Raw genomic sequence first — 56,408 nt, forward strand, 5'->3', positions numbered from 1 at the left:
ACCGTGCCGTGGTGGCGTGGCACGTTCTCGGCTTCGGCCGGCTCCGGGCCGCCGCCCCGGGGCCAGAGCACCAGCGCCGCGAGCACGGTGAGCACGAAGAGCGGCACCACGGTCGCGAGCAGGAGCCGGCGTACGCCCGGCGGCGCGGCGAGGGCGGGACGGGTGTGGTCGGCGCCCACGCTGGCTCTCCCTACGAATCGCGGCGCACCGATTCACCGGCCCGGTCGTCCACCCGGCCGGCGCGGACGCGTCCTGCCCACGCCCGTGCTTGCCGCCCGGATCATGGTAGCCACCCCACCTGCGCGATCTTGCAGTTGTGGCCCTGGCAAACGGCGCCAACAGGGCGCTTCGAGGGCCGCAACTGCAAGATCGGCGGGGCGGGGCGGGGCGGGGGGCGGGGGTGGGTCAGCCGCGTTTCATGAGGCGGCCTACGGCGGCCATCATTTCGGTTGCCATCTCGTCGGCTCGGCCCTCGGCGGCGCCCTCGTGCATGCAGTGCCGGGCGTGGCCGTCGAGCAGGCCCAGCGCGACCTTGTCCAGCGCGGCCTGGATGGCGGAGATCTGGGTCAGCACGTCGATGCAGTAACGGTCGTCCTCGACCATCTTCTCGATGCCCCGGACCTGCCCCTCGATGCGGCGGAGCCGCGCGAGCAGTTGGTCCTTGCTGGCGGTGTAGCCCCGGACCGGGGTGGACGGCGTGGTCATGCGTCGAGGATACCGTACCCCTCGGGGGTATGATACCGTTCGGCTTGTACCCCCAGGGGGTATCAGAACGGAGGGCGAGATGGACACCACCTACCAGGTGCGGGGCATGACCTGCGGGCACTGCGTCAACGCGGTCAGCACCGAGCTGAGCGCGCTGCCGGGCGTCACCGACGTCCAGGTCGACCTGGCCACCGGCCGGGTCACCGTCACCAGCCGGGAACCACTGGACGCGGACGCCGTGCGCGCCGCCGTCGACGAGGCCGGCTACGACCTCGCCGGGGCGTGACGGGTCCGCGGACCCGCAGAACCGAGGAGGCACCATGAACACGGCGACGAAGCTGAGTGGCTTCGCGCTCGGCCTCGCGGCGATGTTCACCGGGGCGTACGGGATCGGTCACGTGGCCGGTCCCGCCGCCCCGGCCGCCGAGACCCGACACGAGACCACCGACACCGACCACGGAGCCGCCGGCCACGGCGACGAGAGCGCCGGCGACGCGCACCTGCCCGGCGGCCTGCTGGTCTCCGAGCGGGGCTACACGCTCCAGCCGGTGACCGCCCCGGCCGGCGAGTTCGCGTTCCGGATCACCGGCCCGGACGGCGCACCGGTCACCCGCTACGACGTGGCGCACGACAAGCGCATGCACCTGATCGTCGCCCGCCGCGACCTGTCCGGCTTCCGGCACGTGCACCCGGAACTGGCCGCCGACGGGACCTGGCGGGTCGCCTCGCCGCTCGCCGGGCCCGGTGTCTGGCGGGCGTTCGCCGACTTCACGCCGACCGGCGGCGAGTCGCTGACGCTCGGCGTCGACGTCACCGTCCCCGGCCCGCTGGCCGCCCGGCCGCTGCCGGCGCCGGCCACCACCGCCACGGTCGACGGCTACACGGTCACGCTCACCGGCACGCCGGAGCCCGGCCGCACCAGCCGGCTCACGCTCACCGTCAGCCGGGCCGGTCGCCCGGTCACCGACCTCCAGCCCTACCTCGGCGCGTACGGGCACCTGGTGGCGCTGCGTCAGGGCGACCTGGCCTACCTGCACGTGCACCCGGAGGGCACGCCCGACGACGGGCGCACGCCCGCCGGGCCGGCGGTCACGTTCGCGGCCGAGGTGCCGTCCGCCGGGGCGTACCGTCTCTACCTGGACTTCCGCCACGGCGACACGGTGCACACCGCCGAGTTCACCGTCCTGGCCGGCGATCAGCCCACGCCGGCATCCACCACCGCATCGACCCCGGACGCCGGACACGGCACGCCGGGGCACGGGCACAGTTGACCGGGGAGGTGTCGCGATGACCACCACGGGAAAGACGCTGCCGACCGCGCCGAACCTGATCGAACTCGCGATCGGCGGCATGACCTGCGCGTCCTGCGCCGCCCGGATCGAGAAGAAGCTCAACCGGATGGACGGCGTCGAGGCCACGGTGAACTACGCCACCGAGAAGGCCACCGTCCGGTACGCCGACGACATCGCGCCGGCCGACCTGATCGCCACCGTGGAGAAGACCGGCTACACGGCCGAGGTGCCGCCGCCGCCCGCCCGCGCCGGGGAGGTCACGGCCGCCGAGCCGGTCGACGAGCTGCGCGTGGCGCGTACCCGGCTGTGGGTGTCCGCCGTGCTGACGCTGCCGGTGATCGTGCTGGCGATGGTGCCGGCCTGGCAGTTCGACTACTGGCAGTGGGCCTCGCTCACGCTGGCCGCGCCGGTGGTGGTCTGGGGCGGGCTGCCGTTCCACCGGGCCGCGCTGGTCAACCTGCGGCACGGCGCGGCGACCATGGACACGCTGGTCTCGCTCGGCACGCTGGCCGCGTTCGGCTGGTCGCTCTGGGCGCTCTTCCTCGGCGACGCCGGGATGCCCGGGATGACGCACCCGTTCCGGTTCGACATCACCCGCGGCGACGGCGCCGGCAACATCTACCTGGAGGCCGCCGCCGGGGTGACCGTCTTCATCCTGGCCGGGCGCTACTTCGAGGCCCGCGCCAAGCGCACCGCCGGCTCCGCGCTGCGGGCCCTGCTGGAGCTGGGCGCGAAGGACGTGGCCGTGCTGCGCGGCGGGCAGGAGGTCCGGATCCCGGTCGACCAGCTCGCGGTCGCCGACCGGTTCGTGGTCCGGCCCGGCGAGAAGGTCGCCACCGACGGCGTGGTCGAGGAGGGCACCTCGGCGGTCGACGCCAGCATGCTCACCGGCGAGTCGGTGCCGGTCGAGGTCGGGCCGGGCGACGCCGTGGTGGGCGCCACCGTCAACGCCGGCGGCCGGCTGGTGGTCCGGGCCACCCGGATCGGCGGCGACACCCAGCTCGCCCAGATGGCCCGGCTGGTGGAACAGGCGCAGACCGGCAAGGCGGCGGTGCAGCGCCTCGCCGACCGGATCTCCGGCGTGTTCGTGCCGATCGTGATCGCCCTGGCCGCCGGCACGCTGGGCTGGTGGCTCGGCACCGGCGCCGGGCCCACCGCCGCGTTCACCGCCGCCGTGGCCGTGCTGATCATCGCGTGCCCGTGCGCGCTCGGCCTGGCCACCCCGACCGCGCTGCTGGTCGGCACCGGGCGCGGCGCGCAGCTCGGCGTGCTGATCAAGGGACCGGAGGTGCTGGAGTCCACCCGACGGGTGGACACCGTGGTGCTGGACAAGACCGGCACCGTCACCACCGGCCGGATGACGCTTGTCGAGGTGCTGCCCGCCGACGGCGAGGACGCCGGCGAGGTGCTCCGGCTGGCCGGCGCGCTGGAGGCGGCCTCCGAGCACCCGATCGCGCGGGCGGTCGCCGAGGGCGCGGCCGAGGCCGGTCCGACGCCCGCCGTCGTCGACTTCGCGAACGCCGAGGGGCTCGGCGTGACCGGCACGGTCGACGGCCGGAGCGTGGTGGTCGGGCGGCTCCGACTGCTGCGGGAGCGCGGTCTCGACGTACCCGAGGAGGTCGTGCGCGCCGCGACCGGCGCGGAGGCCGCCGGCCGCACGGCGGTCCTGGCCGGCTGGGACGGGCGGGCCCGGGGCGTGCTCGCGGTGGCCGACGCGGTGAGGCCGACCAGCCGGGCGGCGGTCGACCGGCTGCGCGGCCTGGGGCTCACCCCGGTGCTGCTCACCGGCGACAACGCCACCGTGGCCGGAGCGGTGGCCGCCGAGGTGGGCATCGACGAGGTGATCGCGGAGGTGCTGCCCGCCGACAAGGTGGCCGTGGTCGAGCGGCTCCAGGGCGAGGGCCGGGTGGTGGCCATGGTCGGGGACGGGGTCAACGACGCCGCCGCGCTGGCCCGCGCCGACCTCGGGCTGGCCATGGGCACCGGCACCGACGTGGCCATCGAGGCCGCCGACCTGACGCTGGTACGGGGCGACCTGCTGGCCGCGGCGGACGCCATCCGGCTCTCCCGCCGCACGTTGACGATCATCAAGGGCAACCTGTTCTGGGCGTTCGCCTACAACGTGGCCGCGCTGCCGCTGGCCGCCGCCGGGCTGCTCAACCCGATGCTCGCCGGCGCGGCGATGGCCTTCTCGTCGGTGTTCGTGGTGGCGAACAGCCTGCGGCTGCGGCGCTTTCGCCCGATCGGGTGACGCCGGGCACCGGCATGGTTGGGCGGGCGGCCGGTTGGGTAACTCGTTGTCGTCACGCAACTGTTGAGCTGGAGGTTCCGATGGGTCTCGACGACAAGATCGACAACGCTTCCCAGGACACCGCGGGCAAGGTCAAGGAGGGCATCGGCCGGGCGACCGACAACGAGCGCCTCGAGGCCGAGGGCCGCAACGACCAGGCCGGCGCCAAGCTCAAGCAGGCCGGCGAGAAGATCAAGGACGCCTTCAAGAGCTGACGTACGCTCGCACACCCCACCGGGCCGGCCTTCGGGCCGGCCCGGCGTGCTGCGTGGCGGTCAGCGCGGCACGCGGTAGCGGATGTGGGTGACGGTGGGACCCGCGACCACCCGCTCCGGCGTCAGGGTCACGTCCAGCGGTCCGTCGAAGAGCGGCGTGCCGCCGCCCAGCACGATCGGCACCACGTGCAGCCAGAGCGAGTCGAGCAGGCCCGCCGCCAGGTAGCCGCGTACCGTGCCGCCGCCACCGGCCACACACACGTCGCCGTCGCCGGCCGCCTCCCGGGCCCGCTCCAGCGCCGCCTCGGCGCCGTCGGTGACGAAATGGAACTCGGTGCCGCCGGCCATCAGCAGCGACGCCCGCGGGTGATGGGTCAGCACATACACCGGGGCACGGAACGGCGGATCGGCACCCCACCACCCGGTCCAGGCCCGGTCCCACGGCCCCTCGCCGCCGCCGAACATGCGCCGGCCCATCACGTACGCCCCGACGCCGGCGGTCATCTCCTCGACCACGTCGGCGTCGACGTTGCGTTCCCCGCCGGTGAGGGCGTGCTGCGTGCGCCAGCTCTCGGTGGCGAACGCCCACTCGTGCAGCCGCAGGCCGCCCTGCCCGAGCGGATCCTGCACGCTCTGACCCGGCGCGGCCACGTACCCGTCCAACGACATCGACAGTTGACTGGTGACCTCTCCCATGAGGGGTGGACCCGCCGGGCCGGCGGAACTCATCGCTCGGCGGCCAGCCGCGCGGCGCGTACCTCCAGGTAACGCCGCTCGGGCAGGCTGGTGGTGGCCCGGGCGGCGGCCAGGTAGGCGGTCCGGGCGTCCGCCCGGTCGCCTGCCAGTTCGAGCAGGTGGGCGCGGACGGCGGCGAGGCGGTGGTGGCCGGCGGTCCGGTCGTCGGCGTGCAGCGGGGCGAGCAGCGCCAAGCCGGCCCGGGGGCCGTCCACCATGGCCACCGCGACGGCCTGGTTGAGCGTGACCATCGGGTTGGGCGCGAGCCGGGCCAGCACCCGGTAGAGCGCCACGATCTGCGGCCAGTCCGTGGTCGCGGCGGTGGGCGCCTCCGCGTGCACCGCGGCGATGGCGGCCTGCACCTGGTACGGGCCGGGCGCCGACCAGGTCAACGCGTCGGTCACCAGCGCGATCCCCTCCGCCACGGCAGCGGTGTCCCAGCGGGTGCGGTCCTGCTCGGCCAGCGGCACCAGCTCCCCGTCCGGTCCGGTCCGGGCGGCCCGGTGCGCGTCGGTGAGCAGCATCAGCGCCAGCAGCCCGGCCACCTCGCCCTGGTCCGGCAGCAGCCGGTGCAGCTCCCGGGCCAGCCGGATCGCCTCCCCGGTCAGCTCGGCCCGGTGCAGCGCCTCCCCGCTGGACGCGGTGTAGCCCTCGTTGAAGATCAGATAGAGCACGCGCAGCACCGCGCCCAGCCGTTCGTCCCGGTCGGCGCCCGACGGGAGCGTGAAGCGTGCCCCGGCCGCCTCGATCCGCTGCTTGGCGCGGCGGATCCGCTGGCTCATGGTCGCTTCCGGCACCAGGTACGCCCGCGCGATCTCGGCGGTGCTCAACCCGCCCACCGCGCGCAGCGTGAGCGCCACCTGGGCGTTGACCGGCAACGCCGGGTGGCAGCAGAGAAACAGCAGCCGCAACGTGTCGTCCCGGCTCGGCGGCTCCTCGTCGGCGGGCGGGGCGACCGCCGCGTACGCCGGCTGCCGGACCGCCACCGCGACCTCGCGCGCCCGGCGGGCGTGTTCGCTGCGCCACTCGTCGGTGAGTCGGCGGGTGGCCACGGTGACCAGCCAGGCGCGGGGATGCTCCGGCACGCCCTGCGCCGGCCACCCGGTGGCGGCGGCGAGCAGCGCCTCCTGGACCGCGTCCTCGCAGGCGTAGAACTGGCCGTGCCGGCGGACGAGCACGCCGAGGACCTGCGGCGCGAGTGTCCGCAGCAGGTCCTCGACCGCCCGGGAGGTCACATCTCCGTCCCGGCCTGCTCCATCACCGCGCGCACCTCCAGCACGCCGAAGCCGAGCCGCACGTCCGGCCAGCTCGCGGCGATCTCGACGGCCCGCTCCGGCGTCTCGCAGTCGACCGTCAGATAGCCGGCGAACTGCTCCTTGCTCTCCACGAACGGGCCGTCGGTGATCTCCGTGCCGCCGCCCGCCGGGCGTACGGTCCGGGTCTGCGACGGGTCGGCCAGCGCCTCCCCGCCGACCAGCTCACCGGACTCGGTCAGCGCCTTCATGATCTCGCCGACCTCGCCGAAGATCGCGGTGCGCTCCGCCTCGGTCAGCTCGTCGGCGAAACCGGGCCGGTTCCAGATCAGCAGCATGTACTTCACGGTCCACTCCTCGGGTACGGGCCACCGTCGGTGGCGCCTCACGGACGGGTCGGAGCCGACCGACCCGATCCGACACGGGGGAGACGCCATGTCGGGTGCGTCTGACGTCGCTCCCGTTACCACAAACGCACCCGAACCTCGCAGGCCTCGCGTGCCAGGTGAGGACGGGTCAGCGTGGGCCGGGTAGGGGGCGAGGGGCGGGGCGGCCGGCGTCGAGGGAGGCGCGGTCGGCGGCGGTGGTGCCGGAACTCCACCCCTCCGTGTCACGCACCTGGAGCCGGTGCCGGGTGGTGCCGGGAAAGAGCTGGTCGGCGCGTTCCCGGACGGCGTCCGACCGGGCCGCCAGCACCGGCAGCAGCCGATCGTCGGCGTGTTCCTCGGCCGCCGCCGTGCTGGCCGCCCGCAACCGCTCCCCGATCCGCAGCGCGAACGCGTTGAGGAACGACTCGTCGTAACCCTTCGTACGCCGGCCGCCGCCCTTGCCGCGTCCGCTGCGATCGCCACGCCCGCGCAGCATCGCGGCGGTGGCCTGCACCAGCAGCGACGTGTGCAGCAGTTCCACCGCGGCCAGGTCGGCCGGGAACCCGAGCACGGTGGCGAAGCCCAGGTCGTCGGACCAGACCGACTCGCACCGGTTCGCCGCCGCCACCTCCTGGACCAGCAGCGCCTTCGCCGCCGCGTACGGGGCGTCGGTGCCGAGGCGCATCCCGCCCGGCTGGTCGGGCCGCTCGGCGGTGGCGGCGAGCAGCGCCGCGTCGATGCTGTGCCGGGCCATCAGCTCCTGCGCCTTCGCGGTGAACGCCTCCGCCTCGGCCGGGTAGCCGCTCGACTCGGCCTTGGCCAGCAGCGCGCGTACCCGGTCGAGCATCCGGGAACCGGTGGCCGGCACGGCGGCGAGCGGGACGGCGGCGCCGCCGGGCGGTGGCCGGAGCACCGCGATCGGCGGCAGTGACTCGACCAGCACCAGCGCGTCGACCGCGTCCCGCAACGCGGTGATCCGGTCGCCGTCGGCGCGGCGGTCCAGCCAGCCCGCGTCGGCGTCCCAGTGGGCGGCCAGGTCGGTGAGCTGCTCGTCGAACCAGGCCGGCACCGGTGCGGGCAGCGCGCGCCGCTGGGCGGCCAGTGTGTCGCGCAGCAGCCGGGCGCCCCGCGCGGTCAGCCGGCGGGTGGCGAGCCGGTCCACGTCGACCGGCTGCCAGCCGCGCGGCCAGAGCCGCCCCACGGCGCGGGCGAGGCGGGCGAGCAGTGCCGCGTCCACCGCCGCGCCGTCGCCCACCACCAGAGCGTCGAGGGCGCGCTCGGCGGCGCGTACGTCGGTGCCGCGCGCCGCCGCGAGGGCGTCGTCGAGCAGCGTCTCGGCTGGTGACACGGGTGGCTCCCCTGGAATCCGACAGGCGGCAGGTCGTCCACCCCGGCACAGACGGTACCCGGCCCTTCCGTTCAACCGTCCGGACCTGGTATCCGTACTCCTGGCCGGAACGCGGGCGGGGCGACGGACGGAGAGCGACGTGGGCGGGCAGGACCGGGGCGTGCACCGCCGCCGACGACGGTCGGGGGCCGGCCTCCGCGCGTTCGCGGCGGTGCTCGTCGTGACCGGCCTCACGGCGATCGGTGGGTACGCGGTGCGACGCCACCCGGAGCTGCTGGCCTCGGTCGGGGTGGACCGGACCGTGCCGGCGGCGATGCCGTCCGCGCGCCCGCCGGCGGCGACCGCCCCGCCGGTGAAGATCGCCCCGTCGCCGGTCCCGGCAGCCGGCCGGGTGTCACCCGCCATCGGCTACCCGCTCCGGGGCGGGGGCGGGTTCCGCACCGCCGACACCACCGGCGCGGTCGCCGGGCGCGGCGGTGAGCTGCTGCGGTACCGGGTCGCGGTCGAGGACGGCATCCGCAACGTGGACGTGGAGCGCTTCGCCCGGGACGTCGCGGCGACGCTCGCCGACCCGCGCGGCTGGACCGGTGACGGCCGGTGGCGGCTGCAACGGGTGGGCCGGGACGCGCCGGCCGACTTCACCGTGCTGTTGACCACGCCGGTCACCCGGGGGGAGCTGTGCGGCGACCCGACCGACCGCTACACGTCCTGCCGCAACGGCGACCGGGTGGTGATCAACGTGGCCCGCTGGGTGTACGGCGTGCCGCACGTGCCCGACCTCGGCCTCTACCGGCACTACCTGCTCAACCACGAGGTGGGCCACCGGCTCGGCCACGGCCACGAGCGCTGCCCCCGCTCCGGCGGCCCGGCGCCGGTGATGGTGCAGCAGACGCTCGGCCTGCACGGCTGCACGCCGAACGCGTGGCCGATGGTGGGTGGCGAGCCGCTGGCCGGCCCGTCCGGGCAGTACGACGACCCGATCCCGGCCGGGGACCACTGACCCGCCGACCCGCCGGGTGAATACTGGCCGGGTGGAGAGCCGCCCCCGCCTGCTGCTGGTCGAGGACGACCACGCCCTGTCCGGTCTCCTCGCCGACCTGCTCACCGAGGAGGGGTACGACGTCGACGTGGCCGGCGACGGCCACCTCGGGCTGCACCGGGCGCTGACCCGGGACTACCAGGTCATGGTGGTCGACCGGGGGCTGCCCGCGCTGGACGGGCTGGAGCTGGTCACCCGGCTGCGGGCGCACGGCGTCGCCTGCCCGGTGCTGCTGCTCACCGCCCGTGGCGCGGTGCACGACCGGGTCGCCGGCCTGGACGCCGGGGCGGAGGACTACCTGGTCAAGCCGTTCGAGGTGGCGGAGCTGTCGGCCCGGCTGCGGGCGTTGCGCCGCCGCCACCCGGACGGCGCGAGCTGGTTGCCGTTGGGCCGCGGCCGGCTCGACGTGGGTAATCGTCGGGTCGTCGACGGCGCCGAGGAGATCCCGCTCTCCGCCCGCGAGTTCGCCGTGCTGCACGCCCTCGCCGGCCGGCCCCGCAAGGTCTTCACCCGGGCGGAGCTGCTCAACACCGCGTTCGACCGCGCCGACGCGCCCGGCACCGTCGACGCCTGCGTCCACCACCTGCGCCGGAAGCTGGGGCGGGACGCCGTCCGGACGGTGCACGGGCTGGGTTACCGGCTCGGGGCCGGCTGAGCGTGGACGAGGCCCGGCTCGCCCGTGCCCGCCGGCGCAGCGTGGCGCAGACCGCCGGCGCGATCGGGCTGGTCCTGCTGCTCGTCGGCGCGCTGATGTTCGCGCTGACCAGCCGACAGGAGTCCCGGGCGTTGGACGGTGAGCTGACCCGGGTGCTGGCCGCCGCCGAGGACGTCGACGATCCGCCGCCGGGGCAGTTCCTGGCGCGGCAGCGTCCCGGCGACCCGGTCGTCGAGGTGACGCCGGGCGCGTCCCCGGAGCTGACCCGCGTGCTCGACGAGGCGGTACGCCGTCCGCCCGGCCGCCACGACGCGACGGCCGGCGATGACCGGCCGGTCCGGGTGGCGGTGGCGCGCCGGGCCGACGGCACCCGCTGGGCGGTCGCCGCCGAGCTGGCCCCGCTCCGGCGCCGGCAGGGGCAGCTCGGCCTCGCGCTGCTGGTGGCCGAGCTGGCCGGACTGGCCGGCGCGCTGGTGACCGCGACACTGCTGGCCCGCCGGGCGGTCGCCCCGCTGGCCGCCGCGTTGGGCATGCAACGCCGGTTCGTGGCGGACGCCTCGCACGAGCTGCGTGCCCCGCTGACCGTGCTGCACACCCGGGCGCAACTGCTGGCCCGGCGGGCCCGGGAACAGCCGGCGGAGCGGCTGGCCGGGCAGCTCGACCAGCTCGTGGCGGACACCCGGGCGCTCGGCGAGGTGGTGGAGGACCTGCTGGTGTCGGCCGCCGCCGAGCACCAGCCGCTGCCGGACACCGCGGTGGACCTGACCGAGGTGGCCCGCGAGGTGGTGGGCAGCATGTCCGCGTACGCCGGCGAGCGGCAGGTGGAGCTGCGGCTGGTGGCGGCCGGTCCGGCGCTGGTCCGGGGCGCCGGCCCGGCCCTGCGCCGGGCGGTGACCGCGCTGGTGGACAACGCCGTCGGGCACGTGCCGGCGGGCGGGCACGTCACGGTGACCGTGTCCCGCCGGGACGGGCGGATCGCCGCCGAGGTCGCCGACGACGGGGTCGGCCTGGACCCGGCGGAGGCGGACCGCCTGTTCGCGCGGTTCGCGCACGGCACGGCCGGGGCCGGTCGGCGGTTCGGTCTCGGTCTCGCCCTGGTCCAGCACGTGGCACAGGCGCACCGGGGCACGGTCGAGGTGGCCGGCGCGCCGGGTCGCGGCGCCACCTTCACGCTGCTGCTGCCGCCCGCCTGAGCGGGTACGGGCCGGATCCCCGCTCCGGAGCGGGTCGGGGCAAGAACTTCGCAAGAAACGCCGGGCACGGTGAGGGCGGACCGACGCCCCGACCGCCGAGGAGATCATCGTGCCGGACTCCGTGAACGGACTGCCCCTGCATCCGCTGGTGGTGCACGCGGTGGTGGTCCTGCTGCCGCTGGCCGCGCTGGGCGTGCTCGCGTTGGCCGTACGCCCCGCCTGGCGGGGCCGCTTCGGGTGGCTCGTGGTGCTGGTCGCCGCGCTGGCCACCGCCGCGATCCCGCTGGCCACGGAGAGCGGGGAGAGCCTGGAGCGGCGGGTCGGCGACCCGGGCCGGCACGCCGAGCTGGGCGACCAACTGCTCTGGTTCGCGTTGCCGTTGCTGCTCGTCGCCGTCGCGCTGGTCTGGTTGCAGCGCCGGGCGGAGCGGCCGGCCGATGCCGGGGCGAGGACCGGACCCGGCGTCCCGGGCGTGGTGGTGGCCGTGCTGGCGGTGGTGGTGGCCGCGGCGAACCTGGTCCAGGTCTACCGGGTGGGCGAGTCCGGGGCGAAGGCGGTCTGGGGTGACGTCCCGGCGGCCACCGCGGAACAGGGCGACTGAGCCGTCCGTCCCGGTGGCCGGGCCGCCGGACTGCGGAGCCGGGACGGCGGTGGTGAGATGGACCGCATGGATTACGTGACGTTCGGCTCCACCGGCCTTCAGGTGTCCCGGCTCTGCCTGGGTTGCATGAGCTACGGCGAGCCGGGCCGGGGCACGCACCCGTGGTCGCTGCCGGAGGACCACGCCCGGCCCTTCATCAGGCAGGCGCTGGAGCTGGGGGTGAACTTCTTCGACACCGCCAACGTCTACTCCGACGGCACCAGCGAGGAGATCGTCGGCCGGGCGTTGAAGGACTTCGCCGACCGCGACGAGGTGGTGATCGCGACGAAGGTCCACGGCCGGAGGGGGTCGGGACCGAACCGGGGCGGCCTGTCCCGCAAGCACATCATGAGCGAGATCGACGCGAGCCTGCGCCGGCTCGGCACCGACTACGTCGACCTCTACCAGATCCACCGTCTCGACCCGGCCACGCCGATCGAGGAGACGCTGGAGGCGCTGCACGACCTGGTCCGGGTCGGCAAGGTCCGCTACCTCGGCGCCTCGTCGATGTACGCGTGGCAGTTCGCCAAGGCGCTCGGGGTCGCCGAGCGGCACGGCTGGACCCGGTTCGTCTCGATGCAGAACCACTACAACCTGATCTACCGCGAGGAGGAGCGGGAGATGCTGCCGCTCTGCCTCGACGAGGGCGTCGCGGTGATCCCGTGGAGTCCGCTGGCCCGCGGCCTGCTGACCCGCGACCCGGGGGAGCGGACCGCGCGGGCGGACACCGACGAGTTCGGCCGCAAGCTGTACGCGCGTACCGAGGAGCACGACCGGGCGGTGGTCGACGCGGTGGGCCGGGTCGCCGCGCAGCGTGGCGTGCCGCGCGCCCAGGTGGCGTTGGCCTGGGTGGCGCGCCATCCGGCGGTGACCGCGCCGATCGTCGGGGCGACGAAGCCGCACCACCTGACCGACGCGGTCGCCGCGCTGGAGATGGAGTTGACCGACGCCGAGGTGGCGGAGCTGGAGGCGCCGTACGTCCCGCACCCGGTGTCCGGTTTCTGAGCGCTATCGCGAGAACGCCGCCCAGATGTGCTTGGTGGTGGTGGTGGCGTACCAGCCGACGTCGAGCGAGATCGACTGGGCCAGGAAGAGCCCGCGTCCGCCCGAGTCGAGCGGGTGGATGTCGGACAGCTCCGGCACCGAGCTGACGTCGTGGTCGGCCACCTCCAACAGGAAGCAGTCGTCGGTGGCCAGCAGCGTGACGATGGTGGGGGGTCGCCCGTGCCGGAGCGCGTTGCTGGCCAGCTCGGTGACGACGAGCAGCACCATGTGCGGCACCTCGTCCAGATCCTCGCCCTGCACCAGCCCGTGCCGGTTCAACGCCTCGCGCAGCGAGGCCCGCACGTCGCGCAGCTCTTCCGGGGTGTCGAGCACCCACCGCTCCAGCTCGGTGGCCTGCGGTGGCGGCGGCGACGTGCGCAACTGTCCCATGATCTGTCTTTACCCTGCGTAGCGATCTGCTAAGCCCGGCCGGCCCGCGGTCGACGGGGCCGACCGGAGCCGGGGCATCAGCGGCGCATCAGCGCGAACACCCCCCAACCGAGATGTTCGCGCTGGAAGCGGACGTACCGCAGCGGGTCCTCGGTCAACTCCTGCCGCAGCTCCGGGGCCAGCTCGTCGTCCGGGTTGGCGTCCAGCCAGCGCCGCAGGTTCAACCAGTGCGCGGCGGCGTAGCGGTCCCAGCTGTCCTGGTCGGCGAGGACCATCTCGACCAGGTCCCAGCCGCACGCGCCGAAGAGCCGGACCAGGCCGGGCAGGTCGTGGAACTCGTCCCGGGACCGCGCGTGCGAGCCGGTCACGGTCTCGGCGTCGGGTGGGTCCCGCCGCCAGTACGGCTCGCCGACCAGGGCCAGGCCGCCGGGGCGCAGCGCGCGGTCGAGCAGTTCCAACGTGCCGGGGACGCCGTCGCCGATCCAGGTCGCGCCGACGCAGGCGGCCACGTCGACCGGACGTTCCGGAACGTACGCGGCGGCGTCGCCGTGCACGAACCGGACCCGGTCGGCGACGCCCAGCTCGGTGGCGCGGTCCCGGGCGGCGGCGGTGAACACGGTGCTGATGTCGACGCCGGTGCCGGTGACGCCGTGGTCCCGGGCCCAGGTGCAGAGCAGTTCGCCCTTGCCGCTGCACAGGTCGAGCAGCTCCGTGCCGGGCGGGAGCCGGAGCACCCGACCCAGCGTGGCCAGCTTTGCCTCGTCGATCGGGTTGAGGACGCGCAGGTCGCCCTCGCGGATGGTGAAGCTTCGTGGCAGGTCCATCCGCCGGGACGCTAGTTCGGGCCCCGGCGACGGTCCAGGGGATTTCGGGGTGGACGGCCCACACCGCCCCGGCGGGCGAGGTGTCGACCGTACGGATATCTGCTGTGGTCGATGTCACGCTAGCGTGCCGGCACGCCGGCCGTCCCGCCGGCGCTCGGACGGGAGAACCCCATGAAGACACCGTGGAAAGCCGTCACCACCCTCGCCGCCGCGCTCCTGCTGGTCCTGCCCGATGGCGTCGCCGCCCGGGCCGCGAGCACTCCGTACACGAAGGCTCCGGTCGCCGGCACGCTGCGCGCGTACCCGGTCTCCGCCGTCTACGTCGCCGGGGTCTCCTCCGGTGGATACCTGGCCACCCAGCTCCAGGTCGCCTACTCGGCCCGGATCCGGGGCGCGGCGATCTTCGCGGCCGGGCCGTACTACTGCGCGCAGAACAGCGTCCCGCAGGCGCTCTACGGCTGCGGCGACAACATCTACCCCACGTACCTGGGCAACCTGGAGGCGTACACCCGCGCCTGGGCCTCGTCCGGCTGGATCGACGGCACCGGCAACCTGGCCGGCCAGCCGGTTTACGTCTACCACGGCACCAGCGACGCCACCGTGAAGAAATCGGTCACCGACGACCTGGTCCGCTACTACCAGGACTTCGGCGCCGGCGTCCGCTACGACTCCGGCGGTGCGGCCGGGCACTCCTGGGTCACGCCCTACGGCACGGTCGGCTGCACGGCCACCGCCTCGCCGTTCCTCGCCGACTGCGGCACCGACCCGCAGGGCGCGTTCCTCGCCCACCTGCTCGGCCCGGTCGCCGCGCCGAACACCGGCCCGCTCGGCGGCACGCTGATCCGATTCAGCCAGGACAGCTTCGCGGTCAACGGCTGGGCCAACGGGCTGAGCATGGACGGTAGCGGCTTCGCGTACGTGCCGGCCGCCTGCGCCGCCGGCACCACCTGCCGGCTGCTGGTCGCGCTGCACGGCTGCGCCCAGGGGTACGCCCGGGTCGGTACCGCGTTCGTCGACCGGGCCAACCTCAACCAGTACGCCGACACCAACCGGCTGATCGTGCTCTATCCGCAGGCGATCGCCTCCGGAGTCAACCCGAACGGCTGTTGGGACTGGTGGGGCTACCTCGGTGCCACGAACTACCCGATCAAGGGCGGTGCCCAGGTCGAGACCGTCATGAACATGGTCCGTCGGCTGGACGGCTGACCGGCGTGGAAACCCGGTCCGGCGGCCGGGTCTGGGCCGGACCGGGTCACCTGCGGTACGGTCAACTCATGGTCGTCGAGGAACACTGGTGGAACGGCGTCAACATCCCTCGCGGGCGCCGCGACGTCTACATCTGCACCGACGGGCAGCGCTGGCAGGTCCAGGCCCAGATCGGCGGCGCCGCCGGTCGGTCGAAGATCCAGCAGTGCCCGAGTCGCGGTTCGGCGAGCATCCTCGCCGGGGCGTGGCGGGCGAGCGGCACCGGCTGGCGGGAGATGCCCCGCTGATCCGGGCGCGGCGGTCAGTCCCGGCCGCCGTGCACCGCCCGGTCGACGAGTGACGCGGTGGTCGCCCACGCCCACGCCCACGCCCACGGCGGCTGAGCAGGATTGAGCCGACCGCAGGCGGGTACGCCCGGCCGTGGCCGGTGCGGGAGCGGGCGGCGGTGACCAGACCGCCGGGGACAAGGCCGCCGGAGACCAGCGCCTCGCCCGCCGGCTGCGGGCCGTGCCGGCGCTGCTGACGGACCGGTTCCGTCGGGTACGCGCGGGCGCCGGGCTGGCCGCCCAGGCCGGGTTGGCCGCCGGCCTCTCCTGGTGGGCCGCGGACTCGCTGCTGCACGTGGCCCAACCGGTCTTCGCCCCGATCTCGGCGGTGGTGGCGCTCGCCGCCTCGGTGGGGCAACGCCTGCGCCGTACCGTCGAACTGGTGCTCGGCGTGGCGGTCGGCATCCTGGTCGGCGACCTGTTGATCAGCCTGGTCGGGGTCGGCGCCTGGCAGCTCGGCGCCATCGTGGCGCTGGCCATCCTGGTGGCGGCGTTCGTCGGTCGCAGCCCGGCGCTGGTGGTCCAGGCCGGCGCGACCGCGGTGCTGATCGGCACGCTGACGCCGACCATGCCGAACCTCGAAGCGCCCCGGGTGGTCGACGCGTTGATCGGGGGCGGCGCGACGCTGCTGGTGACCGCCGTGCTGCTGCCCCTGAACCCGCTGCGGATCATCAACCGGGCGGCCGGCCCCGCGTTGACGCTGCTCGCCGACCAGTTGGACCGCACCGCCGACGCGCTGCGCGGGCGGGACGTCGAGGCGGCGATCGCCGCCCGGGACCGGCTGCGCGACAACAAGGAGGAGATGGGCGCCTTCGGCGAGGCCGCGCAGGGCGCCCGGGAGGCCGCCACGCTCTCGCCGGTCTACTGGACCACCCGGCAGGGGCCGCTCGGCCGGTACGCGAACTCGGTCGAGCCGGTGGACCGGGCGATGCGTAACAGCGGCACGCTGATCCGGCGGGCGGTCACGCTGCTCGCCGACGGCGAGCGGATCCCGGACGCCATGCCGGCCGCCGTGTCGGGGCTGGCCGAGGCGGCCCGCCGGCTGCGCAAGGAGTTCGCCCGGGGCGTGGCGGAGCCGAGCCGCTGCCGGGAGGCCGCGTTGCGGGCGGTGGCCGAGGCCGGGCGCGCGTACCGGGCCGGGGTGGACTTCTCCGGCGCGGTCGTGGTGGCCCAGGTGCGCACCGCGGCCAGTGACCTGCTGGTCGCCACCGACGTCGACCAGGACGAGGCGAACCGGCTGGTCCGGTCCGCGTTCGGCCCGCTCGACCGGTCGGCGTGACCGACCCGCCCGCGTGCAGGACGCGTCAAGAAACCATCGTCCGGCGTGATGGTCGCGTGATGACCCCTGGGCGTGGCGCTGTCCCCGGGGCTCGCCGAGGCGACGGGTGGCAGCATCACCCCGGAGACCACGCCCGGCGGCGGTCTCACCATGGTGCTGCGGCTGCCCGCCGTCACCGAGTCGGAAGGGCCGTGGGAATGACGCGCATCCTGGTCGTCGACGACGAACCGCAGATCGTCCGCGCGCTGCGGATCAACCTGCGGGCCCGCGGCTACGACGTCGACGTGGCCGGCAGCGGCGCCGCCGCGTTGAAGGCCGCCGCCGGCCATCCGCCGGACCTGGTGGTGCTCGACCTCGGCCTGCCCGACCTGGACGGCACCGAGGTCATCCGGGGGCTGCGCGGCTGGACCACCGTGCCGATCATCGTGCTCTCCGGTCGGGCCGGCAGCGAGGACAAGGTCGCCGCGCTGGACGCGGGCGCCGACGACTACGTCACCAAGCCGTTCGGGGTGGACGAGTTGCTCGCCCGGATCCGCGCGGTGACCCGACGGCTGGCACCCGCCACCCCCGGCGTTCCCGCGCTGCGGATCGGCCGGACCACCGTCGACCTGGCCGACCGCACCGTCACCCGGGACGACGGCACCGAGATCAAACTGACCCCCACCCAGTGGGCGGTGCTGGAGAAGCTGCTGCGCAACCCCGGCAAGCTGGTCAGCCAGCGGCAGCTCCTGCACGACGTGTGGGGGCCGGAGTACCAGCAGGAGACCACCTACCTCCGGCAGTACCTGGCCCAGCTCCGCCGCAAGCTGGAGGACGACCCGGCCCGGCCCCGGCACCTGATCACCGAGCCCGGCATGGGCTACCGCTACCGGCCCTGACGTTTGCGCCGGGCCGCACGGGGGACTCGGCGAGCCGGTCGGGCAGCGGGGGAGGGGCATGGCGGACAACCGGTTCGTGACGCCGCCGCCGGAGGGGTTCGGCCGCCGCCTGGACGAGCACGCCGTCGACGACGGCGCGGCCGAGCCGGAACGGCCCCCCGGGCTGGTCGACAGCGGTGTCTACGTCGACGGTGTCCGGCGCGCGTCGCCGCTCGGCCTCGCCGACACGTTCCGCTGCCTGCAACAGCTCGACGGCGGCATGGCCTGGATCGGGCTGCGCCGGCCGAGCCGGGAGCAGATCGCCTCGCTGGCCGCCGAGTTCCAGCTTCCCGAGCTGGCCGTCGAGGACGCCATCAACGCGCACCAGCGACCGAAGCTGGAGCGGTACGGCCACACCCTCTTCGTGGTGCTGCGCGCCGCCCGGTACCTCGACGCGCGGGAGGCGGTCGAGTTCGCCGAGCTGCACCTCTTCCTCGGCCCCGGTTTCGTGATCACCGTCCGGCACGGCGGCACGCCCGACCTGGCGGCCGTCCGGCGGCGGCTGGAGGCGGACCCGACCGTCCTCGCGCTCGGTCCCGAGGCGGTCCTCTACGCCGTGCTCGACCGGGTGGTCGACGGCTACGCCCCGGTGGTCGCCGGCCTGGAGAACGACATCGACGAGATCGAGACCGAGGTGTTCGGCGGCGACCCGAACGCCAGCCGCCGCATCTACCAGCTCAGCCGCGAGGTGATCCAGTTCCAGCGCGCGGCGCGACCGCTGCTCAAGGTCGTCGAGGCGCTCACCGGCGGCTTCGACCGTTACGGCACGGACGAGGAGCTGCGCCGCCTGCTGCGCGACGTGGCCGACCATCTGACCCAGGTGGTGGAGCGGGTGGACGGGTTCCGGCACCTGCTCCAGAACATCCTCACCGTCAACGCGACGCTTGTCTCGCAGGCGCAGAACGAGGAGATGCGCAGCCTCACCGCGGCCAGCTTCGAGCAGAACGAGGAGGTCAAGCGCGTCTCCGCCTGGGCGGCGATCCTGTTCGCGCCCACCCTGATCGGCACCGTCTACGGGATGAACTTCACCCACATGCCGGAGCTGGACTGGCGGTACGGCTACCTGTTCGCGGTCGCCCTGATGTTCGCCGTCTGCGCGGCGCTCTACCTGCTGTTCAAGCGCCGCGGCTGGCTGTGAGCCCGACCGCCCGGGCGGGGCGCGCGATCGTCCACAGCATCGCGGCGCCGAGCAGCGCGGCGGCGGGCGCGACCACCAGCCCGTATCGGACGCCGGCCGAGACGCCGGCGAGCGCCGAGCCGGCCGCGCTGCCCACCACGAAGGCGGTGCTCACCCAGGCGAACGCCTCGGCCACCGTGCCGGGCTCGGCGAGCCGCTCGGCGGTGAGGAAGACGGCGGTCAGCACCGGCGGCAGCGCCAGCCCGCTGACCGCGAGCAGGCCGGCCATCGGCACCGGACCGGGCGCCAGCAGCAGCGGCAGGAAACCGACGGTGAGCGCGGCGGCCAGCAGCGGCAGCCGACCGGGCCCGCCCGGCCGGACCCGGGTCCAGCACAGGCCGCCGACCAGCGCGCCGGTCGCCTGCGCGGCCAGCAGCCACCCGCTGAGCCGCCGGTCGCCGGCCGCCTCGGCGTAGCCGGTCACCGCCACCGCGATGCTGCCCACCGCCGCGCCGACGCCGACCACGCCGAGCATCATCACCGCGAACCGGGGTACGCGCAGCGGCCCGGCCCAGTGCCGCACCGCGGCCACCCCGCGCCAGGACCGGGCGGCGGGACTCAGCGCGTACACCGCGGTGCCGGCGAGCTGCACCACGGCGGCGGCGAACAGCCCGGCGGCCGGCCCACCGACGGTCACCGCGAGCAGCGTGACCAGCGGACCCACCACGAAGATCACTTCCTGGACGGCGATGTCCAGCGTGTACGCGGTGGGCACCGTGCCCGGCGGCAGCAGCGCCGGCCAGAGCGTGCGCAGGCACGCCTCCAGCGGCGGGGTGCCGAGGCCGGCGACCGCCGCGCCGGTGACCGCGCCGGCCAGGTGCCCGCCGGTGAGCGCCACCGCGCCGAAGCCGAGCCCGGAGATGACCGCCGCCGCCCAGAGCACCGGTGGCTGCCGCCAGCGGTCCACCGCCCGGGCCAGCAGTGGGGTGCCCACCGCCATGCCGGCCGTGTACGCGGCGACCAGCAGGCCGGCGACGGCCAGGCTCAGCGACTGGCGGGCGAAGAGCAGCAGCGCCAGCGGGCCGCTGGCGGTGGGCAGCCGGCCGAGCTGGCTGCCCAGGAGGACGCGGGCGACCTGCGGGGCACGCAGCACCGCCCGGATGGAGACGTCGACGGACATGGGGCATCGCTCCCGGAGTGCGGATCGGGTGGAGGCGTCGGCTGCGTCGCGCGCCTCAGGGAGCGAAGTCGGCCCGGTCGGGATCGTCGCCGTAGAGCGGGAGGGCGGGTGTGATCCACTGCGCGAAGGCGGTCGCCGGGATCATCCGCCGACGTTAACCCATAGGGTGTCGGAATGGTTGACCGGCGGAGCGAGTTGCCGGCCCAGCGGGGGGCGCGCCGTCCGGGCGGCGCGGAACGGGGACTGGCGGCCGGGTGCGCCCGGATCGTCGCGTCCCGGCCGTTCGAGGTCGCGATCGTCGTGCTCATCATGGCCAACGGTGTGGTGCTGGGCATCGAGACGTACCCGCATCCGGATGCGACGGCGGCGGTGCTGCGCGGCATCGAGTGGGTGTTCCGGGTGGTCTTCGTCGTGGAGATCGCCGTCCGGGTGCTCGCGTACGGGCGCCGGCCGCAGGACTTCCTCCGGCACGGCTGGAACGTGTTCGACCTGCTGGTGACCGTCGCGATCTTCATCCCGTGGCTGCACGGCGACCCGGCCGTGCTGCGCTTCGTGCGGGTGGCCCGGGTGCTGCGGCTGGTCCGCTTCTCGCCCGGCCTGCGCACCATCGTCACGGCGCTGTGGCGCAGCCTGCCCGGCGTGGCGGCGTTCCTGGCGCTGGCCGGCGTCACGCTCTACGTCTACGGCATGGCCGGCTGGCTGATCTTCGGCGACCGCTATCCCGAGCAGTACGGCGACATCGGCCGCTCGCTGGTGACGCTCTTCGTGCTGCTCTCCCTGGAGACGCTGCCCGACCTGCTCGAACAGGGCCTGGAGCTGTCGCCGTGGACGCTGCTCTACTACGTCAGCTTCGTGATGATCGCGGTCAACCTGCTGCTGAACATCCTCATCGCCGTCATCGTCAACTCGATGGAGGAGGCCCGGCGGCTGGAGATGACCGAAGGGCTGGCACCGGACTACGACTCCGACGGCGACGGGGTGCCGGACGAGGTGGACCGGATCGCCATCAGTCAGCGCCTGGACGACCTGCGTACGGTCGTCGCCGAGTTGGAGCGGGAACTGCGGATCGACCGGGAGGACGCGCACCGGCGCTGAGGCGTGCCGGACCGGCTGCGCCGCTGTGCCACGGTGGGACGGCTGCGCCGCTGTGCCACGGTGGGACGGCTGCGCCGCTGTGCCACAGTGTGGAGTCGTGGACATGCTCACGGTACGCGGCCTGACCCGGCGGTTCGGACAGTTGACCGTGCTGGAGGACGTGTCCTTCGGCCTGGCCGCCGGCCGGCTCGCCGTGGTGGTCGGGCCGAACGGCAGCGGGAAGACCACGCTGCTGCGGTGCGTGGTGGGCGCGGACCGCCCCGACGCGGGCGAGGTGCTGCTGGACGGCCGGCGCTGTTACGAGACCGATGCCCGGACGCGCGCCCTGCTGGCCGCCGCGCTTGACGACATCGACTTCTTTCCGGACCTGTCCGTCGTGGAGCACCTCGAACTCGTCGCGTACGCCCACGGCGGCTCCGGTGCGACGGTGGCCGAGGTGATCGCCGAGCTGGGGCTGGAGCGCGCCCGCGACCAGTTGCCCTCGACGCTGTCCAGCGGGCAGCGGCGGCGGCTGGCGTTGGCCTCGTGTTTCGTCCGCCCCCGCCGCCTGCTCGTGCTGGACGAGCCGGAGCAGCGTCTCGACGCCCGGGGCCGGGCGTGGCTGGCCGACCGGCTGCTGCGCGAGAAGCGGGCGGGCACGGCCGTGTTGATGGCGACGCACGACGCCGAGCTGGCGGCGGCGACCGCGGACGACCGGCTCGAGATCGGCGGCGGTGCGTGAGCACCGAACTCGACGTCCGGCCGGGCAGCCCGCCCGACGCGCGTCGGCTCCGGGGCCGGCTGCGGCGGACCCGGCGACGCCACCGGGCGGTGTCGCTCGGTGACGTGCTCACCGACGCCTACGTCCTCGTGCTCTTCGCCGGCATGTACGGCTGGGCGATGGTGAGCGAGGTACGCGACTACCTCGGGTCACCGTCGGGCCGGCAGGGTGATCCGGGGGACCGGTACTGGTTCGGGGTCGCCGCCGCCCTGGCCGTCGCCGGGCTCGCCTGGCGGGGCCTGCGGGCGGTGGGCCCGCTGGTGGTGTCGCCGGCCGCGCAGTCCTGGGTGGTCAGCTCGCCGGTCGACCGGCGGGGCTGGTTGTTGCCCCGCTTCGTCGTGCTGCTGGTCGCGGCGGTCGTCGGTGGTGGCCTGGTCGGTCTGGCCGCGGCGGTGGCGACCGGCGCCGGCGGCGCGACCGACCTCGCCGGCTCGGCCGTGGCCGGGGCCGCCTGCGGCACGCTGGCCGTGGCGTTGGCGGTCGTCGCCCAGGGCAGTCCGCGCCGTGCCGGGTGGGCCCGGTTCCTCGACCGAGGGCTGTTCGCCGCCGCCGCCGTGGTGGCGGCGTCGCTGGTCGTGGGTCACCTGACCGGTTTCTCCGTGCCGCCGCCGACGGCGTCCCTCGCCTGGGCGCTCGGGTTCGCGGCGGTGCCGCCGGTCGTGGTGGCCGTCCTCCGGGCGTACCGGGCGCTGCCGTCGGTGGACCGGGCGTCCCTGGTCAGCGGCGCCCAGGTGGCGGACGCGGCGGCCGGCGCCGCGCTGCTGCTCGACCCGTCGTTCCTCACCGGTCTGGTGGAGAGCCGCCGCTGGCGGTCGATAGGCGTGGTGTCGAGTCGCCGGTTCCGCCCGCTCGGCCGGTTCGGCGCGCTGGTGCAGGCCGAGCTGTGGCGTCCGGTCCGCCACCCCAGCGCGCTCGTGGTCTGGGTGGCCCTGCTGCTCACCCTGTACGCGGTCGCGGTGGCGCTGCCCACGCTGGCCGGCCCGGCGCAGGTGGTCCTCGGGTTCCTGGCGGTCGGCCGGTTGACCGGTGGCCTGCGTGCCGTCGGGCGGTCCGCCGGCCTGCGTCGCTCGCTGGGCGGCGGGGACACCGTGCTCAACCTGGCGCACCTGGTGGTGCCGGCGGTGTCCGTGGTGATCTGGTACGCGGTGTCCCTGCCGATGGTGGGCGCCGGCGTCGGCGTGCTCGACGGGGTGCTGGTGCTCGGCACCGTGGCCGCCGCCTACCGGGCCGCCACCCGGCCGACGATGAAGTACGGCGGCGTCGCCGTGGACACCCCCGTGGGAATGATCCCGGTCGATCTCATTCGGCAGGTGGTACGGGGACCGGACGTGGTCGGCGCGTTGGTCGTGGCGCAGCTTCTCTGGGCCTGACCTGGGCCGGCTCGCCATGACAGTTGTGTGAAAAAACGCGACTCGCGTTTCGGCGGCGGGTCGGGCGGGGCACCGAACGAGACGTCAGCCCATCGGAAGAACAGGACGGCTCCCGTGGAAGTTACCGGTTTCCTCACCGCGATCATCATCGGCCTCATCATCGGCGCGCTGGGCCGCCTGGTGGTGCCGGGCAAGCAGAACATCCCGATCTGGCTCACCCTGCTCATCGGTGTGGTCGCCGCGATCCTGGGCACCCTCGTGGCCGGCCTGTTCGGCGTGGACGACACGGCCGGCATCGACTGGATCGAACTGCTGCTCCAGGTGCTCTTCGCCGCGGCCGGCGTGTACATCGCCGCCGGGGCGTACGGACGCCGCCGCCACTGACGTGGAAGGCGGGGCCCCTTGTTAACGCATTCTGCATAACAAGGGGCCCCGCCTAACGGCTACTCCCGCCAGCCGGTCAACTCGACACCCTTGGCGAGCTCCACCCGGAAGCCCAGCGTGATCTCCCCGCGGTCGCCCGGTGCCAGCGACAACCGCCAGGTCAGCTCGCCCAGCTCGGTACGCTCCGCCGGCTGCGGCGCCACCGCCGTCTCGCGTACCACCACCGTCTCGTCGCGGGAGACCGGCAGTTGGTCGCGTACCTCGACCGTCGCCGGTCGCGGCGTGTGGTTGGCGACGGTGATCCGGTACTCCACCTCCCGCCGCCGGGTCGACCCGAGCGTCGCCTTCGTCTCGGTGCGCCGGTGCAGCTTCCGCTCCACCCGCAGCCGGTCGTCCACCCCGAGCGCCAGTTCGGTCTCCTCGCCCGGCGCCCACGTCGGCAGCCGGGTCGCCGCGACGAAGTCGGCGCCGTGGAACACCGCCGCCGGGCCGGGGAGCAGCGTGTGCGCCGACGTGTTGCGTACCGTCGCCCGCAGGTGGGCCTCGGCGGCGCGGACCGGCACGGTCACGTGGTCCAGCCGGGCCGGCAGCTCCAGCACCGCGATGGTGGCCCGGTGCGCGCTGCCGTCGGCCGGCACCGCCAGCGGCCGGGCCGGCCGGTAGGTGGCCGCGCTGACCCCCTGCTCGACCTCCGCGACGCTCTCCCGCAGGCGCGGCTTGGGCGCCGCGGACCGGGCCGGACCGCCGCCGGCCAGCGCCGCGCCGGGAGCCGGCGGCGCCGGCATGTCCGCCGACATCGCGCGCGGTATCGCCGGCCGGAACCGGTCGAGATACCAGGGCGACAGCTCGGGTACGCCGGCAGCCGCCGCCGGCCGGGCGGTGGAGAGCCGCACCTCGCACTCCGGCCAGTCCTCCCCGGTGCTCTGGCTGACCAGCCCGAACCAGGTGACGGTCATGGTGTCGTCGAGCAGCCGCAGATCGTAGGAGGGCGTCCAGCGCGCGCCGTCCACCAGGTAGCTCAGTTCCAGCTCGACCTCGGCGTCGTCGGCTGTCACGTCGACGGTCACCTCGACGGCCAGCCGGTCCGGTGCCCGCTTGTCCTGCGCGGCGGTCAGATCGCGTTCGACCGCGGCCAGCTCCTCGGCCAGCTCGGTCCGACGCCGGTTCAGGCCGCGACGTCGGGCCCGGGAGTCGGCGAGCTGACCGGCGAGCGAGTCGCTGAAGGCCGCCACGTCGGCCGGCGCGGCGTCGCCGGCGGCCAGCGCCCGGGCGTACGTGCCGCCGGCGCGCTCGGCCAGCCGGGTGAGGAACTGCTCGCGCTGCTCCTCGATGCCGTCCGCGTCCTCGGTCCCGGCCAGCTCGTCGGCCAGGTCGCGGCGTCGCTGCTCCAGGCCGGCGACCTGCGCGTCGGTGCTGCGGGCCTGCCGCCACGTGGTCACGTCGACGCCGAGCACGGTGGCCGCGCCCCGGCCGCCGACCCGGACCGAGTCGCGTCGCAGGCCGAGCGGGAGTGGCGCGACGCGTACCCGATGGTCGCCGGCGGGCAGCCGGATGCTGCCGCGGCGGGTGACCCGGGCCCGGTCCGGATAGACGGTGACGCCGACGACGGGTGCCTCGATCTCTGCGGTGTCCACGGCGGCGAGGGTAGTTCAGCGGCGCCCGCGCCGCTCGGGCCCGGTTTTCCGGCGGCGCCGGTGAACCGGAGCCGGGATCGCCGCGTCATGGGGTGCGTCGATCGTCCGGCACCGGGCAAGGCGGGCCGGACCCGAGCGGATGAGAGGAACGGTGCGATGGGGAAGAAGGACAAGCAGCACAGCGAGAGCATCAAGATGAGCCGGCTGAAGTACGAGCAGCGTCGGCGGGAGGTGAGCGGGGGCCGAGCACCGTCGGACCCGTCCAGTTCCGACTCGGAGACGTCACGCATCCGCGACACCGCCGCGCAGAACGTCGGCGGGGTCCAGTTCCAGCAGCAGGACGACGGCCAGTCGGCCCGGTGGGGGGCGAGCCAGTCCGGGCCGAGCACGATCACCTACGACCCCGCCTACCCCTACTACCCGCAGTCGGGCACGCCCGGGTACACCGCCCAGGCGACGCTCGACCACGAGCTGCACCACGAGGACGCGAACAACGTCTACCAGCACCCGGTCGACCGCGACCTCTACGGGGCCAACTTCCACCTGCCCGGCACCGACGCCGAGGCGCCGGCGCTCCGCGAGTCCTACTCCCGGCAGGCGGACACCATCTCCGCCAACTGGGACGAGGTGCGTTCGGCGTCCACCCGTGACGCGGGCATCCAGAACAATCCCGGCTGGGCGGACTACGTCGACAGGCGGGTGGACTACGTCCACGCGTCGCCGAACCAGCACAACGAGAGCGTGGCCGCCGAGATGATCGGCACCCTGAACAGCGCCGGTCTCCAGGGGCCGGTCAACAACCAGGTCCGGGCGATCTACAACGAGGCGTCCTCCCGGCGCGTGACCGGTGGTGAGGTGGCCCGGATCGGTCCGGTCGATTCGGCCGCCTCCACCCGGACGTCGGCCTTCACCAACACGGAGGCGAAGTCGAAGGGACCGGCGCCGACCAAGTAGCCGCCGCCGAATCGGAAAGGGACCACATGACCGAAGCAGTCGTCCACGTCGACCGCGCGCCGGAGCTGCCCCCGCCGCCCCCACCCCCGCCGGTGCTCCGGTCTCCGTTCATCGTGCACCTGGACGGCGACGAGTACGACGCCGCGCTGGCCGGGCTGGCCGTCTGGGTGGAGCACCTGCTGCTGCCGATCTACGGGCGGGAGGTCACCTCGCGGGCGCCGTGGTGCCCGCGCTGGTGGGAACACGCCGAGGCGGTCGCCCTCCTGCACGGTCTCTGGTTGGCCTGGCAGGAGCTGACCGGGGTGGGGGGCGGGCTGTCCGGCCCGGCGTCCTGGCACCGCGACCATCTCAACCCGGTGATGTCGTCGTTGCGGGATCCGGCGGGTCCGTTCGCCGGGTGCAAGACCGGGGTCCACCGCGACAAGGAGAGTCCGGAGGTGGAGGACTACTTCGCCGGGTGAGGCAGTCGGCCGATGGGCGGGTCCGCGAACGTCGCGGATCCGCCCATCGACGTGTTTCCCGTCTTGGCAGCGGTGCCACACTCCGCTACCTTCATGGGAACGCTCCCATGAACTTAGATACATCTATGTGATCAGGAGGAAACACGTCGTGGCTATGCTCTCCCCGCTGCGCCGCAGATCCGCGGCCCTCGGCGTGGCGGCCGTGGCGGCCGTCACGGCCGCCGGCGTCAGCCTCACCATCGGCGACGCGTCCGCCGGCACGGTGTCCGGCTCGCTCTACCGCGACCCGAGTTCGGCGGTCGTCCGCTGGGTCGCCGCCAACCCCGGCGACTCGCGGGCCGCCGTCATCCGCGACAAGATCGCGAGTCAGCCGCAGGCCCGCTGGTTCGCCAACTTCAACCCGTCGACCATCCAGTCCGAGGTCTCCGGGTTCATCGGCGCGGCCAACGCCGCGCAGCAGATCCCGGTGCTCTCGGTCTACGAGATCACCAACCGGGACTGCGGCGGGGCCAGCGCGGGCGGCGCGCCCGACCTCAACCAGTACCAGACGTGGGTGTCCAACTTCGCCCGTGGGCTGGGCAACCAGACCGTCCTGATCATCCTGGAGACCGACTCGCTGGCGCTCCAGACGTGCCTGAACAGCGGCGAGCTCAACGCCCGCAACCAGGCGATCTCGACCGCCACCCGGACCATCAAGTCGGCCAACCCCAACGCCAAGGTGTACCTCGACGGCGGTCACTCCACCTGGAACAGCGCGAACGAGACGGCCAACCGGCTCCGGAACGCCGGCGTGCAGTACGCCGACGGCTTCTTCACCAACGTGTCGAACTTCAACCCCACCTCGAGCGAGGCGAACTTCGGCCGGGGCGTCATCTCCGCCCTCAACGGCATGGGCATCTCCGGCAAGCGCCAGGTCATCGACACCAGCCGCAACGGCGGCGCCAGCGGGGACTGGTGCGGCGACGACAACACCGACCGGCGCATCGGGATGTACCCGACCACCGCCACCAACGACGCCAACATCGACGCGTACCTGTGGGTGAAGCCGCCGGGCGAGGCGGACGGCTGCCGCTACACGGCCGGTTCGTTCCAGCCCGACCTGGCCTTCAGCCTGGCCAACGGCGCCCCGAACCCGCCCACCACCACGCCGCCGACGACCGCGCCGCCGACCACCGCGCCGCCCACCACCGCGCCGCCGACCACCGCGCCCCCGACCACCGCGCCGCCGACCACGCCGCCGCCGAACGGCAACGGCTGCTCCGCGTCGGTGTCGCTCAACCAGTGGGCCGGCGGCTTCACCGCGAGCGTGACGGTCACCGCCGGCTCGGCGGACCTCAACGGCTGGACCGTGACCATCACGCTGCCCGGCGGCGCCGCGACCACCGGCGTCTGGAGCGCCCAGGCCAGCGGCACCAGCGGCACCATCCGGTTCACCAACGTGAGCTACAACGGGCACGTCGGCGCCGGGCAGTCGACCAACTTCGGCTTCCAGGGCACCGGCACCGGCCCCGGTGCGACGGCCACCTGCGCGGCTGCCTGACCCGCGCGACGCCGGGGCCCGGTACGGAGGATCACCCTCCGCACCGGGCCCTGGTGAGTGACTGACCTGGCTCACCAAGCCCGCCAACGGTCAGTACGTGCTGCGCTCGCGCAGCCCCTTCGGCCCGTACGAGACGAAGGAGGTGCTGCTGAACCTGCCCGGCCCGATCCAGGGCGAACCGGGTTCCGTGCCGCACCAGGGCGGACTGGTGCAGACCCAGAACGGTGACTGGTACTACATGGCGTTCATCGACGCCTACCCCGGCGGCCGGATCCCCACGCTGGCCCCGATCACCTGGAACGCGGACTGGCCGGTGCCGCAAACCGTCAACGGCCGGTGGGCGGCGAACTACCCGTACCCGAACGTGCCGCGCCCGCCGCGCCAGACCCGGCGCGGGACGGCAGGCCCGCTTCTCCTACAGCACCGACGGCACCACGTTCGTCAGCCTCGGGCCGGCGTGCACCCTCAACCACGCCTGGCAGTTCTTCATGGCCTACCGGTTCGCCGTGTTCAACTACGCCACCCAGTCGCTCGGCGGCGCGGTCACCGTCCGAAAGTTCGACCTGACCACGCCCTGAGCCGGTCCGACCGCCGACGGGCGTCGGTGGGCCGGGTGCGGGCACACCCCGGACCGGCCCACCGGGCCCTCGGCGGGCGCGAACGACGGCCCGCGTCGGGAACCAGCGCGTCCCCGGCCCGGGCTACGAGCGCGCACACGCCCAGGACATGGTGGCCCGCCTGCTCGTCGGGCGCCGCGCCGACCGCTGACCCGGGCTCCCCGGGGCATCCGCACAACTACTTCTCCGAACCGTGCAACGTCCCGGGTGGTTGGCTCCGTTCTACCTCCGTCACGAGGAGGCAGTCGACGTGAGAGCCGAAGACGAGCAAGCGTTCCGCGAGTTCGTGACGTCGCAGATGGCGGCGCTGCGCAAGCTGGCGTACATGACCTGCGGGGACTGGCACGCGGCGGAGGACGCCGTGGCCAACGCGCTGGTCAAGCTCTACCCCCGCTGGCGGAAGCTGGACCGGCCCGATCTCTACGTCAAGACCATGGTCTACCGGGCCGCGGTCGACGAGACCCGCCGCCCCTGGCGGCGCGAGCGGTCGGCCGGCGACGCCGTGCCGGAAGTCGCGCTGCGGGATCCGGCCGGCGCTACCGACGAGCGGATGCGCCTGCGCGCGGCGCTCGACGCCGTGCCGGCCCGGCAGCGGGCCGCGGTCGTGCTCCGGCACTACCTGGACCTGAGCCTGGAGGACACGGCCGGCGTCCTCGGCTGCACCGTGGGCACGGCCAAGAGTCAGGTCTCCCGTGGCCTGGCGAAGCTGCGCGAGTCACTCGGCGGCGAACGCATCGAACTCACCGGCAAGCCGATGGAGGAGTGGACCAATGCAGTTGCATGACCTGGTGGACGCCGTGACGGGCGACGAGCCGCCGATGCGCCGCACCGCCGACGACATCGTCGCGGCGGGGCGGCGGGCCGAGCGGCGGCGCCGGGCCGGGTTCGCGTCGGCCGGCGCGGCCGGTCTCGTCGTGGTCGCGGTCGCCGGCGCGTTCACGCTGCCGACCCTGGGCGCCGGGCGGGACCCCGCCGGCCCGCCGGCCCCGGCCGCCGCGGCGGCGTCCCGGCCGGCCGGGGCCGTCTGGCCCACCGCCGCGCCGTTCACCTTCACCTTCCAGGGGTACGACGCCGGCACGCTGCACGTGCAGGACCCGATCGCCACGTCGACCGCTTACCAGATCGCCTCCGTCTACTCCGACCGCCACACCTCGAACGACAAGCCCATGACGGCGGCGGAGGCCGAGGCGTCGGGGGACGTCCTCGGGGACCGGAAGAAGGCCGCCGGAGGGAAACCGTCCCTGTGGGCGTACCTGACCGTCTACCGGCCGGGCGCCTTCGACCCCGACGGGATCAGGAACGGCAGGAAGGTCACCGTGGCCGGGTATCGGGCGGTGCAGGCGACGCTGCCGGTCGACCTGGACCCGAAGAATCCGATCGACGCGGGCAACAAGCTGTTCGCCTGGGAGTACGCCGACAACGCGTGGGCGGCCGTCACGTCGTTCTCCAGCGACAAGGCCACGCCGAGCTTCGCGGATCTGGCCGGCCTGGTCGACGGGCTGAAGCCCGGCCGGCCGACGCCTGCCCTGGTGCCGTTCACGGTGGGCTACCTGCCGGCCGGCTACCTGCCGTTGCAGACCGGCACGCACGCCATGCCCGGCCTGATCGGCATCGCCGCCGCCCGCGCCGGTGACTACGGCGGCGCGACGTACGCCCGGCCGGCCGCGCCCACCTCGGGGCTGACCGCGCCGTACGACGCGGTCGAGGGCGGTATCAGGGACGGCTTCCACATCTTCGTCCAGCCGAGCACCAGCGCGAACCAGTCGCCGGAGCCCGGCACGACGAGGTGTCACCAGGTGCCCAAGCGGCGGGCGCGGGAAGCGGGACTCGCGATCGGCGACTTCTGCAACGTCTGGAGCGCCGACGGCAGCGTCGTCCTCCAGGTCACTGCCACCGGCCTCGGCGACACGTTGCCCTCGACCGAGCTGGAGAAGATCGCCAAGGGGATCACGGTCGCCGACGTCCGGGACGAGTCGACCTGGACCCCGGCCGCGACCGCGCTGCGGCAGTGACGGTCGACGCCGATCCCTGCGGAGCGCCTCCCGCCCCCGGCGAAGAACGTCGGGGGCGGGAACCAGAAAACCTGGGCCGATGAGACTAGACATCCTCCCGGGCGTGGCATACTCTTTCTCAAGTCGAGAGAGAAGATCCGTCAAGACGTGGACGGGCCGTCCGGTTGTGAGGTCATGACGGACGGCGAAGTGCAGGTGGAGCCAGGGCTCTTTTCGGGGCTGCACCTGATGCTCGCCGCGCGTGTCGGGGCCATGAAGTCGCGTGGGCTCCGACACCGGCGGGCCGTACGACAGCACGTGTGGGAAGTAAGCAGAGGAAAGGGAGGGCCGTACACCGTTGGATCGCCCGCCCATGGCCGTCACGTCAGGCCGGGCGGACACCGCAGTTTCCATCGAACGAGAGGTGGTCTCCGGTCACGCATACGCGATCCTCGCGCCCGAAGCCGTTCAAGGCGGCTGGCGTGGACATGACAAGCCGACGTTCCTGTCGGCAGTAGGTGTTCTGACCCGTAACCCTGGGCCCCGGCGCACAAGCGCCGGGGCCCTCGACGTGGAGGTGGCATGGGGCAGCAGCCCGACGACATGTTCGGCGATGAAAACTACCCGGCCTACACCATCGGCCAGGCCGCGGAGATGCTCGGCGCCACGCAGGACTTCCTGCGCCGCCTGGACGAGGCAAAACTGATCAACCCGCACCGCTCCGGCGGTGGGCACCGCCGCTACTCCCGCTACCAGCTGCGGCTGGCCGCCCGGGCCCGCGAGATGGTCGACCAGGGCACCGCCCTGGAGGCCGCCTGCCGGATCATCATCCTGGAGGACCAGCTCGAGGAAGCCCTTCGGCAGAACGGGGAGCGGTGACGGGACCGGCGGGCGGGTGGGCGTGAGCGGGGCAGACGCTGAACCCGGCGGGGACGGGGCGTGTCTATGCGCCCACCGGCCGATCCCCACCCGACTCGATGCCGTCATCGGCGAGCAGACTGGCGACCACCTTGCGGGCGACGGCACCGGCACGCTCGCCGAGAAGCTCTCGCTGTCTCCGGTTGAAGTCGAGGATCGCCTGCTCCCACGGCGCAGCGCGATCCGCGGCGGTCAGCACGACGCCGTACTTCACGGACAGCGAGCAGCCCCGCAACACCTTGGCGCTCAGCGCCTCGATGCCGAGATCCACGTCCGTCAGCCCGTGCTCCTGCGCATAGCGGAGCGGCTCGTAGAAGCAGGTGTTGAAGTAGAGCCCTCCGACACGGACGGCGCCTGCCCGCAGCCCGAACCAGGGCAGGACCAGCGTGTCGTGCTGAACGAACCCCGTTGAGGCCGCGATCATCGCGCCGTTCGGGTCGTGGACCAGGAAGTGGACGCACCGCTCACCGAACCGGGCCTGCAACGCCTCCAGCATCCCCTGGAACTCCTCCGGAGGCGCCGGCGGGTAGCCGTGGCGGCGGTAGGTCTCCTCGGCCAGCACCGCGATGTCACCGAGTGGCTCCGGCCCGGTCGACACGGTGCACGTCAGGCCGGCCTCGGAGAACATCTTGCGCTCTCGCCGCACGTCGGGTCGCCGTTTGTGCGGCAGATGCGCGACATAGCTGTCGAAGTCGTCGCCGACGACGTTGAGTCGTGCGGTGACGTTCAGAATGGCCGCCGGCACCTGGGCCGCGAGGCCGTCACGGGCAAGCGCGTCGATCGTGCCCCGGTCGACGTTCATCAGGAAGGCACCCACGACGTCCGGGGCCGCCACGGCCTCGCGCAGGAATCCGTCGAGGGACGCGCCGACTGCCGCCCGTTCGTCCGGTCCCAACCAGGAGGCAAGGAGCGGGCCGTCGTTGTGGTAGCCGAATGCCGCCCCGACCAGAATGACCGTGCCGTCCGCCGGTGATCCCGCTACCGTGATTTCCTGTTCCCTGAGGAGGGCGGGCAGGCTGAAGGTCTGCCCGGCGTTGCGCAGCGGCCCCCGGTAGAGCGGGAGCGCGGCGGCCAGCCGCCCTTCGTGGTGCCACAGCAGATAACTGCATCGGAGCCCGGTGCGTTCCTCTACGAAACGTAGCCAGGATTGACAGCTGAAAGCCGAATGTGACTCGGTCAGTTTGTTCCAGTCGTCCTCCGGAACGTCCCGCAGCGACCGGACCTGCGTCATGACAACCAATTGTCTCCCCCACGCCACAGCTTCGATTCGACTCCGGGGCGGGGCGTCGTCACCGCCACCCGTCCTGGATTCTCGCCACCATCTCGGCACGCAGCCGGTCGGACAGGGCGTGCCCCTCGGGCAGCCTCACGAACCCGACATCGCCGGTGAGCACCTCGTGCCAGCCCCGCACCTCCGCCACAGGTGTCACGACGTCGTGCTCGCCCGCCATCAGCGTGGCCGGGGTGGAGAGCGTCCGCTCCCGGTGCTCGTAGCGGCCGAGCAGCTCGAGGTCGTGGCGCAGCAGCGGCACGAGCAGCTCGGCCAGCTCGTCGTGCTCCAGAACCTCCGGCGACAGCAGTCCGGCGGCCACCAGTTCGGCCGGGGCCGCGGTCGCCAGTTGGCTGGAGAGCGTCGCCCTGGCCGGCGGACGGCCGGCGGACAGGAAGACATGGCTGCTGGGCCGGCCCGCCGCATGAAGTTCCCGCGCCACCAGGAACGCGGTCAGTGCGCCCATGCTGTGCCCGAAAAGGATTGTCGAGGCGCAGTCGATCGCGCTGATGCTGGTCACGATGGCACGGACCAGGCCCGTCCAGTCGCCGACGGGTCGCAACGGCTCGTCGCGCAGCGCGCCACGTCCGGGTAGGTCCACGCCCGCCACGATCAAGCGCTCGGGGACCTTCCGGGCCCACGGACGAAAGAGCGCAGCGCCCGCACCCGCCGGAGGCAGACAGACGAGAAGATGATCCATCGGCCCGACGGGACGTGTGATGTCGAGTCGAGCCCGGGTGCTGATCCCCGCCGGCGACACCTCGCCCGCCGTCCCGCTGACGCCCAACGCGCCACCCCCATGTGCAATCGGCTCCGGCGACCATATACCCGACACGGCAATCGGCACCGACCCCGGGACGAGCCGCCCCACGGAATCTCGCCGCATCCTCCATGATGGTGAGGAGCCGGCGACGCGTAGCCGGTCATCGATGCGGATCAGGTGGGGAATCGTGGATCTACGGCACCGCCATGCGGTTGACGGAACATCCATCGTCCTCATAGCCTCCAGTGGGAGCATGATCACTGTTCGCGGTGTTCCGGTCGGCTTGGGCCGCTATGCCGCCACCCCTCTCGAACTCTGAGGTGCATGTGAACGTCACCGATTCTCAGCAAGACCTTGAAGCGATCGTCATGAGTCTGCTGCGTAAGGCGTTGCAGTCCGACGACCTGACCGCCACCGACAACCTTGTGGAACACGGTCTGGACTCTCTCGTGGCCACCCGATTCATCGCGGACCTCCGCAAACAACTCGGCATCTCGATCCCGCTGGTGGAGATCTTCGAGGTCGAGAACGCGCGGGAGTTCACCGAGTCGCTGCGAGAGCTTCTGACTGAGCAGCCGACGACCGCCTGACTCGCCGTCACGGCGTACGCATCTCACACGGGGGAGTTCTGCATCAATGTGCGGCATCGCTGGCATCTGTAACTTCACGCGCGATCTGTCCCAGGAACACGAGCTGGCCGATCGCATGGGCAAGACGCTCGAACACCGTGGCCCGGACTCGGACGGTTTGTGGCTGGGCGACCACGTCTTCCTGGCCTTCCAGCGGCGGGCGGTGATCGACCTCGCGGGCGGCGGGCAGCCGATGGTCGCGCACGAGAGCGGGCGGACCCAGAGCGTACTGGTCTACACCGGCGAGATCTTCAACTTCGTGGCGCTGCGGGACGAACTCCGGGCGCGTGGGCACCGGTTCGAGACCCAGAGCGACACCGAGGTCGTCCTACGCTCCTACCAGGAGTGGGGGCCCGCCTGCGCGGAGCGCCTTCGTGGCATGTTCGCCTTCGCGGTGTGGGACGACATCAGCCAGGAACTCGTCCTCATCAGGGACCGGTTCGGCATTTACCCGTTGTTCTACAGCGTCACGGATGCCGGCGACTTCGTGTTCGGGTCCGAGACGAAGGCCATCTTCGCCAGTGGACTTGTCGAGCCGGTCGTGGACGCCGACGGCATGGCGGAAGTGCTCGGATTCACCCCGACGCCCGGCAGGTCTCCCTTCCGCAACGTGCGGGAGGTCGCCCCCGGCGAGGTGGTTCGTTTCCGTCGCCAGGGTCTGCAGGTGACCCGCTACTGGAACGTGCCGGTGCACGAGCACGCCGACGACGAGCAGGCGACCGTCGAACGGGTGAAGGAGATCCTCACCGACTCCGTCACGCGGCAACTGGTCTCCGACGTCCCGCTGTGCTCGCTCCTCTCCGGCGGCCTCGACTCCAGTGTCATCACCGCGCTCGCCAGTCGGGGCGGTTCGCCGACCGGCCGGGCGCTCATGACGGTGTCCATGGAGTACGCCTACCACCTGACCTCGTTCCGGCCCGACGAGGTGCACGCCGACCCCGACTCGACACACGCCAGGCGGGTCGCCGAGCTGCTCGGCACCGACCACACCGAGTTCCTGCTGACTGCCGCGGATCTGGCGGCGGAGGATCGGCAGCGGGCCGTCGTGCACGCCATGGAACGCCCGGTCGTCGGGCTCGACATGTACACCTCACTGTTCGACCTGTCGACCAAGGTCCGGCCCATGGCGACGGTGACGCTGGCCGGTGACGGCGCCGACGAGCTGTTCGGTGGCTACGTCTGGTTCCATGACGCCTACTACAGCAGTGGCGACAGCTTCCCCTGGCTGGTCGCCTCGCAGGGCACCGAGATGTTGAGCGGCCTGCTGGACCGGGACCTCGTCGGCAGGCTCCGCCTCGACGAGTACACCCGTGACCGGTATGTCGACGCGCTGCGGGAAGCGCCGCTGACCGGAGCCGAGTCGCCGCAGGAGAAGCGTATGCGGCAGCTCACCTACCTGGGTCTGACGCGGTACCTACGGGTCGTCCTGGACCGCCGGGACCGGTTGGGCGGTGCCGTCGCCGCCCTCGAGGGGCGGGTGCCCTTCGTGGACCACGAGCTGGTCGAGTACGTCTACAGCGTGCCGTGGTCGTACAAGAGCGCGAACGGCGAGAGCAAGACCCTGCTGCGTCGCGCGGCAGAGGGCCTGCTGCCGCCGTCGGCTCTGCAGCGACCCAAGTCGCCCTATCCCGTGGCGCAGGACCCGGCCTACCGGGCCCGTCTGACCCAGCAACTCGGCGCCCTCGTGGACGGCGGCAGCCCGGTGCTGTCGCTGCTCGACGCCGATCGGCTGAAGGCGGTGCTCCACGAGCCGTCCGGCGGAATGCGTCTCGGGGTCACGCGGACCAGCATCGAGGCCGCCATCCAACTCCACTACTGGCTCACGGACGCGAACGTCACCATCGCGGTGTGATGGGCGTCCAGTCGACCGGGCACTGGGTGCCCGCCAGCGCCACGCAACGCGGCTTGTTCGCCCTCGACGCACTCGCCGCCGGCCATGCCTACAACGTACCGACGGTGCTGCTGCTCCACGGCGACCTGAAGACCGATCGCCTCAGGTGGTGTGCGACACGTCTGGCCCGTCGGCACGGCCTGTTGCGAACCACCCTGCGCGAACGCGACGGCGAGGTGTGGCAGCGCATCGGCGACGAGGCGGAGTCCGCGCAGGCCTACGAGTTCGTGGAGGAGTCCGGCGCCGACCCGGTCGACCGCGCGATCCGGCACGCCAAGCGGCTGTTCGACCTCGGTGCCGGGCCGCTGTGGCGTCTCGTCGTCGTCCACGATCCCGCGGACCCGAACCGGCACGCCTTGGGGGTCACCTTTCACCACGCGATCGTGGACGAGGTGTCCGCGCAGATCTTCGGTGCGGAGCTGTCGGCCCTCTACGAGGACCCGAACAGCCGGCTACCGGAGCCGGGTCCTCCGTACGCCGAGTACGCCCTGGAGGAGGCGGCCGGCGGGCGGCACGCGACCGAGCGTGGTTTCTGGCGCGGGCAACTTGGCGAAGCCTCGCCCTTGGCGCTGCCGTATCGGCAGGTCAACCGTGCCGCCCTCGATCCGTTCGCGGGCGCCCAACAGGTGTTCCACCTGAACGGGGCGGCGGCCGAGAGCCTGCATCGGGCCGCGACTCGGCACCGGACGACGCCGTTCGTCATCGTCTGCAGCGCGTTCGGGCTGGCTCTGGGCCGCGCCTGCTCGAGCGGTGACGTGCTGATCGGCAGCCCGGTCACCGCACGCCCGGAGAAGTACGCACAGACGATGGGGATCTTCTCCAACACCGTGCCGATCCGGTTCCGCCACGAGCCGGGGGCAAGTGTGGCGCATCTCCTGGCCAGCACCCGCCGGACGGTCTTCGCCGCGCTCGAGAACGCTGCCCTCCCCCTGGACCAGATCCTGTCCGAGGCCCGCCTCTCGCAACTGCCGACAACGGTTCCCGCTCTGCAGGTCGCGATGTTCTACAACCGTACGGAATTCAGCGCGGACTGGCGGTTCAGCGGGCTCAGCGCCCGACCGGTCGAGTTCGCCTGGGACGCCACCGGCTTCGACCTGTCGCTCAACGTGGCCCGGCAGGGCGAAGGTTACCGGTGCGACCTGACCTACAACCCGTTGCTTCTGGAGACCACCCCGATCCGTACGCTCGCCGGGCTCTTCCGCCGGGCGCTGGCCCACCTGTGCTCGGCCGACGCCGACGACCCCGCTGAGGACCCGCACGAGGATCCGGACGTCGGCCCGGAGCCGCTGGCCGCCCTACCCGGTCCGGGCGAGTCCGGTCCCTCGCCCCTCGCCACCGTGCCGGCCCGGTTCGAGGACCTCGTCGGGAGATTCCCGCAGCGGAAGGCGGTGGAGACCCGCAGGACCACACTGACGTATGCCGAGTTCCACCGGCTGGCCCGCGCTCAGGCGGCCACGTTGCGCGGCGTCGGCGCCGGTGCCGGCACCGTGGTCGGGGTCTGCCTGCAACGGGATGCCGAGCTTCCGCTGGCGGTCATGGCGGTCTGGTTGAGCGGTGCCACGGCGCTGCTGCTGGAGCCGACGGAGCCGCCGCAGCGCCGAGCGGAGTTGCTGGCTCGCGCCGGCGCCCGGTTCCTGGTGCAGGACGGCCCCACCGCCCGGGCGGAGGTGTCCGCCACCGGTGTCCGGCTCGTCGATCTTCAGGACCGCCCCGCGACCGAACCCGGACCGCTTCCGGCCCACAACCCGGATGACGCCGCAGTCGTGATCTTCACGTCGGGTAGCTCCGGCACCCCGAAAGGGGTGGTGCTCACCCACGCGAACCTGGCGGATCATGTCGAGCACCAGCTCGGTCCGCTGCTCCGACTGCACGACACCGGCCGTCCGCACCGCGTCGCCGGGGTCGCCGCGGTCTCGTTCGACATCTTCCTGAGCCATCTGCTGGCCAGCTTCGCGCTGGGCAACACGCTCGTCCTGCTCTCCGACGAACAGCGCGGCTCCCCGCCGGCCCTGGTGGAACTCCACGAGGATCCGGCGACCGCCCTGAGTTTCTACGAGACCACGCCACGCCTCATGGCCGTGCTGGTCGAAGCCGGCCTGCTCGGCACCGCGGTGCCCCCCGCGCTCGTGGTCATCGGCGGGGAGGCGCCCTCCCAGAAGTTGTGGGACGACCTGGCGGCCTCGACCGTGCCGGCGTACAACACCTACGGCCCGACCGAGTGCACGATCGACTGCACCATCGGCCCGGTACGCGAGCTGGCGACACCCTCCACCATCGGCCGGGCGTACGGCCGCAACCGGATATACCTGCTCGACCGGGCCGGGCGTCCCGTGCCGCCCGGTTTCATCGGCGAGATCTGCGTCAGCGGCCCAGGTGTCGCGGCCGGATACCTGGGTGCCGCCGCCGAAGCGGGACGGTTCCGGGCCCTGCCGTTCGCCCCCGGGCAACGCGCCTATCTGACCGGTGACCTGGCCCGTCGCCAGGACAGCGGGGCGCTCGAATTCCTCGGGCGCCGGGACGGTCAGGTCAAGATCCGTGGGTACCGGGTCGAACTGGGCGAGGTGGAGGCGGCTCTCGAAGCGCACCCTCTCGTACACCGCGCGTCGGCCGTGGTCCTGGACGGTGTGAGCCTGGCCGCGCTGATCGTGCCCGAGGCTTCCCGGGTGGCGGCAGCGGACGACGACGCCACAGTGCTCGAGTTCGTCGCCGGGCGGTTGCCCGCGTTCATGGTGCCGAAGTGGGTCCGGTGGGCCACCGAACTGCCGCAGTTGACGAGTGGAAAAGCCGACCGCACCGCGGTTGCCGCGATACTCGGCCGGCAACTCGCCGACGACGGCACACCGCCCGCCACGACGGCCCCGCTGACCGTCGGGGAGCAGGTCGTCGCCGACTGCATGCGCGGGGTGCTCGGCGACCGGCAGATCAGCAGCGCCAGCGACTTCTTCGACCTCGGCGGCAACTCGGTACTGGCGCTGACGTTGCTGGTCCGGCTCGAAACGGCCACGGGAGTACGGCTGCCCCTGGCACACCTGGTACGGCATCCCACACCGACGGGTCTCGCTCGACTGCTGGGGGACGCGGCCGTCGCCGAGCCGGGAACACCGACGCTGCTGCGTTCGGGGGACCCGCGCCGGCCGGCCCTGATCCTGGTCGCGCCGCCGACCGGAACGTTGCTCGCGTACCGTGATCTCGTCGCCGCGCTGCCCGCCGGCGGCAGCGTCTTCGGGCTCTCCTGGCCCGCTGGCCCGAGGGCTCCCGCACTGACCGACGCGCTCCGGCTGGTGGCGGGCCACCTGCGCGAGACCGTCACCGCGGCGGGGTGGGTGGTGGTCGGTTGGTCGCTGGCATGTGAGGGCGCCCACACCCTCGCCCGGCTCCTTGATGCGGACGACGGGCGCGGCGTGCCTCTCGTGCTGCTCGACGGGCGGGCGCTCGATGCCACGGATCGCCGGCACCTCTCCGAACTCCGCCGAAGGGCGGTGAGCCCTGGTCGGCCGGGTCCTGCCGGCGGTCCGGACCCGCTGCCGGGGGAATTGCTCCGCTCACTCGGCGTCGCTCCGGAGGCCATCGAGACGCTCGAACCGGACGAGGTGCGGCGAATGCTGCCGGTCTGGGCCCAGGGCTTGGGTCAGCTCGCGTCCCACGAACTCGGCTGTCATCAGGGTCCCGCGCTGCTTCTCTGCGCCCAGGATGCCGGCCCGGGCGGGCTCTCGGCCGCCGAGATGGCGGGGACCTGGCGGGCCAGCACACCGGCGATGGTCACCACGACGACGCCAGGTGACCACTTCAGCATGCTCAGAGACGAGCCGGCGCAGCGTACGGCAAGCCGGATGGCGGAATGGCTGGCCCACGTGCGGCCGGGAAGGACAGCCGTGCGATGACGAAGAAAGCGAAGGTCGCGGTACCGGGGCGGCATGCCCTGTGGGCCCTCGGGGCCAGTCTCTCCTTCTTCGGCGACGAGATGCTCGTCCTGGTCTTCGCCATCTGGATCGAGAAGCTCACCGGTTCGACCACGTCCGCGGGCATGGTCTTCTTCGCCTATCTGGTGCCCGCCCTGCTCGCGCCGGCGACCGGGCTGCTGGCCGACCGTCGCAGCCGGACCTGGTTGCTCATCCTGAGTGACGGCCTGAAGGTGGCCTGCATCCCGCTGGTCCTGCTGGTCCACAGCGCTGACGACGTGTACGTCCTCTACGCCATCATCATCGTGATCGGCATCTGCGGCTGCCTCCAGGGCGCCGCGGCGAGCGCCCTGCTGGTCAACACGATCGCCGCGGACAAGCTCGCCCGGGTGAACTCGATGTTCCGGGCCGGACGCAACGTCGCGCTCTTCGCCGCGCCGGCCATCGGCGCCGTGTTGTACCAGAAGGCGGGCATCGCAATGGCCGGCGTCGTCGCCGCGGCGTGCTACCTCGGGTCGGCGGCGGCGGTGGCGGAGTTGCGTCGCATCGAGACGCCGCCGAGCCCGAGCGGCGACAAGTTCGTCCGGGAACTGACGGCGGGCGTGACCTACCTCCGGGCCAACCGACCGGTCGGGCGCATCGTCGTCCTGGTCAGCGTGGTCCTGATTTTCGCCGGTGGGATCGACCCGGTTCTGCTCAACGTCGCGCAGGACAGCTTCGGTGACGCTGCTTCGGTCGGCTGGCTGTTCAGCGCCAGCGGGATCGGGTCCGTGCTGGGTGGCTTCGCGTGCGTCCATCTGAGTTCCCGGATCACACCACTCAGACTGCTGTGCGGAGGCCTGCTCGTCGTCGCGGTGGGCAACCTGTGCCTGATCTTCGGCGAACGGGTCGTCGCCCTTCTCGGCTGTGTGGTCATGGGCGCGGGCTTCCCGGCCGTGCTGGTCGGCTTCTACACCATTCTGCAGACCGGTAGCCGGAACGAGGTGCAGGGGCGGGTGTTCGCGGCGGCAGACACGCTGCGTACGGCTGCCCAGGCGGCCTCCGTCGCCCTGGTCGCCTTCCTTGTCACGCGGGTGCCGTACCAGGCCGTTCTGATCGGCATGGCCGTCGCAGCCGTGGCCGGAGCGATCGTGCTCTCCGCCAGCCGGGCACCGAACGACGAAGGGCGGACATCGATGATGACGAGACCGGCTTCGGATGTCGAGGACGACGAGGCGGCACCGGTACAGGCCGGAGGCGACGCATGAGCCTGTTGTCGAAGTTCCTGAACGCGTGCCGTGACCACGCGACACAGCCCGCCGTCATCGATGGCGACGAGGTGTACACCTTCCGTGACCTGGAGCAAGCGTCCGCCCGGGTCGCCACCGGACTGCAGCACGCGGGATGCCGGGCGGGTGACATCGTCGGCGTGGAGATGCCGCGCTCCTTCGAGTTGTACGCGAGCATCCTCGGCGTCTGGCGGGCGGGGTGCGCGGCGAACGCGATCCCGCCGTCGGGCCCACCGGACCGGCGCCGTCTCGTGCTCACGCAGTCCGGAACGAGGGTCGTGCTGGTCCGGCCCCGCGATGTCCCGCAGTCCGCGCCTACCGCGGAGGTCCGGTATCTGTCGATTCAGGATCTTTCCGGCACCCGCCCGCCGCGCGATGTCGACGGTGCCAACTCCTACGTCGTCGCCACCTCCGGCTCGACCGGGCAGCCCAAGTGCGTCGTCCTCGGGCCCGCCGCTCTCGACGGCCTCGCGGCATGGCATGCCACCACCTGGAAACACGACGTCGCGCCGAAGACGCTGGCGCTGGCATCGGTCGGCTTCGACGTGTGCTTCCAGGAGATGGTGGCCACTCTCCCCGTCGGCGCGGCCCTCGTCGTGGTGGACGATCAGACCCGGCGGGACTCGTTCGCTCTGCTCGAACTGATGGCGAAGCACGACGTCGCCCGGGCCTTCATGACCGTCGCCTCGTTGCAGACGCTGGCGATCGCGGCCGACGCCGTCGGAGGACCACCCGCCTGCCTGCGGGAGATCGTGCCGTCGGGTGAGCGCCTGGTGCTCAACGACGAGGTTCGCGACCTCTGCGCGGCGCACGGGATCGTGCTGGTCAATCAGTACGGGCCCAGCGAGACGCACGTCGTCACCGAGTACCGCCTCGACGGGCCGCCGGCCGGCTGGCCGGTGTATCCACCGCTGGGCACCGCGGTGGGGGACGCTGACCTGCTCGCCCTGGACGGCGACATCGTCCGGCCGTTGCACGAGGGGGAGGAGGCCGAGCTCGTCATCTCCGGGCCGATGGTCGGGCACGGCTACCGGGGCGATCCCGAACTGACCTCGGCGAAGTTCCGCGAGTACCAGCACCAGGACGGTGACCCGCGCCGGTGTTACCGCAGCGGTGACACGGTGCGCCTGGAGGACGGCCTGCTGCACTTCACCGGGCGCGTCGACGAACAGCTCAAGATCCGCGGTTACCGGGTGGAACCCGGTGAGGTGGAGGCCGTGCTGTTGCGGGTGCCCGGCGTTCGGCAGGTGGCCGTGCTCGGCGTACGGGCGCACGGCGCGCTCGGCCTGGTCGCGGTCCTCACCGAGAAGGAGCCCGGTGCCGTCACCCGGAGCGCACTGGCCGCCGCCCTCACCGACACGTTGCCCGCCTACATGCACCCGCGTCGGTTCCTGCGGCTGGGCGAACTGCCCACCAACACCAACGGCAAGGTGGCCCGGAGGGCCCTGACGGAACTGGTCGAATCCGGTGGCGGCAGTGACGTCGACGCCTGAACCCGGTCTCGCTCTCACTCCCGCCCAGGAGGCGATCTTCGCGGAGCAGCAGGTTCATCATCAGACCGTGCACGGCGGCTTCCTCGCGGTCACGATGCGGGGTCCGGTCGTGCCGGACGAGGTGGAGCAGGCCTGTCGCCGGGTGTGCGCACGGCACCCGGCGCTGCGATCCGTGGTGGTGTGGGGTGATCGCCCCACCTGGACACCCCCGACCGCCGACCTGCCCCCGATCGCAGCCGTCGATCTTCCCTGCGCCCCCGGCGACGAACGCGACTCCGCGGTGCGCTGGTACGTGACCCACGGCAGCACCGCGGCGTGGGACCTGGAGCAGGAGGTGGCGATCCGATTCACCCTTCTCAGCCACGGCGGGCAGAGGTTCACCCTGGTCGTGGGCGTACACCACATCGCCTTCGACGGCCGCTCCAAGTTCGTCTTCGCCCACGACTTCAACGAGGCTCTCGGCCGGGTGAGAGCCGGCGGGGCCGCGCCGCCGGCGGTCGTGGAAGCACCTCGTGGCACCGAGCCCGCACCGGTCGATCGCCGCCTGGACAGCTACTGGCGTCGCGCCCGGATAGCGTCCCTGCCGGAGCTGCTCCTGCCGGACTCGGCACCGACGGTCGGCCATCGCGTGGGCAGCACCGGCCGCTACGACGTCGATCTGGCCGACATCGAGCGGTGGCAGGGCCTGACACCCGGCTCGAAGCCGACCCGATTCACCTGCCTGCTGGCGGTTCTCCTGCGGCAGCTGCACGGGTACGGCAACCGGAACTTCGTGCTGGCGGTCCATACCGACACCAGCAGCCCGACGAGCCGCGGTGACGTCGGGTTGCAGGTGAACACCGTGCCGGTGCACGTACGGCTGCCGCAGCGGCTGAGCCCCCGGCAGGCCGTCGCCCGCGCCGTCACGCTCGCCGAGCACATCCGCCGTTACCGCCACGTGCCCTTCTCCTGGCTCGGCCGCACCCTCAAGGCCGTGGACGGGCCGGTCGCCGTGGGCAGCGCGCTGACCTGGCTGTCCCTGTCCTACACCCGGCCACCGGCGCGACTGCCGGCCGTGCCCGGCATCGATCTCACCTGGGACTTCTTCGCTCCGAACTCGTCACGGTCGTTCGACCTCGTGTTGCAGTTCCGCGACGAGGGTGACGCACTCTACGGCCGGCTGGACTACAACGACGGCGTGCTCTCACCGGCGGGCGCGGACCGGTTCATGCGGGCCTTCCGCGCCGCGTCGGGTACGGGCCGTCGGCACGCCGGGTGGGCCGGGTCGTCGCTGGTCGTCCCGCCCCCCGACGGGGCGTCCCCGGAGCCGGGCCCCGTTCTCGGCCCGACCGGCGACGGACTCGCGTCCGCGACGCGGCGGCACGATCGGGCGGTCGCGCAGCTGCGGGCCGCCAGGGAGGTCGGTCCTGCGGTGCGCTGGTGGCTGCCGGTCGAGACGACCGGCGGCGACCCGGACGACGGAGCGGCTCTTCGCCGCCACGTTCGCGAATTGCGGACCAGCGCCGGGGCGCCGGGAGTCGCGTCGGGCGACCCGCACGGTTGCGGCGGTCTCACCACGTTGCCGGCCGAGGGATCGGTGCTCGTCCTGCCGTTCGCCGGGTTCCGGGCCACCGCCGTGATCGACGAGCTGGTGGCCGCCGGCTGGACGATCCTGCTCGCTCACCGCATCGGGCCGGATCCTCAGGCCAGCGTCTACCTGCGCTGGGATGCGGCACGAGAGCATCGACTGATCGTGCCGACCGGGCACTGGCGGGTGCAGGCGCCGGACGGTTCGCCGTGCCCGCCTTTCGTGGCCGGCGAGATCGCCTGGCGGCCGATCCCGGACGCGGACTGGCGAGGCACGGAGTTGCTGGGCCGTCGGGTATCCGCCGACGAGCTGCGCGTCACCGGTCTCGCCGCACGCCGCGTGCGGTACGCCCACCGCGCTCTGCATCTGGAACACGTGGAACGGGCAGCGCGCAGTTCGCCCGCGGTCGCCACAGCGCATGCCGTCGTCACCGATGAACGGGGGGACAACAGTTCGGGCCCACGCGTCGTCGTCAACTGCGAATTCCATCATCCCCCGGAGGCGCGCGAACTCAGAGAAATCCGGCGGGCTACTCATTCCGTGATGCCACGCAACTGGTCGCCTCCGAAAATCGTCACGGTTTGACGCCCTCAAGCCAAAGAGGTGGACAAGTGAGTAACACCCACGCCGCGCTGCTGAACCAGATCTCCCGCCTGGGGCCGCTGGACCGTGGCCTCCTGGCTGCCGTCGCCGACGAGGTCCGTGCGATCACCACCGGCTGGACGGTCAATTACGGTGACTATCAGTCCGGTGGCTGGTACACACTTTCCCTGATCAACCCAAGTGGACTGTCCGCGGACGTGACGATTCACGACGGACGCGGGGTGCCCACCGAGATCCTGGAACGCATGCCGAAGACAAAGGATCTGCTGGCGTCGCTGCCGCTGGACATCATGTGGGTCCGGCTCGCGCGGCTGAACGCCGGGGCCTACCTATGGGAGCACCGGGACTACGGCGAACTTTCCGAGGTGGATCACTTCCGCCTGCACATCCCTCTCGTGACGAACCCGTCGGCGGTGCTGGCCATCGACGGCAACACCATCTCCATGCAGGTCGGCGAACTCTGGCGGCTGGCCCCGGTCTTCCGGCACGGGGTGTGTAACGTCACCGGGCCGGAGCGTACCCACATCGTGATCGACTGTTACGAGACCGAGGAACTGTCGAAGATCCTCGCCGGTGGCTATCTCCTGCCCGACGACGTCAGATCGCTACCACCGCTGGACGACGCGGCGCTGGAGCAGGAACTGGCGATCGCGTCGGAGCTGCTGGCCGGCGGTTCCGCCGAGCGGGCCGAGGAGCACCTGCTGAAGCTCTTCTTCCGCTTCGACACCCACGACGGACAGGGCTACCACCTCATCACGCGGATGTACGAGCAGGCCGGGGACGCCGAGAAGGCCGACGAATGGCGTGAGCGCCGGGCCGTCCTGATGGGCGAGGCCGGGGAGTAGTCCTCGTCGCGCCGGCCTGCGGTGTGGCGGCGCGTTCGCCACCGCACCGGAGGCGGCCCGTGGTGTGGTCGGAGTGGCCGCCGTGCCGCCTCGGCCGCTGATCAGGGCGCGGCCAGCGACGGCAGCGCCCCGGTGAGGTACAGCTCGCGAGAGCGCCGGCGTTGCACCTTGCCACTCGACGTCTTCGGGATCTTGCCCCGCCGGACCAACCGCACCTCGTCCGGCCGGATGCCGCAGGCGCTATGGACCCGGCTCGCGATCCGGGCGGTCAGTTCGGCTGCCGGCACCTGGCGCAGCAGTCGCCCGTCGGTCTCGACGAGGAGAACCAGTTCCTCGCGTTCCTGCCGGTCCACCGAGAAGGCCGCGGCACAGGACGGGCGCAGCGCCGGATCGGCGGACTCGGCGGCGAGTTCCAGGTCCTGGGCGTAGTAGTTGCGGCCCGACCGGATGATCATGTCCTTCCAGCGGCCCGTCACGTACAACTCACCGTCCTGCAGGAAGCCGAGATCGCCGGTACGCAGATAGCCGCCGTCTCCGTCCGCGTCGGCCGGTCGTGCGCGGAACGTCTCGGCGGACTCGGCCGGGCGTCGCCAGTAGCCGGCCGCCACGCAATCGCTCTGCACCCAGATCTCGCCCACGGTGGCGGGTGGGCACTGGCGACGGGTGGCCGGATCGACGATCAGGATCACCGATGAACCCTGCGGGGCGCCACAACTGGTGAGGTGCACGACACCGGGATCCGACGGCGGACAGGGTGTCACCCGTCCGGCACCGAGCTCGGCACCGGACAGATGCAGCGCTCTCGGCGCTTCTCCGGGCCCGCTTCCGGTGAGTTTCAAGGTGTTCTCGGCCAGGCCGTACGCGGGCGACATGGCGCCGGGGCCGAAACCCCGCGATGCGAACGTCTCGGCGAACCGGGTGACCGTTCGCCAGCGCACCGGTTCCGCGCCGTTGACCGCGACCCGCCAGGAGCTGAGGTCGACCTGGGCTTCGGCGGCCTCCAGCAGGCACAGTTCGTAGGCGAAGTTGGGGGCTGCCGCGTGGGTCCCGCCGAACTTCTCGATCGCCTCGAGCCAGCGCGCCGGCCGACGGATGAACGCCTCGGGCGCCATCAGTACCGCCGGAATGCCACTGCTGATCGGCACCACGACGTTGAAGAGCAGACCCATGTCGTGGAAGCTCGGCAACCAGCTGACCACCGTGCCGCCGTCCGTCGGCCAGATCTCCTCGATCTCCGCCGCGTTCGCCCGGAAGTTCCGGTGGCTCACCATGACGCCCTTCGGCGTGCCGGTGGAGCCGGACGTGTATTGCAGCAGCGCGATGTCGTCCGGTTCGACCGCCGGCAACCGTGGCGTGCCGGCGAGCTGCGGCAGGTCGTCGGTGCGGATCCACGTCAGTTCGTCGAAGCCCGGCTCCGCGCCGTAGCGTTCGGTGAGGCCGGCGTGCACGTCGGCGGTGGTGAGCACCACGGCGCTGCCGGCGTCGGACGCCACCGCGCGGACCCGGTCCCAGCCGACCCGGCTGTGCGGCACCTTGACCGGTGCGGCCAGCAGGCCGGCGTACATGCAGCCGAGCAGCGCGCGGTGGAACTGGAGCCCGGCCTCGTAGAGCAGCACCACCGGACTGCCGACCGGGATGTCGGTGGCCAGCCGCGTGGCGACGAGTTGCGCGGCCTCATGCAGCTGCCGGAAGGTCAGCCGGTCACCCTCCACCTCGCCGTTCCGCAGGAAGACGTATGCCGGGTCGTCGGGCTGCTCCTCGGCCCGGGCCCGGAGGGCGGCAACGAGCGTCCTCGTCGCCTGTGCCGTACTCATGCTGTCGACGACGACACTCATGCTGCGAAATCCCCCGTCTCGCGACCGGTGCCCGATCACCGTGAAATGCTTCTCGTCATAGACGCCGAGCGATCATCCGAATACTAACCACCGCCGCTCGGGAGGGCGCAAGAGTGGATCGCCGCAACATGTCTGACTTGTGTGGCATTTCGGCTTTGTTTGACCCTCGGCTTCGCGCCAGCACGAGATACGAGTCCCGATCGTCCTGCGCAGCTCAGCTCACGCATGCGAAAGTGAGAACGCGAGTCAGCTGGAGGAGATCATGGGAAAACCGGGGGAATATCCTTTCGATGCCGGTATCCATCCGACTGGTTACACCACCAAGTTGTGGACGATGCGGCAACTGGCGGGGCTGCGCAGCGCCGAGAGCACCAATGCCCGCTTCAAGTACCTACGGGAAATGGGCGAGACCGGCCTGTCCCTGGCCTTCGACCTGCCCACCCAACTCGGCCTCGACCCGGACGACCCGCTCGCCAACGGCGAGGTGGGCCGCACGGGTGTCTCCATCGTCACCGTCGACGATCTGGCCGGTGTCTTCGCGGACATCCCCCTGGACCAGGTGTCGGTCTCGATGACCATCAACGCCACCGCCCCGATGTTGCTCGCCATGTGGACGGTCGTGGCGGAGGAGACCGGCGTCGAGCCGAAGGCGCTACGCGGGACACTCCAGAACGAAATGCTCAAGGAGTTCCTGGCCCGCAAGGCGTACATCTTCGATCTGGACACCAGCATGCGTTACTCGCTGGACGTCATGGAGTACTGCATCCGCAACCTGCCGGGGATCAACCCGGTGTCCATCTCCGGCGGTCACGCCCGGGAGGCCGGCGCCTCACGCAGCCTGGAGATCGCCTGCGGTATCGCCGACGCCGAGGAGTTCCTGGCCGGGCTGTTGAGTCGAGGGCTGAAGGCGGACGAGATCGCCCGCAGGTTCAGTTTCATCTTCGGCACCCACATGGAGGTGCTGGCCGAGGCGGCCAAGTTCCGGGTGGCCCGGTCGATCTACGCGCAGCGGTTGGCCGCCCGCTGGGGGGTCACCGAACAGCGCGCCCTGAAAATGCGCATCCAGGTCAACACCTTCGGCTCCGCTCTCGCCCACCAGGAACCCCTGAACAACGTCGTACGGTCGACGCTGCAGGCGGTGGCCGCGGTGCTCGGCGGGGTGCAGTCGCTGCACATCTGCGGTTTCGACGAGGCTTACCAGACGCCCGGCGAACTCGCCGCCCGCGTCGCCATGCGTACCCATCAGATCCTGGCCGAGGAGACCGACCTGGCCCGGCACGTCGATCCGCTCGGCGGCTCGGACGTGATCGAGTCCATCGTGGCCGAACTCACCGACGAGGTGGAGGACTGGCTGCGGCGGATCGAGGAGCGTGGAGGGATGGCTGCCTGCGTGCGGAGCGGATGGCTGGAGAGCGAGATCGACGACCTCGCCTTCCGCACCCCCGGCCCGAGCGTCGGCGTGTCCAACCCGATTCGGACGGCCACCGAGGAGGTCCTGATCCGCAACGAACGGCACGAGCCGCCCGAGCCCTTGCGGCGGAGGGTGCCCCGGCCGAGGGTGAACGCCGAACTCGGCCGACTGCACGCCGATGCCGCGGCGGGGCGGAACGTCATGCCAGCCCTGATCGAAGCCGCGCGGGCACGGGCCACCATCGGGCAGATGCGAGCGGCGATGACGCTCGAGCCTCCCGGCCGGCCTCGGTGACCCGGCCTCACACCAGTCCGTCGCGCCCGATCAGATAGCCGGCGTGGAGGCGATTGTGCGCCCCGAGCCGGGCCATGATCTGCGACATGTGCCGCTGATAGGAACGCAACGACATGCCCAGCCGCTGAGCGATGACCCTGTCCTCCAGGCCCTCGGCGAGAAGTCGGAGGATGGTCGACTTGATGTCGTCGGACGTCCGCGCCACGTCGTCGCGGTTGGACCGGGCCGGCAGGGCGGTGGCGTCGCTCCACGCCTGGTCGAACGTCCGGCGGACGAAGGCGGCCATGCTCGGCTCCCGGACCAGCAGCATGCCGGCCGGGTTGTCCCGCAGGCCGATCATCGCCGCCTGATCGTCGAAGACGAGCATGGCGCTCATGCCCTCGCTGTAGGTGCGCACCTCGGCGCCGGCGTGCTGCAACTGCGTCAGGTGGTATCCGGTCGACGCCTCGAACCGGGCGGTGTGGTGGTACAGGGCCCGCACCACGACGCCGCGTTCCCGGAGCCGGTGGGTCATTGCCTGATGATCCCGGATCGTCGCCTCCGGCTGGACGCTGCCCGGCTGCGCGATCATCACCTCCCGGACGGCACGTGCCGCCTGTGAGAGCAACATCCGACTCACCGCCTGCTCGTCGGCGAGCACCTCGATCACCTGCCGGCTCTCCCGGCTGGCCGCGCTCGCCTCGTACACCGAGGCGAGCGTGTCGATGTCCGAACGGATCCGGTCGACCGTCCGCTGGCCCTCATTGATCACCTGCGTCGCGGCGTCGAGCAGTTGCGCTCGGGCGCTGTCCGGAGGGACGACGGTGAGGTGCGAGAACGTCGGTGACAGCGAACGCATCAACTGCAGGGCGCAGAGCCGCTCGACAGAACTCTGTGCCTCCTCGGCCGTCATGCCGGTCTCGACGCACAGTTCCTCGAGGCCGATGGCGGACCGCTCGGCAGCCAACGCATAGACCCGAGTGTCCTGAGAAGACAATCGCGGCAATCCCTGGAGGGCGGCAATCACCATTTCCTCCAACTTCACTCCCTCGCATCGACGCCTGGCGGAACTATGAAACACCATGAGCCTGGTGCATCGGATGATCAGGGTGCAGGGTGGACAATGCGATCGGATCGCCGCGGCTCATCGGCAGAATCCGTCCGCAACGGGGATCTGGCATCGACAGCGCTGCACCGCCGCACCCACGCGTCGCTCGTCCGCGGTGTCCGCGTCGGCACCCGTTTCTCCGATACGCCGGTAGGGGAGGACGGCGCTGCGACGCCGAAGCGGGAGGAGACGGCGCGGGATGGCAACGGCGGGGCATCACCACGGCACCGGATGCCGACCGGCCCCTCCCGTGCGGTCGCCGGTTCGCGGCACCGCTCATGACGACCGTGCCGCGTCCGCCGCCGCGCCCCGGGGGCGAGCACGGTCGCGACGCGGACGATGACGAATCGGTCCGCCGGTCCGCCGTCGGCGGACACCCAGTGAACGACACACACGTCCGGGCACCCGGACGTCACGGGAGGAGTAGACCGAATGGATTCCCTTGCCGCAGCGGTCGTCGCCGGCGCACCGGCCGAGGAACTCGAACGCCTGCCCGTCCCGGACCGGTACCCGGCAGCGCACCTGCGCGTCGAGGACGCCGAGATGTTCAAGGAGACGGCTGACAAGGACGTCCGCAGGTCCATCCGGATCGGGGAGGTGCCGATGCCGGAGCTGGCCCCGGACGAGGTCCTGATCGCCGTGATGGCCAGCGGGATCAACTACAACACGGTCTGGTCGGCGATGTTCACGCCGATCTCCACCTTCGCCTTCCTGCGCAGCTTCGGCCGGCAGGGCGGCTGGGCTGCTCGCCACGACCAGCCGTACCACGTGCTCGGCTCGGACGCCGCCGGGGTCATCGTGCGGGTGGGCGCGGGGGTACGGCACTGGCGGGTCGGTGACCACGTGCTGGTTTCGGCACCCTACGTGGACGACCAGGACCCGCTGACACACATGGACGGCATGCTGGGCATCGACCAGCGCGCCTGGGGTTTCGAGACCAACTTCGGCGGGCTGGCGCACTATGCCGTCGCCCGGACCAACCAGCTGTTGCGCAAGCCGGCGGCGCTCACCTGGGAGGAGGCCGCCGCGACTCCGCTGTGCGCCGCCACCGCGTACCGCATGCTGGTCGGCGAGCGGGGCGCCCGGATGAAGCAGGGCGATCTGGTCCTGGTCTGGGGTGCCACCGGCGGGCTCGGCTCCTACGCGGTGCAGTTCGTCCGCAACGGCGGCGGCGTCCCCATCGGCGTCGTGAGCAGCGAGGAGAAGGCCGCCAAGCTGCGCAAGCTGGGATGCGACCTGGTGATCGACCGGCACGACATCGGTCTGGTCGGCAGCGACCTGCCCGATCCCGCAGAGGTCGGTAAACGACTGGGAAAAATCATCCGGGCCGAGTACGGCGAGGACCCACACATCGTCTTCGAGCACACCGGCCGCGCCACGTTCGGCGTCTCGGTCTTCGCCGTCCGCCGTGGCGGCAGCGTGGTGACCTGCGGCTCGACGACCGGTTACCAGCACGAGTTCGACAACCGCTACCTGTGGATGCGGCTCAAGCGGGTGATCGGCAGCCACGGCGCCAATTACCAGGAGGCGTGGGAGACGAACCGACTGATCAGCCAGGGCCGGATCAGGACCGCGCTCTCGGTCAGCTACCCGATGGACGAGACCGCCGAGGCGGCCCGACTGGTGCAGGAGAACAAGCACGTGGGCAAGGTCGGCGTGCTGTGCCTGACGCCCAGCGAAGGGCTCGGCGTCACCGACCCGGAGCTCCGCGCCCGGATCGAGGACGTGGCGCCCTACGTCGGCCCACGGTAGCCCGCACGCGCGTCGGAAATTTGTGGACATCGCTCCAATGGAGTGTCAGGCTTCGATCAAAACCTGTTCCTGATCACATCCTGGAGCGCGGAACCGGACAAGGCATGCCGTCCCCGGCCCTCAGCCAGGAAGGAGCCCGCGAGTGTGCGGAATTGCGGGAACTGTTTCCTTCGGCCGAGGCGCCGGTGATCGTCCCGGGCCGGCAATGCCGATTTCCTGCCCCCTGCACCGCAGCGGGCCCGGCCAGCGGCAGAACTGGTCGGCGCGGCACGCCCGGATCACGGTCGGCCGGGTCGCTGCCGTCGACCCGGCCGACGGCGTACACCCGTCACTGACCGTCGACCGGTCGGGGACCGCCGCGACGGTTCTGGCCTGCGCCGGCACGCTGTTCAACGCCGCGGAACTTCGCCGGCAGCTCTCCGCCCAGGGCCACGCCTTCGGCACTGTCGGAAGCGCCGAGGTCGTGCTGCGGGCCTACCAGCAATGGGGCGCGGCCTGCGTGGATCGACTCCGTGGCATGTTTGCCTTCGCCATCTGGGATGCCGGGCGTGAACAGTTGACCCTGGTCCGGGACCGGTTCGGCATCCAGCCGCTGTACTACGCCGACACCCCCGGGGGATTCGCGTTCGCCTCCGAACCCCACGGGCTCTTCGCCGGCGGACTGGTCCGGCCGGTCGTCGACCAGGACGGCTTGCGCGAGTTGTTCGGCTTCACCCCCACCCCGGGCACGAGCGTGTTCAAGGGCGTCCGGGAGGTTCTGCCTGGCGAGATCGTGACGTACGCACGTGACGGTCTCGCCCGCCGGCGTTACTGGACCATCTCGGCCCGTCTCCACTCAGACGACCTGGAGACCACCACCGTCCGGGTGCGCGAGATCCTTCAGGACTCGGTACGGCGCCAGGTCGCACCCGGTGTGTTGTGCGCCATGCTCTCCGGCGGTCTCGACTCCAGTGCGATCTCGGCGCTGGCGAGCCACGAGATGCCGGACAGGACCCTGCACACGTTCTCGCTGGAGTACACCCACCACCTCAAGCACTTCCGGCCCGACGAACTGCACGACTCGCTGGACAGCCCGTACGTGGCGCAGATGGTCGCCTTCCTGGGCAGCGAACACGACGAGCTCCGGCTCGACGCGAGCGACCTCGTGGACCCGGAACAGCACCTCACCGTCGTGCGGGCGATGGGGCAGCCGGTGGTCGGCCTCGACATGTACGTGGCCTTTCAGCGGCTGGCCCAGCGGATCGGCGGCACCGCCGCGCCGGTCCTGGCGGGAGACGGCTCCGACGAACTCTTCGGCGGCTACATCTGGTTCCAGGATCCGTGGTACGTCAAGACCGCGACTTTTCCCTGGCTCGGCGCTTTTCACCGGATGGAGATGGTGTCGGGGCTCGTCGACCGCACGCTGGTGAAGGAACTCGACGTCCCGGAGTACATCAGCGTCCGGTACGAGGAAGCGCTGCGCGAGGTGCCGCTGACCGGTGAGGAGGACGCCGCCGAACGCCGGATGCGTGAGCTGACCTACCTCAACCTCACCCGTTACCTGCGCATCGTGCTGGACCGGCGGGATCGGCTGGGCCACGTCGGCATGGTGCAGGGCAGGGTGCCCTTCGTCGACCACGAGCTGGTCGACTACGTGTACAGCGTGCCGTGGGCGCAGAAGAACCACGGCGGCCAGGAGAAGCACCTCCTCCGCGCCGCGGTCCGAGACCTGCTGCCGGGCAGCATTCTGCAGCGGAAGAAATCCCCCTTCCCGACGGCTCAGGATCCGGTCTACCGGCTCGGGGTCCGAGCCCGGCTGCAAACCATCATGGAGCAGGGTTCCCCGGTCGTCGACCTGCTCGACACGGCCCGGGTCCGGTCGGTGCTCACCGATCCCTCCTTCGGGCTGAGTACCGGCGTCAACCGCATGAGCATCGAGATGGCTCTGCAACTCCACCACTGGATCGCCGACTGCGGCGTGACCCTCGACCTGTGAACGGCCGACGCTCAGAAGTGGGCGAAGTACTCGCGCTGCTCCCATTCGGTGGCCTGGTTGCTCGCCACCGGCTCACGGCCTGCCGCCCATTCGCCGTACCGCCGGATCTCGCTGCGCTTGAGCGCCAGGAAAGCCGTCAGCAGATGCTCGCCGAGCACCGTGCGATAGAGCGGATCGGCCTCCAGCGCGGCCAACGCGTCGACCAGGTTCGTCGGCAGACGGCTCGCCACCGGATCGTGCGGGTTCTGGGCCGCGATGCCCGGATCAAGCTTGCGTTCGATTCCGTCCAGCCCGGCGGCAAGCTGGGCGGCCAGGTAGAGATACGGATTGGCCGACGGCTCGCCGACCCGGTTCTCGAGGTGCGTCGCGGCCGCTCCCGCCGAGCCCAGCACACGGATCAGCGCCCCACGGTTCTCCGGCGCCCACGAGGTGCGGTCCGGGGAGAGCGAGAAGGATTCGTCGAGCCGCCGGTACCCGTTGATCGTCGGTACCGCGAGAGCCGTGGCAGCCGGGGCGTGTGCCAGAAGACCGGCCAGGTAGTGCTCGCCCAACGGGGACAGCAGCCGGTCCGGTTCGTCGGCCGCGAAGATGTTCGCCCCGGCGTTCAGGTCGAACAGTGACTGGTGGAGATGCCACCCGCTGGCGTCGAAGCCGTCCAGCGCGGGCAGCGCCATGAACGAGGCGTGGTAACCCAGATCCGCGCAGATCTGCTTGGTCATGCCCCGCAGCAGGAGGACGGCGTCGGCGGCGGCCAGTCCACTCATCGGACTGAACGTGAATTCGAGCTGCCCGGGTCCGGACTCGTGTTCGATCGTCCGCAGCGGAAGCCCGACCTGCTCCAGGGCCCGCGACAGCGGGCCGATCACCGGCAGCAGATCATCGAGGTAGGCGTCGGAGTTGAACTGGTAACCCAGGTTCACCGGCTCGACCGACGGCGCGCTGCCCTGCACCCCGAACCCGCCGACCGTGCCGACGGCACGGTCGGTGTACCGGGTCAGGTACCACTCCATCTCCAGCCCGACGACGAAATCCAATCCGGAGGCGGCGAGTCGATCGGTCATCCGGCGAAGGACGGCACGGCTGGAGAGCGGGTGTGGCTTGCCGCTGCGGAGGTACTCGTCACCGATGACCCAGCCGACCCGGGTCTCGCCACGTTGCAGGATGCGAAAGGTGCGGGCGTCGGGGATCACGACGAAGTCGCCGGCTCCGGTGAGCTCGGACAGGTTGATGCCACCGCCGTCGGCGAAGAAGTCGATGGCGACGGCATGCCCGGTGTCGAAGACGAACGGGCCCGGGCTCATGTCCATGCCGTTACGCAGTACGGTACGGAAGGTCGCCGGAGTGAGCGTCTTGGAGCGGACCAGACCGTGCGGATCACCGAAGACCACACGGATCAGGTCGACGCTGTCCGACAGCGACAGCAGCTTGTCGGTCGCCTCCTGTTGCGCCTCACCGAACAGCCGGTGCTCGTCGACGAAGCCCACGCTGCCTGTGCCGAACGCGGCGTAACGGGCCGTCCCGCTGTAGTCCGCGATCTCCGGGGCATCCATGATCACTGTCTCCTTGGTCTCAGTCGGCCAGGTCGTCGTACATGTCGTGCCACGGCTGCAACTGCTCCAGCTCCCCGGCGACACGCAGCACCGACTCGTCCGCCCGCCAGCGACCGACCAGCTGCAGACCGACCGGGCAGCCCTCCGCCGTGCGTCCCACCGGCACCGACACGGCCGGCTGGCCGGTGAGGTTGGCGGGATAGGTCGCCGGAGTCCAGGCCAGCCACGAGGCCGGCCCTTTCACCGGGGTGTCCGTGGGCTGATCGAGCCCCACCGGGAACGGCTGGCCGGGCACCGTCGGCGTGGCGAGCACGTCGTAGTCAGCCATCCACCGCAGCACCCGACCGGTGTAGTCGCCCCGCAGCCGTGACGCCTCGGCATGCTCCGTGCCGGAGATCCTGCGGCCGTGCTCGATGACGGCCCGCCGGCCCGGGTCGATCAGCGTGTCGGCTGACTCGTCGTGACCTGCCGCGTCGGCTACCGCGAGGATGGTGGCCAGCACGGGATAGGGGTCCTCGAACGGCCAGTCGATCTCG

Annotated in this window: 51 protein-coding genes and 1 pseudogene (2 of these 52 only partly in view); 36 read left to right on the top strand and 16 right to left on the bottom strand. The window is 72.2% G+C overall.

The features are described 5' to 3' along the window. Together ACLQ2W_RS04960 and ACLQ2W_RS04965 are read right to left on the bottom strand one after the other, a co-directional pair. A protein-coding gene (locus ACLQ2W_RS04960) for a YibE/F family protein (RefSeq protein ID WP_425785387.1) crosses the window boundary here: on the bottom strand, positions 1-179 show its beginning. The gene continues 1,129 nt to the left of window position 1, outside the view; the window shows 179 of its 1,308 coding nt (coding positions 1-179); its start codon is at positions 177-179; its stop codon lies beyond the left edge, outside the window. A gap of 226 nt (positions 180-405) precedes the next feature. Continuing rightward, a complete protein-coding gene (locus tag ACLQ2W_RS04965; RefSeq protein WP_281943313.1) occupies positions 406-705 on the bottom strand; it encodes a metal-sensitive transcriptional regulator in 300 nt (99 codons plus the stop codon). A gap of 79 nt (positions 706-784) precedes the next feature. Between ACLQ2W_RS04965 and ACLQ2W_RS04970 the strand changes: the two genes are divergently transcribed. The 4 genes from ACLQ2W_RS04970 (at position 785) to ACLQ2W_RS04985 (ending at position 4,502) form a co-directional block, all read left to right on the top strand. Then, the gene (locus ACLQ2W_RS04970) at positions 785-991 is read left to right on the top strand and encodes a heavy-metal-associated domain-containing protein (protein WP_357294236.1); all 207 of its coding nucleotides are present in this window, start codon (positions 785-787) and stop codon (positions 989-991) included. Between the two features lie 34 nt (positions 992-1,025). Beyond that, entirely contained in the window at positions 1,026-1,976 is a 951-nt protein-coding gene (locus ACLQ2W_RS04975; RefSeq protein WP_425785388.1) for a hypothetical protein, read from the top strand. A 16-nt stretch (positions 1,977-1,992) separates the two neighbouring features. After that, the gene (locus tag ACLQ2W_RS04980) at positions 1,993-4,248 is read left to right on the top strand and encodes a heavy metal translocating P-type ATPase (protein ID WP_425785389.1); all 2,256 of its coding nucleotides are present in this window, start codon (positions 1,993-1,995) and stop codon (positions 4,246-4,248) included. An 80-nt stretch (positions 4,249-4,328) separates the two neighbouring features. After that, on the top strand, positions 4,329-4,502 hold the full coding sequence (locus ACLQ2W_RS04985) for a CsbD family protein (RefSeq protein WP_281943306.1): 174 nt from the start codon (positions 4,329-4,331) through the stop codon (positions 4,500-4,502). A 60-nt stretch (positions 4,503-4,562) separates the two neighbouring features. Here the strand turns inward: ACLQ2W_RS04985 and ACLQ2W_RS04990 are convergent, their stop codons facing one another. From ACLQ2W_RS04990 to ACLQ2W_RS05005, 4 genes are all read right to left on the bottom strand, one after another. Then, entirely contained in the window at positions 4,563-5,198 is a 636-nt protein-coding gene (locus tag ACLQ2W_RS04990) for a dihydrofolate reductase family protein (protein WP_425785390.1), read from the bottom strand. Positions 5,199-5,227: 29 nt separating this feature from the next. Further along, the gene (locus ACLQ2W_RS04995; protein ID WP_425785391.1) at positions 5,228-6,472 is read right to left on the bottom strand and encodes an RNA polymerase sigma factor; all 1,245 of its coding nucleotides are present in this window, start codon (positions 6,470-6,472) and stop codon (positions 5,228-5,230) included. After that, entirely contained in the window at positions 6,469-6,828 is a 360-nt protein-coding gene (locus tag ACLQ2W_RS05000) for a YciI family protein (RefSeq protein WP_405094129.1), read from the bottom strand. Before ACLQ2W_RS05000 ends, ACLQ2W_RS04995 begins: the two co-directional genes overlap by 4 nt. 178 nt (positions 6,829-7,006) lie before the next feature. Further along, on the bottom strand, positions 7,007-8,206 hold the full coding sequence (locus ACLQ2W_RS05005; protein WP_425785392.1) for a DUF2786 domain-containing protein: 1,200 nt from the start codon (positions 8,204-8,206) through the stop codon (positions 7,007-7,009). A 139-nt stretch (positions 8,207-8,345) separates the two neighbouring features. On the opposite strand from ACLQ2W_RS05005, the gene ACLQ2W_RS05010 reads away from it, so the two are divergent. The 5 genes from ACLQ2W_RS05010 (at position 8,346) to ACLQ2W_RS05030 (ending at position 12,738) form a co-directional block, all read left to right on the top strand. Beyond that, the gene (locus ACLQ2W_RS05010) at positions 8,346-9,206 is read left to right on the top strand and encodes a DUF3152 domain-containing protein (RefSeq protein ID WP_425785393.1); all 861 of its coding nucleotides are present in this window, start codon (positions 8,346-8,348) and stop codon (positions 9,204-9,206) included. A gap of 31 nt (positions 9,207-9,237) precedes the next feature. After that, positions 9,238-9,900: a response regulator transcription factor gene (locus ACLQ2W_RS05015; RefSeq protein ID WP_425785394.1), complete on the top strand. Its 663-nt coding sequence runs from the start codon at positions 9,238-9,240 to the stop codon at positions 9,898-9,900. 2 nt (positions 9,901-9,902) lie between these two features. Next, complete coding sequence (locus ACLQ2W_RS05020) at positions 9,903-11,093, top strand: sensor histidine kinase (RefSeq protein ID WP_425785395.1); 1,191 nt, start codon at positions 9,903-9,905, stop codon at positions 11,091-11,093. A gap of 109 nt (positions 11,094-11,202) precedes the next feature. After that, positions 11,203-11,694, top strand: a complete 492-nt coding sequence (locus ACLQ2W_RS05025) for a DUF2231 domain-containing protein (RefSeq protein ID WP_425785396.1) — start codon at positions 11,203-11,205, stop codon at positions 11,692-11,694. A 66-nt stretch (positions 11,695-11,760) separates the two neighbouring features. Further along, the gene (locus ACLQ2W_RS05030; RefSeq protein WP_425786015.1) at positions 11,761-12,738 is read left to right on the top strand and encodes an aldo/keto reductase; all 978 of its coding nucleotides are present in this window, start codon (positions 11,761-11,763) and stop codon (positions 12,736-12,738) included. Between the two features lie 3 nt (positions 12,739-12,741). Here ACLQ2W_RS05030 and ACLQ2W_RS05035 read toward each other — a convergent pair whose 3' ends face one another. Both ACLQ2W_RS05035 and ACLQ2W_RS05040 read right to left on the bottom strand, forming a co-directional pair. After that, positions 12,742-13,167 (bottom strand): ATP-binding protein, encoded by a 426-nt coding sequence (locus tag ACLQ2W_RS05035; protein WP_425785397.1) that lies wholly within the window; start codon positions 13,165-13,167, stop codon positions 12,742-12,744. Between the two features lie 77 nt (positions 13,168-13,244). Then, positions 13,245-13,991 (bottom strand): SAM-dependent methyltransferase, encoded by a 747-nt coding sequence (locus ACLQ2W_RS05040; protein ID WP_425785398.1) that lies wholly within the window; start codon positions 13,989-13,991, stop codon positions 13,245-13,247. A gap of 171 nt (positions 13,992-14,162) precedes the next feature. Between ACLQ2W_RS05040 and ACLQ2W_RS05045 the strand changes: the two genes are divergently transcribed. From ACLQ2W_RS05045 to ACLQ2W_RS05070, 6 genes are all read left to right on the top strand, one after another. Next, positions 14,163-15,197, top strand: a complete 1,035-nt coding sequence (locus ACLQ2W_RS05045) for an extracellular catalytic domain type 2 short-chain-length polyhydroxyalkanoate depolymerase (RefSeq protein WP_425785399.1) — start codon at positions 14,163-14,165, stop codon at positions 15,195-15,197. A 68-nt stretch (positions 15,198-15,265) separates the two neighbouring features. Next, positions 15,266-15,484: a hypothetical protein gene (locus ACLQ2W_RS05050; RefSeq protein WP_396856221.1), complete on the top strand. Its 219-nt coding sequence runs from the start codon at positions 15,266-15,268 to the stop codon at positions 15,482-15,484. A gap of 133 nt (positions 15,485-15,617) precedes the next feature. Next, entirely contained in the window at positions 15,618-16,802 is a 1,185-nt protein-coding gene (locus tag ACLQ2W_RS05055) for an FUSC family protein (protein ID WP_425785400.1), read from the top strand. 72 nt (positions 16,803-16,874) lie between these two features. Next, positions 16,875-17,003: a hypothetical protein gene (locus tag ACLQ2W_RS05060; RefSeq protein WP_425785401.1), complete on the top strand. Its 129-nt coding sequence runs from the start codon at positions 16,875-16,877 to the stop codon at positions 17,001-17,003. Then, the gene (locus ACLQ2W_RS05065) at positions 17,000-17,680 is read left to right on the top strand and encodes a response regulator (protein WP_425785402.1); all 681 of its coding nucleotides are present in this window, start codon (positions 17,000-17,002) and stop codon (positions 17,678-17,680) included. Before ACLQ2W_RS05060 ends, ACLQ2W_RS05065 begins: the two co-directional genes overlap by 4 nt. 58 nt (positions 17,681-17,738) lie before the next feature. Further along, on the top strand, positions 17,739-18,857 hold the full coding sequence (locus tag ACLQ2W_RS05070) for a magnesium and cobalt transport protein CorA (protein ID WP_425785403.1): 1,119 nt from the start codon (positions 17,739-17,741) through the stop codon (positions 18,855-18,857). Here the strand turns inward: ACLQ2W_RS05070 and ACLQ2W_RS05075 are convergent. Further along, positions 18,835-20,016, bottom strand: a complete 1,182-nt coding sequence (locus ACLQ2W_RS05075) for an MFS transporter (protein ID WP_425785404.1) — start codon at positions 20,014-20,016, stop codon at positions 18,835-18,837. The genes ACLQ2W_RS05070 and ACLQ2W_RS05075 overlap by 23 nt on opposite strands. Before the next feature lie 174 nt (positions 20,017-20,190). Here ACLQ2W_RS05075 and ACLQ2W_RS05080 point away from each other — a divergent pair, with 174 nt between their 5' ends. The 4 genes from ACLQ2W_RS05080 to ACLQ2W_RS05095 all read left to right on the top strand — a co-directional run bounded on the left by ACLQ2W_RS05080 (position 20,191) and on the right by ACLQ2W_RS05095 (position 23,625). After that, entirely contained in the window at positions 20,191-21,111 is a 921-nt protein-coding gene (locus tag ACLQ2W_RS05080) for an ion transporter (protein WP_425785405.1), read from the top strand. Between the two features lie 103 nt (positions 21,112-21,214). After that, complete coding sequence (locus ACLQ2W_RS05085) at positions 21,215-21,832, top strand: ABC transporter ATP-binding protein (protein WP_396773142.1); 618 nt, start codon at positions 21,215-21,217, stop codon at positions 21,830-21,832. After that, positions 21,829-23,241 (top strand): DUF6297 family protein, encoded by a 1,413-nt coding sequence (locus ACLQ2W_RS05090; RefSeq protein ID WP_425785406.1) that lies wholly within the window; start codon positions 21,829-21,831, stop codon positions 23,239-23,241. Before ACLQ2W_RS05085 ends, ACLQ2W_RS05090 begins: the two co-directional genes overlap by 4 nt. A gap of 114 nt (positions 23,242-23,355) precedes the next feature. Further along, the gene (locus tag ACLQ2W_RS05095) at positions 23,356-23,625 is read left to right on the top strand and encodes a GlsB/YeaQ/YmgE family stress response membrane protein (RefSeq protein ID WP_107154844.1); all 270 of its coding nucleotides are present in this window, start codon (positions 23,356-23,358) and stop codon (positions 23,623-23,625) included. A 59-nt stretch (positions 23,626-23,684) separates the two neighbouring features. Here the strand turns inward: ACLQ2W_RS05095 and ACLQ2W_RS05100 are convergent, their stop codons facing one another. Then, positions 23,685-25,259, bottom strand: coding sequence for a mucoidy inhibitor MuiA family protein (locus tag ACLQ2W_RS05100; RefSeq protein ID WP_425785407.1), 1,575 nt, complete (start codon positions 25,257-25,259; stop codon positions 23,685-23,687). A gap of 156 nt (positions 25,260-25,415) precedes the next feature. Here ACLQ2W_RS05100 and ACLQ2W_RS05105 point away from each other — a divergent pair, with 156 nt between their 5' ends. The 7 genes and pseudogenes from ACLQ2W_RS05105 (at position 25,416) to ACLQ2W_RS05135 (ending at position 31,701) form a co-directional block, all read left to right on the top strand. After that, a complete protein-coding gene (locus ACLQ2W_RS05105) occupies positions 25,416-26,213 on the top strand; it encodes a hypothetical protein (RefSeq protein WP_425785408.1) in 798 nt (265 codons plus the stop codon). A gap of 26 nt (positions 26,214-26,239) precedes the next feature. Beyond that, on the top strand, positions 26,240-26,674 hold the full coding sequence (locus ACLQ2W_RS05110) for a DUF4913 domain-containing protein (RefSeq protein ID WP_425785409.1): 435 nt from the start codon (positions 26,240-26,242) through the stop codon (positions 26,672-26,674). 154 nt (positions 26,675-26,828) lie between these two features. After that, positions 26,829-28,214 (top strand): glycoside hydrolase family 6 protein, encoded by a 1,386-nt coding sequence (locus tag ACLQ2W_RS05115; RefSeq protein ID WP_425786016.1) that lies wholly within the window; start codon positions 26,829-26,831, stop codon positions 28,212-28,214. Positions 28,215-28,281: 67 nt separating this feature from the next. Continuing rightward, a pseudogene (locus ACLQ2W_RS05120) lies at positions 28,282-28,792 on the top strand (hypothetical protein); the annotation flags it as partial. 289 nt (positions 28,793-29,081) lie between these two features. Beyond that, positions 29,082-29,615 (top strand): SigE family RNA polymerase sigma factor, encoded by a 534-nt coding sequence (locus tag ACLQ2W_RS05125; RefSeq protein WP_425785410.1) that lies wholly within the window; start codon positions 29,082-29,084, stop codon positions 29,613-29,615. Next, complete coding sequence (locus ACLQ2W_RS05130) at positions 29,602-30,843, top strand: hypothetical protein (RefSeq protein ID WP_425785411.1); 1,242 nt, start codon at positions 29,602-29,604, stop codon at positions 30,841-30,843. The genes ACLQ2W_RS05125 and ACLQ2W_RS05130 overlap by 14 nt, the downstream gene beginning before the upstream one ends. Positions 30,844-31,404: 561 nt before the next feature. Then, complete coding sequence (locus ACLQ2W_RS05135) at positions 31,405-31,701, top strand: helix-turn-helix domain-containing protein (protein ID WP_405092248.1); 297 nt, start codon at positions 31,405-31,407, stop codon at positions 31,699-31,701. Between the two features lie 64 nt (positions 31,702-31,765). Here the strand turns inward: ACLQ2W_RS05135 and ACLQ2W_RS05140 are convergent, their stop codons facing one another. Together ACLQ2W_RS05140 and ACLQ2W_RS05145 are read right to left on the bottom strand one after the other, a co-directional pair. Beyond that, entirely contained in the window at positions 31,766-32,971 is a 1,206-nt protein-coding gene (locus ACLQ2W_RS05140) for a GNAT family N-acetyltransferase (protein WP_425785412.1), read from the bottom strand. A gap of 58 nt (positions 32,972-33,029) precedes the next feature. Further along, on the bottom strand, positions 33,030-34,028 hold the full coding sequence (locus tag ACLQ2W_RS05145) for a thioesterase II family protein (protein WP_425785413.1): 999 nt from the start codon (positions 34,026-34,028) through the stop codon (positions 33,030-33,032). 113 nt (positions 34,029-34,141) lie between these two features. Here ACLQ2W_RS05145 and ACLQ2W_RS05150 point away from each other — a divergent pair, with 113 nt between their 5' ends. The 7 genes from ACLQ2W_RS05150 to ACLQ2W_RS05180 are packed head-to-tail and all read left to right on the top strand — an operon-like array spanning position 34,142 to position 45,968. Next, the gene (locus ACLQ2W_RS05150) at positions 34,142-34,363 is read left to right on the top strand and encodes an acyl carrier protein (protein ID WP_425785414.1); all 222 of its coding nucleotides are present in this window, start codon (positions 34,142-34,144) and stop codon (positions 34,361-34,363) included. A gap of 46 nt (positions 34,364-34,409) precedes the next feature. After that, a complete protein-coding gene (gene asnB / locus ACLQ2W_RS05155) occupies positions 34,410-36,254 on the top strand; it encodes an asparagine synthase (glutamine-hydrolyzing) (RefSeq protein ID WP_425785415.1) in 1,845 nt (614 codons plus the stop codon). Continuing rightward, positions 36,254-40,174, top strand: a complete 3,921-nt coding sequence (locus ACLQ2W_RS05160) for a non-ribosomal peptide synthetase (RefSeq protein WP_425785416.1) — start codon at positions 36,254-36,256, stop codon at positions 40,172-40,174. The genes asnB (ACLQ2W_RS05155) and ACLQ2W_RS05160 overlap by 1 nt, the downstream gene beginning before the upstream one ends. Continuing rightward, positions 40,171-41,439 carry an MFS transporter gene (locus ACLQ2W_RS05165; RefSeq protein ID WP_425785417.1) on the top strand — a complete coding sequence of 423 codons (1,269 nt, stop codon included), beginning with the start codon at positions 40,171-40,173 and terminating at the stop codon, positions 41,437-41,439. The genes ACLQ2W_RS05160 and ACLQ2W_RS05165 overlap by 4 nt, the downstream gene beginning before the upstream one ends. Continuing rightward, complete coding sequence (locus tag ACLQ2W_RS05170; protein ID WP_425785418.1) at positions 41,436-42,953, top strand: AMP-binding protein; 1,518 nt, start codon at positions 41,436-41,438, stop codon at positions 42,951-42,953. Before ACLQ2W_RS05165 ends, ACLQ2W_RS05170 begins: the two co-directional genes overlap by 4 nt. Next, positions 42,937-45,105 carry a condensation domain-containing protein gene (locus ACLQ2W_RS05175; protein WP_425785419.1) on the top strand — a complete coding sequence of 723 codons (2,169 nt, stop codon included), beginning with the start codon at positions 42,937-42,939 and terminating at the stop codon, positions 45,103-45,105. Before ACLQ2W_RS05170 ends, ACLQ2W_RS05175 begins: the two co-directional genes overlap by 17 nt. Before the next feature lie 26 nt (positions 45,106-45,131). After that, positions 45,132-45,968 carry an aspartyl/asparaginyl beta-hydroxylase domain-containing protein gene (locus tag ACLQ2W_RS05180; RefSeq protein WP_425785420.1) on the top strand — a complete coding sequence of 279 codons (837 nt, stop codon included), beginning with the start codon at positions 45,132-45,134 and terminating at the stop codon, positions 45,966-45,968. A 101-nt stretch (positions 45,969-46,069) separates the two neighbouring features. Here the strand turns inward: ACLQ2W_RS05180 and ACLQ2W_RS05185 are convergent, their stop codons facing one another. After that, the gene (locus ACLQ2W_RS05185) at positions 46,070-47,803 is read right to left on the bottom strand and encodes a fatty acyl-AMP ligase (protein WP_425785421.1); all 1,734 of its coding nucleotides are present in this window, start codon (positions 47,801-47,803) and stop codon (positions 46,070-46,072) included. Positions 47,804-48,008: 205 nt separating this feature from the next. Between ACLQ2W_RS05185 and ACLQ2W_RS05190 the strand changes: the two genes are divergently transcribed. Then, the gene (locus tag ACLQ2W_RS05190) at positions 48,009-49,508 is read left to right on the top strand and encodes a methylmalonyl-CoA mutase family protein (RefSeq protein ID WP_425786017.1); all 1,500 of its coding nucleotides are present in this window, start codon (positions 48,009-48,011) and stop codon (positions 49,506-49,508) included. A 7-nt stretch (positions 49,509-49,515) separates the two neighbouring features. Here ACLQ2W_RS05190 and ACLQ2W_RS05195 read toward each other — a convergent pair whose 3' ends face one another. Continuing rightward, positions 49,516-50,454: a LuxR C-terminal-related transcriptional regulator gene (locus ACLQ2W_RS05195; protein ID WP_425785422.1), complete on the bottom strand. Its 939-nt coding sequence runs from the start codon at positions 50,452-50,454 to the stop codon at positions 49,516-49,518. 573 nt (positions 50,455-51,027) lie between these two features. On the opposite strand from ACLQ2W_RS05195, the gene ccrA reads away from it, so the two are divergent. Together ccrA and asnB (ACLQ2W_RS05205) are read left to right on the top strand one after the other, a co-directional pair. Next, positions 51,028-52,347, top strand: a complete 1,320-nt coding sequence (gene ccrA, locus ACLQ2W_RS05200) for a crotonyl-CoA carboxylase/reductase (RefSeq protein ID WP_425785423.1) — start codon at positions 51,028-51,030, stop codon at positions 52,345-52,347. A gap of 142 nt (positions 52,348-52,489) precedes the next feature. Next, positions 52,490-54,322: an asparagine synthase (glutamine-hydrolyzing) gene (asnB, locus tag ACLQ2W_RS05205; protein WP_425785424.1), complete on the top strand. Its 1,833-nt coding sequence runs from the start codon at positions 52,490-52,492 to the stop codon at positions 54,320-54,322. Positions 54,323-54,333: 11 nt separating this feature from the next. Here the strand turns inward: asnB (ACLQ2W_RS05205) and ACLQ2W_RS05210 are convergent, their stop codons facing one another. Both ACLQ2W_RS05210 and ACLQ2W_RS05215 read right to left on the bottom strand, forming a co-directional pair. Continuing rightward, a complete protein-coding gene (locus ACLQ2W_RS05210; RefSeq protein WP_425785425.1) occupies positions 54,334-55,872 on the bottom strand; it encodes a glutamine synthetase family protein in 1,539 nt (512 codons plus the stop codon). A 19-nt stretch (positions 55,873-55,891) separates the two neighbouring features. After that, positions 55,892-56,408 carry the final stretch of an amidase gene (locus ACLQ2W_RS05215; protein WP_425785426.1) on the bottom strand. The gene runs 878 nt beyond the window's last position, so the window shows 517 of its 1,395 coding nt (coding positions 879-1,395); its start codon lies beyond the right edge, outside the window — the gene reads right to left on this strand; the stop codon is at positions 55,892-55,894.

The sequence above is a fragment of the Micromonospora sp. DT227 genome, assembly GCF_049841835.1.
GTDB lineage: Bacteria > Actinomycetota > Actinomycetes > Mycobacteriales > Micromonosporaceae > Micromonospora.

Excerpts from the sequence above, each read along its gene's own strand:
- ACLQ2W_RS05035 (WP_425785397.1), bottom strand. The coding sequence starts at position 13,167 with ATGGGACAGTTGCGCACGTCGCCGCCGCCACCGCAGGCCACCGAGCTG.
- ACLQ2W_RS04965 (WP_281943313.1), bottom strand. The coding sequence starts at position 705 with ATGACCACGCCGTCCACCCCGGTCCGGGGCTACACCGCCAGCAAGGAC.
- ACLQ2W_RS05045 (WP_425785399.1), top strand. The coding sequence starts at position 14,163 with ATGAAGACACCGTGGAAAGCCGTCACCACCCTCGCCGCCGCGCTCCTG.
- ACLQ2W_RS04975 (WP_425785388.1), top strand. The coding sequence starts at position 1,026 with ATGAACACGGCGACGAAGCTGAGTGGCTTCGCGCTCGGCCTCGCGGCG.
- ACLQ2W_RS05110 (WP_425785409.1), top strand. The coding sequence starts at position 26,240 with ATGACCGAAGCAGTCGTCCACGTCGACCGCGCGCCGGAGCTGCCCCCG.
- ACLQ2W_RS05075 (WP_425785404.1), bottom strand. The coding sequence starts at position 20,016 with ATGTCCGTCGACGTCTCCATCCGGGCGGTGCTGCGTGCCCCGCAGGTC.
- ACLQ2W_RS05135 (WP_405092248.1), top strand. The coding sequence starts at position 31,405 with ATGGGGCAGCAGCCCGACGACATGTTCGGCGATGAAAACTACCCGGCC.
- ACLQ2W_RS05080 (WP_425785405.1), top strand. The coding sequence starts at position 20,191 with ATGGTTGACCGGCGGAGCGAGTTGCCGGCCCAGCGGGGGGCGCGCCGT.
- ACLQ2W_RS05070 (WP_425785403.1), top strand. The coding sequence starts at position 17,739 with ATGGCGGACAACCGGTTCGTGACGCCGCCGCCGGAGGGGTTCGGCCGC.
- asnB (WP_425785415.1), top strand. The coding sequence starts at position 34,410 with ATGTGCGGCATCGCTGGCATCTGTAACTTCACGCGCGATCTGTCCCAG.
- ACLQ2W_RS05145 (WP_425785413.1), bottom strand. The coding sequence starts at position 34,028 with ATGCTCCCACTGGAGGCTATGAGGACGATGGATGTTCCGTCAACCGCA.
- ACLQ2W_RS05115 (WP_425786016.1), top strand. The coding sequence starts at position 26,829 with ATGCTCTCCCCGCTGCGCCGCAGATCCGCGGCCCTCGGCGTGGCGGCC.
- ACLQ2W_RS05170 (WP_425785418.1), top strand. The coding sequence starts at position 41,436 with ATGAGCCTGTTGTCGAAGTTCCTGAACGCGTGCCGTGACCACGCGACA.
- ACLQ2W_RS05105 (WP_425785408.1), top strand. The coding sequence starts at position 25,416 with ATGGGGAAGAAGGACAAGCAGCACAGCGAGAGCATCAAGATGAGCCGG.
- ACLQ2W_RS04970 (WP_357294236.1), top strand. The coding sequence starts at position 785 with ATGGACACCACCTACCAGGTGCGGGGCATGACCTGCGGGCACTGCGTC.
- ACLQ2W_RS05000 (WP_405094129.1), bottom strand. The coding sequence starts at position 6,828 with ATGCTGCTGATCTGGAACCGGCCCGGTTTCGCCGACGAGCTGACCGAG.
- ACLQ2W_RS04990 (WP_425785390.1), bottom strand. The coding sequence starts at position 5,198 with ATGGGAGAGGTCACCAGTCAACTGTCGATGTCGTTGGACGGGTACGTG.
- ACLQ2W_RS05185 (WP_425785421.1), bottom strand. The coding sequence starts at position 47,803 with ATGAGTGTCGTCGTCGACAGCATGAGTACGGCACAGGCGACGAGGACG.
- ACLQ2W_RS04985 (WP_281943306.1), top strand. The coding sequence starts at position 4,329 with ATGGGTCTCGACGACAAGATCGACAACGCTTCCCAGGACACCGCGGGC.
- ccrA (WP_425785423.1), top strand. The coding sequence starts at position 51,028 with ATGGATTCCCTTGCCGCAGCGGTCGTCGCCGGCGCACCGGCCGAGGAA.
- ACLQ2W_RS05040 (WP_425785398.1), bottom strand. The coding sequence starts at position 13,991 with ATGGACCTGCCACGAAGCTTCACCATCCGCGAGGGCGACCTGCGCGTC.
- ACLQ2W_RS04980 (WP_425785389.1), top strand. The coding sequence starts at position 1,993 with ATGACCACCACGGGAAAGACGCTGCCGACCGCGCCGAACCTGATCGAA.
- ACLQ2W_RS05065 (WP_425785402.1), top strand. The coding sequence starts at position 17,000 with ATGACGCGCATCCTGGTCGTCGACGACGAACCGCAGATCGTCCGCGCG.
- ACLQ2W_RS05030 (WP_425786015.1), top strand. The coding sequence starts at position 11,761 with ATGGATTACGTGACGTTCGGCTCCACCGGCCTTCAGGTGTCCCGGCTC.
- ACLQ2W_RS05210 (WP_425785425.1), bottom strand. The coding sequence starts at position 55,872 with ATGGATGCCCCGGAGATCGCGGACTACAGCGGGACGGCCCGTTACGCC.
- ACLQ2W_RS05130 (WP_425785411.1), top strand. The coding sequence starts at position 29,602 with ATGCAGTTGCATGACCTGGTGGACGCCGTGACGGGCGACGAGCCGCCG.
- ACLQ2W_RS05085 (WP_396773142.1), top strand. The coding sequence starts at position 21,215 with ATGCTCACGGTACGCGGCCTGACCCGGCGGTTCGGACAGTTGACCGTG.
- ACLQ2W_RS05050 (WP_396856221.1), top strand. The coding sequence starts at position 15,266 with ATGGTCGTCGAGGAACACTGGTGGAACGGCGTCAACATCCCTCGCGGG.
- ACLQ2W_RS05165 (WP_425785417.1), top strand. The coding sequence starts at position 40,171 with ATGACGAAGAAAGCGAAGGTCGCGGTACCGGGGCGGCATGCCCTGTGG.
- ACLQ2W_RS05140 (WP_425785412.1), bottom strand. The coding sequence starts at position 32,971 with ATGACGCAGGTCCGGTCGCTGCGGGACGTTCCGGAGGACGACTGGAAC.
- ACLQ2W_RS05160 (WP_425785416.1), top strand. The coding sequence starts at position 36,254 with ATGGGCGTCCAGTCGACCGGGCACTGGGTGCCCGCCAGCGCCACGCAA.
- ACLQ2W_RS05150 (WP_425785414.1), top strand. The coding sequence starts at position 34,142 with ATGAGTCTGCTGCGTAAGGCGTTGCAGTCCGACGACCTGACCGCCACC.